The organism is Paraburkholderia sp. RL18-101-BIB-B (assembly GCF_046026985.1).
Classification (GTDB): Bacteria; Pseudomonadota; Gammaproteobacteria; order Burkholderiales; family Burkholderiaceae; genus Paraburkholderia.
The window spans coordinates 1-51,728 of record NZ_JARESV010000055.1; the positions used below are offsets into that span (position 1 = coordinate 1).

Below are 51,728 nucleotides of genomic sequence, written 5' to 3' on the forward strand. Positions count from 1 at the left end.
CGGGATGCCACCGGGCGCCGTCTTGAGCCATTGATCGCACGCGGCCTCGTGTGACGCGTTCCGCTTCGGGACGCGCCGCGAGGCACGCGCTGTCGATGGGCTTTGTCGCCGTGCCACGCCATTACGTACTGGCCATGTTATCCCGCGAACCATTCCGTCATTTGGTGATGACGTACGATCTGCCTCGCTACACCGTGAAGCAACATCGGCATGCGCGTTCCCATCGCGATCCCGGCAATGTCTGGTTGAGACAAACCATTGCCGATCCTATGCCCTCTGCCGTGATGAATCACCCGTATGATCGGCCGCCCGAAACAAATCTCATCTGCGACTTTGAGGCCTTCTTTAAACTCCTCAAGTCGCGCTCACTTTCCGGTGCAAACCGAGGAAGGGACCTTTAAAAAATCCCTTCACGTGTAGCTCCAGCCCGTCGCGAGAGCTGCCTCCCGTATTAATCCGCGGCAGGGAAGTCAAGCGTAGTGTCGTTGATACGGTTGAACAGGTTGGTGAAAGCAATGCTTGCTACCGCCATTGTGACGTCGACAATTTGCGTATCGGTGACACCTGCTTCTTTGACGGCCTCCACCACATCGGCAGGAACCGTGCCGCTGGTGGTGATCAGATGTAACGTAAACCTGGCCAACGCATCATTGCGCGCATCGCCCGACGGCTGCGCCTGACGCAACGCCAGAATGTCTTCGCGGCCCAGACCTATTCTCTTTCCCATCAGTGTGTGTGCGGCCACACAATAGTCGCAGCCGGTAGTCTGGCTGACGACCAGTTTGACGACTTCGATATCCATAGCGCTCAAGCTGCTTTTTTTGAGCGAGGCTTCCAGGTTCAATACGGCTTCCAGCGCAACCGGACTATTGCCGCCAATTCCAATATATGAATTGGGAACCTTTCCGACCGTGCTTTTGACAGCGCTGAATAATTCGGCTGCACGGCCTGTGGCTTCGGACAATGCGATTGTGTAGAGACGGCTCATGATGATTTCCTTTACGTAATACGTCGGTTGAGAAAAATCTGTGTCATGGTTTGTTGTATTGAGAGCGGCTATTTACGCACCCGTATCGGCGATCAACGCCTCCACTCTGGAGAAGCCCGCCAGTTGTTCGTTGGTAAGAACCACCGCACTTGTCATCGCCGGGGCGGGATGCCAGGCCACGAGGGTTTGGCCGTTGGTGTTTTCGCGCACGAGCCAACCAGCGGCAAACCAAGAATTAGATACGTCTTATTACAGGCCGTCGTAGACCATCTTCGTAAATTGACTGCCGTTGAACACAAAATTCCCCCATTTGGCGTCGAAGGCCGCCGTCGGCTTGGCGGCAATAATTTCGTCCAGTGATTTGCCTTGCGATTTCAAGGCTGCAACGTTGTTGCGTACCGTGACCAACATGTCGCGGAATTCGATCAGTTGGGCGCGTGTACCCACTGCGCCGTGGCCGGGAACGACGATGGTATGGTCTGTCGTAAATGCCACAGCCTTGTTGGCCCATTGGATCGCACCGTCGATGTTGCCGCCGTCTTCATTGTCGATATACGGATAGATTCCGTTCCAGAAGGTGTCTCCCAGCGCTAGTACGTCAGCGTTTTCGAAGTACACCCATAGATCGCCATCGGTATGGCCATGACCGAAGTTTTCCACTTCGATGTTCGTTCCTGCGAAGGTGAAGGTCTTTTCATCATTGACGATCAGCGTCGGGCGCGCGCCTGCCGGCACCGGATCGAAGGTCCAATTCCAGGCATCGACATGCGTCGTCTCGGTCAGATGCCTCACGGTATTCTTGTGTGCAACGATGGTGGCGCCAGCTGCATGCATCCATGCATTGCCATCGGTATGGTCCCAATGCCAATGCGTGTTCACCACGTATTTCAGCGGCGCGGGACTGATCTTGTCGAGCGCGGCTTGCAGTTTTTCTTGCGATTTGCTGATGCCCGCGTCAACCAGAAACTTGCCTTCCTTGCCCGACAGGACGGTAATGTTGCCGCCCGAACCCATTAGCACGGTGATATTTTCTCGCAGGGGTTCCACGACGATATCCCCATCGGCACGGCGTAAATACCGGGCGCCCGCACCGGTATGAAAATAGTCGTCTGGCGCGGCGTCCTTTCTTGATGAAGACTGACTGCCGGTTCCGGCGAAGGCTACCGTAGAGGTCAACGGTAAACCGGCAGCAATGACGATCGCTACACACAACAGTTTGGAAAGTGCGCCTGATCTTTCTGCTAACTTGAAAAACGTATTCATGGTTCTTCGCCTTCGTTGAGCAGACTCAATCGTCTGCATGTGTGTCGAGTATGGGGATAGCCGGTTTCGCGATAACTGTGAACTGCCCGACTTCATTGAAGGCAGAGCCTGCGGCATTGCTGCCGATGCGCCGCCAACCAGCTGCCGATCAATAGGGCCGAAAAAAAGGCACCGGCAACGCAAACTCCTGACCAGCCCGCCTTGTAATAAGCCACGCTAGCCGCACTTGAACCGATTGCGCCGCCAAAGAAATAACAGGTCAGATAAATGGTCGTGATTCGGCTCCGCGCGTCTGGAGCGAGTGCATAGATCACACCCTGGTTGGAGATGTGCAAGCCCTGTACGCCCACGTCCAAAAGCAGAACGCCAACGATCAATGACGTCAGCGAGTGCGCACCAAGGTAAATGAACACGAACGACGCCAGAATCGCGCTGCTGAAAAGTCCGGTCGCACGATGTCCATGCCCGCGATCTGCCATTCGCCCCGCCGAGCCGGCCGCGAGCGCACCAGCGGCGCCGGCCAGACCAAACACTCCGATCTTCGCCTCGGAGTAATGGTAGGGAGCGGCATTGAGAAGAAATGTCAGTGCGGTCCAGAAGATACTGAAGCAGGCATAGCCCAGAGCGCCATACAGTGAGCGCAGGCCGATCGTTGGGTGTCGATCCAGCAGTGTCAGCAGAGACCGCAGCAACTGACGATAGCGCCAGGCTTGATCACTTCTTCGGTCTTGCGGCAATGCTCGCAAAAGGCACAAGGTGAGAAGCAGGATCAAAAATGCGGCGACACCATAAACGATTCGCCAGCCCGCCAATTGCGCGATGGTTCCGGAGACTGTTCGTGCCAGCAGGATGCCGAGAAGCAAACCGCTCATCACGGTGCCTACTACGCGTCCACGCTCGTCGTCTGATGCGAGCGAAGCGGCGAACGGAACTTGCAACTGTGCAGCGCACGAGGTGGCACCGAGTAGCATGCTTGCCGCGGCAAACAGCTTGAAGTCAGGGCTCAGAGCTACTGCGAGCAACGCGAGCACCGTGAGCAGAAGCAAGGATACGATGAGTGTGCGCCGATTCAATACGTCGCCGAGTGGCACGATCAATAGCAGGCCACACGCGTAGCCAAGCTGGGTGAGCGTAACCAGGAAGCCAACCCGGGCCGGACTATAGCCGAAGGTACTCGCAATAGCGGCCAATAGCGGCTGTGCATAGTAGATGTTCGCGACAATGACGCCGGAAGCAAGCGCAAACAGTAGCGTCAGCCGTCTCGTCAGATCAGGTGTTCGGGCAGACATGAATGTCCTTGTCACGAGTGGGGGCCGCGTCAGGTGTGGTCGGAAAACCGTCGATCGGCTTTTGTACCGTCATCGCCTCAAGCCAGGGGTTGACGAGATAATGATGGGCGTTGGCTATAGCGTCCAAGATCGGTTTACTATTCGACCAATAAGCATCTCCTATAGTTGAGGCGTCTTGCTACTGCGGCACATTCGCGACTTCCAACACTGTCGCAACGGATCAAGCAGTTGGGATACGCAATGGGTGCGCAACTCCTGGAGCGGTCAGGACGCACAATCCGGCTCACTGATGCAGGCAGAGGTTATGCACGGTACGCCCGCCGTGCACTGCAGGATCCGGATGCCGGAAGGCGGGCCATTCATGAGGTGCAGGGACTGACTCGCGGTGATCTTCGATTGGCGATGACGCCGTCGCTCACCGCCTCTTTGATTGGCCCGTTGGTGGAGAACTTCAACGCGCGCTATTCGAGGATCAATCTCAGCGTTACGGAAATGAACCGGGATCGCGTCGAGACCCTTCTTGCGCAACCCGACGACGCCCGTTATCCATTCGTGAGTTCGAAAAGGAATCGCTCGTGCTGCTGAGCAGCGATTCTTCGACACGTGAACATATAGACCGCTATTGCCAGGCGCAACGCGTCAAACCCCAAATTGCGATCAAGGCGAATTCGCTCAGCGGGATCATCCAGCAACAGTCACCCGCCGCCGACGTCTCCTTTTTCGCGGCGGTTAGCGCTTCGTATCGTCTTGCCTGGAACCCAGGGCCGCAGCAATGCGGTTTTGTGCAGCGACGAGTTGGTCATCGGTAGTCGCCACCAGCCATAGACGTGCGTGCTCCGCAATCTGGCGGTTGTGGTCCTTCAACGGGCCCATCGCGGCGGCTGCCTTCCAGACCACCGAGCCAATTCGGCTTCGCCTGCCCGATGGCGCGCCTACAAGCAGGCAGTACGGTCCCAGTGGAAGCGATACAAACGGAAGCGCCGGACTGGCGCGCACGCGCCAGTCGATGAAGGGTGTCTCGCTGATAAGCAGCGGCGTGGGCAAGCCGTAAAGCACACTGAAATCGTACAGCGCCAGTTGTTCCGGCATGCCGGCGTAACTACGCCGGATGTCGTCGACAACCGCCGCGCGGATCTCGTCCTCGAACATGGGTTCCTGCGCGTAGCGGGCAATTGCCTCTCGCGCCGCCAATTGATATGCGCTGAACAGGCCGAGTTCAACGCAGTCCTGCACTGCGCGTTGAACCTCCGCTACAGAACCAGCCTCCTCTGGCTTGCCCAACTGCGCAGCCCGCAAAAACCGCGCAAGTCCCGCCTCCTGGATCGCAGGCCCATCCACAGATACATCGTCTTGAGCGTCCTTACCAAGGGGCACGTAGGTATATTTCTCGGCTGCGAAATGCAATTTCTTGCCTTCATCAAACTTGATCTCGCCATCGACGCAGTCCAAATAGCGAGTCCCGATTCGACCATGTTCCCAAACCCAATTTTTCAGGAGTGGACGTAGTGGATGCAGTCTGTCGTGATCGGTCATTGAAACCTCCAGGTGCCCCAGTATAGTTCCAAGTTGCGGATTGTTCCGTGGACGACATGGCGATCGTTCAAACCGTTGGATCGGCCCTCTCCAATCAAGCCAGGCAGAGCCCTGCTGGCTCAGCAGCGACCGGCCCGACAGATCAACATCGACCCACGACGGTCCATCAGGTATATGTAAAGCGGCCATTCAATGCTGCCGTTTCTATCTTGAACACCGCTTGGCGCTCAGATTGGGCGTTATCGCGCAAATGCCTGTTTCTTAGAATGGGATTGACTGCATGCGAAACCAACGGTATTTTTTCTGACGGGGCATCACGCCCCCTGCGCCGCCTCACAGTTCATTTCGGTTCCGTGCCGGCTGTGAAGGCTCGTCGGCACGGATACTCGGACCGAAGCCATGCGTATCTACTTCCAGAACGCGTCTATCCCGACGCGGGCCGCCAATCGACTCAAATATCGCCTTTCTCTAAAGGAATCCCAGGCGCGCCAGGTGACCTCCGAAGTCTTCGGCTATAGAGACTGGACCGACCTCCACAGCGAGCTGGGCAGCAAAGCAGCTTCCGCGCTCGACGAGGCGTGTGACAGCGCGACGCTAACCGAGAGACGCGTCTATCAGGTGTCGCAATTGCTCGCATCGTCAGTTGATCTTCACGGCGAATCCGCGGACGACTTCGTTCGCTGGTGGCAACCATCGGCCGCGCATGCGCACGAAGAGGGTCGCAACGCGCCAGAAACGCCGTTTGCCGGTTCGAAGGAAGATCTGAGTTTTCAAGAGGCGCTTAGCACGTTGGCTCACGCCGGGCAGCATTCCGTTGGCCACTTCGAGCAAGCGCTCGTGACTGGCATACACAGAACGGAAAACGAAAGCTCGCTGAGGTTTGTAGAAACGATTGCTGATGAGTTGCTAAGCGGCAACCGAAACCGGGAACCCGAAGTGGCTCGTCACCTCCTTGAGGCTTTGGCCTCGCGAGGACTGCCCCGGTCGATACTTAACCTGGCGACGAGTTTGACGCTTGGCGATGGTGGGCCCAAAGACGAAAAGAGAGCCGCGGACCTGCTTGAGCAGTTGGCCGGATCTGCTTCAACCCCCGATGATCTGAAGCGGATTGCCGAATCACGCCTAGGCACCGCCTAAGCATTTGGCGCTCCGCAGAAACCCAGTGCGTCAATAGCTCTGCATTTGTGGGAGTGAGCGTCGGAGATGGGCGACGTCCCCGCTGCATTCAACGCCAGACCGTATCGCGACGCGCGGTGAAAAAGAGGGATCAACCAGCGGATCCGGCGAAAGCTGCTCGTACCTATCGGCTCGTAGCGGTCAACCAGAAAACCATTTGTGCGATCGCGGGCCGTCGAACGATCGCAAGGGAGCGGGCATTGTCGATTGGGCGCTCCGGGACATGCCGGGACGGCACTCGAATGAAGCGGCAGGCCGCCGATATGGCTGCATTACTCATACGCCTGCATTGCCCGCGCCTGCGTCGTATCCTTGAAGACGTTCGCGACAGAATATGCGGAGACGAGGATGAAGACCGACAACGTATTGGAAGGAGGCTGCGCATGCGGCGCCATCCGCTATCAGGTCACCGTTGTTCCGACCGACGCCGGCTTTTGCCACTGCCGCTTGTGCCAGAAGACCACCGGCGCAGCGGTGACCGCATCCGCGTCGGTGCCGATCGGCGAGTTCAGGTACGTCAGGGGTGAGCCGCGGGTGTATGAGTCGAGCACCTGGGGCGAACGGCGCTTCTGCGGTCATTGCGGTACGCAACTCGAGTATCGCGAGTCGGCGGCGCCGCAAACGGTCGAAATCAACTACGCGACGCTCGACGATCCCACAAGAGTCCGCCCGTCATGGCACGTGTGGTGCGCGAGCATGTTTCCTGGCCTCTCGTTGAGCGACGACTTGCCGAAGTATCAGGACGGCGCGTAGCCCGCTTCGCGGACTCTCGAAAGTCCGTTCGGTCCAGACGGCTCGGGCGGTTCACGACGCCTGCGGCTCAGACATGCTGCATCAATGCGGCCGTCAGAAAGATCAGCGATGCGGCAAGGCTCGACACGCTGCGCACTGCATGAAGTCTGCCCCACTTCTCGAGCAACGCCCTCGTTTCAGCCGATGCGAGATCACGCCCTTGCGCTAATAGCTGCGCGTTGGTGGGCTTAATGATGATCAAGGTGAACGGTACGACACTGCCTATGAGCAGCGCACCGACTAGCCATAATGCGGTTCCCCCGAGCCACCATGCCACGATACCGGCAATGCAACTCAAAACGGCCAACGGTGCTTGCATGATCGTCGCCCGACGGTAGCTCGGCGCCCAGACCGTCGCAGCCGTCCTGGTGTCGCATTGCATCCGGGCTGGATGTTCGACGAGACTGATGTAGATCGCCGCCCCAGAAAAAACGGTACAACCCAGCGTGGCGATGAATTGCGCAACTCCCAGCATGCAAGCCTCCCTATAGGGCGATGGCCGATGAACATCCTGATTGATACATACCTCTATGCCTTTCCAAAGACCCGCAACTAGTGGCCGCCTACGTCCGGTCGCAGCATGCATGGCCTGATAGGTTCGCGGCTCCCCGATCTGGTCGGGTCGAAAAATGCATAATCTATTGATTATCGTTACCATGAAAAACATTAACTATCGTAAATTTCAAACTGATCCTACTCTCTAGTCACCCTTCACGTCGTGCCTCGCTTGCAGCGCTCGAGCCGCCGGCCGCGTGATCGGGGCGAGGTCGAAGGAGAGGGTCATGAACACCGCCGAGAAGTCCCTGCATTACGTGGTCGAAAAGTGGCTTGCACCCGTTCCGCCGGTGCGGATCCGCGTGGTTCAGTTCGGTCGTATGCGTGCTGACGGCAGCCGCTACGTGCATGTCGAGGCGTCGGCTCCGGCCGGCTCGCGTGCAATCTTTTTCTTTCGGCACGATGACGGCCGCTGGTGCGTATTTCCTCCGCGGATCGCGCAACCATCGATGACCGGTTATCGGCTTGCGGCTTGAACTGCATCGCACGCCCGGCAAAGCAACGGACAAAAACGAAACGGCATCGCCATGCAGTCCGCCCAGATGCAATGCAGCGAATCCGAGTTATTCGCGTTGTGAAAAATGTCGACGGTCAGCGACCCGGTCTTAGCGGGAGATCAATTGCGACTTCACCGCGCGTCGCGCCAGGTTTTCTCGGATAATGACGCCCAGTCAGGGATGAGCGTTGATGCGCCCAAGTCCCATAGCTATGGGAGGTCACTATGCATCTCGCCGGCACCATACTTCCGATCTTTGCCATCATTCTAACGGGATGGTTTGCCGGCGCCTCCGGCTACATGCCGCGCGCGCTGGCCGCACCGCTGATGCGCTTTGCCTACTACGTGGCGATGCCCTCCCTGGTCTTCCTGACGATCGCCGATCAGTCGCTTCACTCCCTCCTTGACTGGCGCTTTATTGCTGCGTTCGGCGGCGGTTCCATGATTTGCTTTGTGGCTGTGATGATGTTTGTACGAATCGCGTGGGGCGCAGGCGTCGGAAAGAGCGGAATATTGGCTGCTGCCGTGTCGATGACGAACACCGGATTCGTTGCGCTCCCTATATTGAAGTCGCTTTTTGGCCCACCGGGCGTGCTCGCGGCTGCGATCGCAACCGTCTTCGTCGGCGCCATCATGTTTCCGATACTGGTACTGCTGCTCGAGATCGGGCGATACGATACATCGCGCAATATACGCACGGCGGCGCTGTTGCGGCAGATCGCCACCAATCCCGTCATCCTTGCCACGATTTTCGGACTGCTTTGGTCGATGCTCGGTTCGGAACTGTCCGGACCGGTCACGTCATTTCTCACGGTGCTCGGAGAAGCGTTGACGCCATGCGCGCTGTTCGCAATTGGACTTGATCTAACAATCGCCGAACTGCGCGAGCGGCTAGGTCTCTATGCGTTGCTGACGGCGCTCAAGCTGGCCATCATGCCGCTCGTGGTCTACGCGCTTTGCCTTGCGGCAGACCTCGACCGGACTGCGACCGTCGCCGCCGTCGTGTGCTCTGCCGTGCCCACCGCCAAGAGCGCGTACGTGCTCGCGGTTGAATACGACGTCGAAAAGGCCGTAGTGGGCGCAGTGATCTCGATGACTACGCTGTTTTCAGTCGTCACGCTGCTCGCCTGGCTTTACGTTTTGTAGCGCGGAGTCGCCATGGTCGCAGAACCTTTCTTCGGACCGTGATAACCGAGATGTCGAACTTCTTCCGGGTCAATAACCGCGTGTGCGGTCGACGATGTTCGTCAGCGGCTCGCCGCGCAGGAATCGCGCGAAATTGCCCAGCCAGAGTTCAAGCACCCGCAGATTGTAATCGGGCGCATCGCACGAAATGTGCGGCGTGACGACGAGTCCCGGCACGTCCCACGCCGCATGTTCCGTCGGCAAGGGTTCAGGGTCGAACACGTCGAGCAGCGCGCCGCCGCACTCGCCCGAACGCAGCCGCTCGAACAGTGCCGCATAGTCGATCAGCGCTGCGCGCGAGAGGTTGACGATGCCCGCACCGGGCCGCATGCGGGCGACGCGCTCGGCGGAAAGAAGACCGCGCGTCGCGGGCGTAAGCGGCGCGGTGACAACGACGAAGTCGGCTTGAGGCAGCCAGTCGTCGAGTGTGGAGATCGTCGCGAGCACATCGACCGCTTCCGCCGTCGGCGCGGCGCCGCTCCGGTTCAATGCAATCGTTCGCAGGCCGAGCAAACGTGCCGCGCGGCTCGCCGCCATGCCCAGATCGCCGAAGCCGATTATCAGCGCCGTCTTGCCGCGAATCGATGTGGTCAGCCGCACGTCCCAGCGATGCGCCCGCTGCGCCTGAAACACGGCCGGCAGTTGCGCATTCAGCATCAATAATGCCATCTGCGTGTACTCGAAGGCTTTCTCACTATGAACGCCGCTACTGTTCGTCAGGATCAAGTCGGGACGCAAGCGATCGAGCGGCATCAGATGATCGACGCCAGCACCCGTCGTGTGAATCCAGCGTAGACCTGGCGCGTCGTTCACCACGTCATGCGGAAATCTCGACGCCAGCAGGAAGTCGACGTCGTCGAGCGGACGCGCGAACCGTTCGCCGTCCCAGCCGAACGTCACATCGATGCGTTGTGCGAGATCGGGATGCCGCGCGCAGGCGGCCTGCCACACGGTTTCATGAAGATGAAAAGGTGGCGGCTGACGCCGCTGACTTTCGAGGTGCAGCCGGTAACGGCGGGTGGGCTCGGTCATCCGGGCAGCATCCTTAGAGAGGAAGTGCAACGAGCGTGTCGTAGCGGCACGAATCCGTGACGACCGTGCGCTCATGCAGCAACGCGCGGCCGCCCGCGAGGACGACCTGGTCGACGTAACGCCCCGCGCTAAACACGACCATCCCCCCTTCATAGCCGGTTCGCACGACCATGTAGCTGGTTTCGCAACCGATCAGCCCGTCTTCGACGCTGACGACTTCGGTCGGCCCAAGCACGTGACGGTAGACATGCGGCTCGAACACATTGACCGACTGGATCGAACTGACGCGATCCAGCAGCATGCCGCGCGTGTTGCAGAACCAGATACCGAAATCGCGGCCCGCTTCGAAATCGGTGCGCGTGAGAATGCGGTAAGTGCAATCTTCAGTGAAGAACTCCGGCCAGCGGCCGAGATCGCCATTGTCGATCGAACTGCAATAGTGGGTCATCAGGCGTGCGATACACGCGCCCGTCTGGGTGCTGACCTCCAGGTCAGGATAGCGCGCAACACTAGACATCCATCAGCTCTCTATAGAATTTCCAGAAGCCGCGCACCGAGGTTTCGGTTGCGCGGGTCGCCATCGGACCGGTGCCCTTGCCGCCCATCTCGATCACCGCAGCGTCGTCAAGATCGCCGCGAATGCCCTTTTCGACGAACGCGCCGATCGTGCCGTCTTCCATCGACACATAACCCGCGGGGCCGACCAAATTGCTTTGCTTGCGCCGGATGAGCGTTTGCTCCGGCGTGTCTTCCTCGAAACCGAGCACCGTCCAGATCAGTTCGCATCGATCCACGCCAAGCGGCACCACCTGCCGCACGCCTATCGAATTCATGATCTGATGCAGCACGAAGCCGGGGAAAATGCTCTGGATCGCGTTCGTGATCTGGTCGGGATACTCCATCCACTGATCGATCAGCGAAGGATCCTTCAGACCAAAATCGTCGCGCATGGCACGAATCACACCGGAGTCGTATGCCTGATCGCCGATGTCGGTATAGCGCTTCGTAAAGGTGATGTGATGCCGGCTGTCTTCATCCTGCAACGTACCGCCTTCCGCCGACAGCCGGTTGATCTTGAAGGTCGAGAAAAACGCGTGCAGCAGGCTCGGGTGATAGTTGTCGCGGCTATTCTCGACGTAGAGCTTCCAGTTGTTGTGCATCACCTGGCTATAGCGGCCAAGTATCTTTACGCGTCCATATAGCGTGCGCTCCATGTGCCGCACCATCGTTGGCCCGAGATAGTCCTTCAGTGCAGGGGCCTCGTCGGAGAATGAGCCGAACACAAGGCCGCGGATGGTCTCCACGCGCAGCTTCGTCAAACGGAACTTCGACTTGTCGAAATCCTCGGGCATACCACCTTTACCCTGCACGCCCTTCTCGAATGCGACGCTCGTCAGTTCACCGTCGAAGTTATAGACCCAGTTGTGATAGGGGCAAACGAAGTTCGGACGCTTGCGGTGACCCTGCGCTTCATAGCAAAGCACTGAGCCCTTGTGCACGCACTTGTTCACAAGCGCACCAATGGTGCCGTCCTGCTGGTGCACAACAATTACCGAGGTATGACCGACCCTGGTCGTAATGTAGTCACCCGGTTTGGGAATCTCGATGTCGAGGCAGAGGAAACTCCATGTGGGCCCACGGAACACGGCATCCTGCTCGCGCTCGTAGGTCGCCGCATCGGAGAACACACGCAGCGGCACGCGCGTAATGCCCTCTTCCGGCCAGCGGATCCGACTAGCGGGAAATCCAATGGTCGCGACCGTACCGTCGCACTTTTCCGTCATATTGCTGCTCCGTTGATGAAGGCCCGTACTCCGGTGTGGCCACAGCGGCCACGGGCCCATTCCCAATATCCGCTCATTTGACTGCTTCCGAGTCGAGATAAGGCTTCTGATAGAAGAGATCCGCGGGAAGCTCGCCCTTCAGCGTGCCGGCGGCCTTGAAAACTTCGAATGTGCGTTTCAGTGTGTCGATGTCACCCGATTTGAACGAGACCGTATTCATGGTCGTCCAGTGGTCGCCGTAAAAACGCGCTCCCTGGTCGCTCATGTTGCCGGCCTTCTTCAGTATCGCCACGACCGCGTCGGGATTGGCCGCGCCGAAGGCCAGCGCCTGGCGCATTGCCGCGAGCACCTTCACCGCATCCGCCGAGTTGTCCTTAAGCCACTCGCTGCGCATCACGGCGACACCGATATAGGGCGGTGTGCTCGCCTTCGTCATCTGTTTCCATTGATCGGACAATGTCGTGATCACGCGGACTTTCTGCGCACTGTCCGGCACTTGCGCCACCGTGGTGGGACGCATGACGGCGGCATCCACGTTCTTCTGAACGAGGAACTGCGCAAGACGCGGCTCGTCGCCCGCCACCAGGCGATAGTCGGCAAGCTTGAGTCCGTAATTGCCGTCGAGCACGGCGGTGCCGACGCCAGTGGTCGCACTGCCGATTGGCGACATGCCGATTTTCTTGCCGCGCAGTTCACCCGCGGAATGGATGGGCGAATCGGCAAGCACGACGATTTCCGCATCGACGATCTGCGTGGCGGCCACCATCCGGACCGGCACACCCTGCTGGCTCAGGCTGAATGCCCCCGCGAGGCTGGTGCCGAATGCCAGATCGATCGCGTTCGAAGCCAACGCGGTGGTCGGTCCATTCACGTCCGGAAAGTGGACAAACTGCACCTGCAGGCCCTGCTTCTCAAAGAACTTCTGCGCTTCGAGCACGGCACCGAAACCGAGGCTGGTGCCACTGGTCCAGTAGCCCACTCGCAACGGCGCCGCATACACACTGGTGAGGCACACGCCGACTAATGCGAGTGCGCATACTGCCTTTAGAACGGAACGAAACGATTTCATTGTGCTCTGCCTGAAATAGCGACGCCGTCGGTCTCCCTGGCATCGTCTTTAAAGGATTACTAAATGTCCTTATCAAAACATGAAGCACGGTGCAACCATCCGTCGAGAGGTTCCGCCTGAAAGCAAAGGCGGAAACTCCGTATCACTTGCCGATCGCTACCAGCGGCGCGTGCTCGAAGTCCTGTTTCATGCTGCGGAGCACACGCTCCATCGTCATGTCGCGAAACTTCTCGATGTGCCGGCGCGCAATGCGCGCGCCTGCCTTGCCGTCGCCCGCCGCCAGCACCTCGACCAACTGGCGGTGATCGTCGGAAATTTCCGGGCTGTCGTCTTCGTCGCTGAAACCGAGTGCCACCAGTCGCGTCATTTCGTCGAACAGCACCGAGATGCTGCGCACCAGACGGTCGTTGCCCGACGCCATCGCAATCACCAGATGAAATTCACGGTTCGCATCGAGGAAAAAGCCGATCCGGTTGCCGTGATTCTTCGACGCCGTATTGCCGCGCGCTGTGCGGTCGATCCGCATCAACGCCTTCGCGTCCACCTTGCCGGCCGCAAGCCGCGCGGCTTCGGGTTCGAGAATGAGTCGCAGCGCAAACACCTCCTCGACATCCTTCAGCGTGACCGGCACGACGACGTAGCCGTGTCGCGGAACCGAACGTACCAACCCTTCGTGTGTGAGACGCGCAAGCGCCAGCCGGCATGTCGACTTGCCGACGCCGTATTGATCCATCAGCGCAGCCTCGGTCAGCATGCTGCCCGGTTTCAGCGAACAGGACAGTATCGCCTGCCTCATCGCCAGATAAGTCGACTCGCCCAACAACTTGCCCTCGGCCGCCGCCTTGCCCCCAGAAATCACTTTTCCTTCCATGTGGCCCCCCGTGCGCTCTATCCTGGAATGGCTGTGTATTATGCTTACGTCTTTCTGTAGGCACCTCACCAACCTCAACTCATTCTAGGAGATGCATATAGGGAAGTAAACTGGACACAAAAAAGCACATCGCGTATCAGCCGGCAGTGCCGCTCCATCGGCGTACGGTTCGTGATTCGATATCGAACAGGTCAAGCACGCGCCCGAGCGTATGATCGACCATCTGATCGAGCGTTTCCGGCAGCGCATAGAACGCCGGCACTGGCGGATAGACGATCGCACCGGCGTCCGTGACGGCGGCGAGGCTGCGGATATGACCGGCATGCAACGGCGTTTCGCGCACCATCAGCACGAGACGGCGACGTTCTTTCAGCATCACGTCTGCCGCTCGCGACAGCAGCGAACTGGTGCAGCCGGTAGCCACTTCCGACAGCGTCTTGATCGAGCACGGCGCAACGATCATGCCGTCGACGCGAAACGAGCCGCTCGAAATGGCCGCACCGATATCGGTGTTCGGATAGTTGACGTCGGCGAGCGCCTGCAGATCGGCGAGCCGCATTTGCGTTTCCTGTGCGAGTGTCACCTGCGCCGAACGGCTGACCACCAGATGCGACTCGACCTCCAACTCGCGTAACAGACGCAGCAGACGCACGCCGTAGATCGCGCCCGACGCGCCGCTGATACCGACCACGAGGCGTCGCCGTGCGGCGGATTGGGATTTCATGCGATACCTCCGTTATCCACCGGATGCGGCCATTGCCCGCGCAAACACGTCATCATGGCTTTTGACCCGCTATGATCTTCTTTGCCGTTTCGTACGGCCCGGTGACGAATACATCGGGCGGAAGCGTCCCTTTGATCGCGCCGCTCGCCGCGAAGATCTGCTGCTCGCGCTTGAGCGTATCGATATCGACTGGTTCGAAGGAAATGCTGTTCAGCTCGGCCCAATGCGCGGCATAGATCTGCGCGTCGCTTGCAGGCAGATTCGCTACTTTCTGCAGGATCGTCGCGACCTGGTCCGGATGCGCGTTGCCCCAGGCGATTGCATTGTGAATCGCAACGATCAGCTTCGCGACGGATTGCGGATCGCGCTGGATCAATTCCGTGCGTGCCGCAGCCACACCCAGATAAGGCATCGCATCGGACTTCGTCAGCTTGTGCCATTCTTCCACCAGCGTGCCCAGACGCCGCGTCTTCACTTCAGTCAATTGCGCGACCGTGACGGAGCGCAGCGCCGCGGCGTCGACCTGATGCTGTACGAGAAACTGCGCGAGACGTGCCTCGTTGCCCGGCACCAGTGAATAATCGCCGGCGTTGAAGCCATAGTTCGCTTTCAGCACCGCGGCCGTCATCAGCGCGACCGAACTTCCCGACGGTGACATACCGATCTTCTTGCCGCGCAACTGCGCAATCGATTGGATCTGCGAGTCGGCAGGTGTGACAAATGTGACATCGGCCGGCGCTGTTGCACCGAAGATCTTGACCGGCACGCCGGTCGCCGCGATGCTGAACGCGCTCGCGCCTGCCACGCTGAAGCTCACGTCGATCACGTTGGCGGCGAGTCCGCTCGCCGGCGCGTTGACCTCGGCGAAGTGCACGAAACGCGCGTCGCCGATGCCGGCTTTCTTCAGGAAGTCGCCTGTTTCCAGCACGGCGCCGAGGCCGAGGCTCACGCCACTCGTCCAGTAGCCGATGCGCAGCGGCGCGGCTTGCGCGGAAAGCGCAAGCACGGAAATCACGGCGGCGAACAGCACACGCCTTGCAAGCAGGTAAGGTTGCATCACGTCAGCTCATCAACGGGGTGAATGGAGCGCTGCCGGCCTGCGCAGCGCACTGAAGGACATCGCGGCAATCAACGCCGCGTCGGCGGCACGGCGTCGAAGCGCGAACCGCGCACGCACAACTTGCCTTCCGCGGTTTTCCACAACTGCTTGCGTTCATGCAGTTCGCCGAGCGCGCGGGCCAGCGTGCGGAAGTCGTATTTCGACAGCCGCTCGGCGAGTTCGGTGTAGTAAAGCGGCGTGTCGCCGATGAGCGCGATCGCTTCGGCTGCGGCAGCCTCCACCTGTTCCGGCTCCGACACATGCACCGTATCGGCCTTGCCGCCGACGTAGTCCGCGATCTTCGCCGTGTCTGCGTACGCGTACGAAATGCGCTCATAGCGCTCGTGCGGAATGCCTTCCGAGATCGTTGCGTCCACACCGACCTTGGCGCCCGTCGGCACCATGCCAGGCGGCATCACCGGCAGACTCGGGTCGAGCGGCTTCGCGCGTGCGCCGGGGATCACGATCAGATCGCGGTCACCCTGCACGCGCGTCGCGATCGCCCATTCGACCTGTTCGCCGTTGAACACGTCGATGTCGTCATCAACGACCACCACGTGCTTCAGATCCATCACCGACAGCGCCGCCAGCAGCGCGTTCTTGCCTTCGCCGGCCTGCTTCCTGATCGAAATAACCGCGTGCCAGAATGCGCGGCCACCCAACGTTACGTTGATGTCCTTTACCTGCACGCCTGCCGTGCGCAGCGCGCTGCGAATCGCCTGATAGCGCGTCGGTGCCGCGAGCCACGTGTTTTCCCACGGCATGTGCAGCGAGTAATACATCGCATCGCGCCGATGCATGATCGCCTTGATGCGCACATCCGGATTCCAGTGCAGCCCGCCCATCAATGCGGTGAATTCGCCGAAACGGCCTTCCGGTTGCGTCCAGCCCGTCGGCAGGATTTCCGCTTCGATCACGATTTCCGAGTCGGCGATATACGGCAGATCGACGGTCTCGCAAGGCGCCAGTTCGACCGGCACGCCACGAATGCCGCCCGCGATCGCCATCTCATCGACACCGATCGGCGCGCGATAGCCGGCGCCCATGATTTCCATCGGATGGTTACCGATCGAAATGGAAATCGGGCACGGACGTCCTTGTTCATACGCACGCTGCGCGAACATGCGCATATTGTTCGGCGTCACGATGTCGATGCCACTCAGCGCTTTTTCCTTCACCATGAAGCGATAGATGCCGCTGTTCAGGCCGTACTCCGGATCGCGCGAAATCACGATACCCGCGGTAATCATCGGGCCACCGTCGAAAATCGAAGACATCGGAATGGGCAGGCGGAACAGATCGACATCGTCGCCTTTGTAGATCACTTCTTTCGTGGCCGACGTCGCGACGTATTTAGGCGGAATCGGGTTCTGGATGCCATGCGCCAGCATCTTCTCGATTTCCGAGTAGCTGTCGCAGCCCATTGCCATCATCGCGCGCTCCTGCGTGCGGATGATGCCCGACAGCAGCGGCATGTCGTAGCCGATCACGTTATGAAACAGCAGCGCCTTGTCGCTCTGGTCGACGAGCGTGCCCACGTGGCGGATGTCGACGGGCTGCCGTATATCGATCAGTTGCTGTGCCGCGCGCAGCCGTTCCAGGAACTCGCGAAAGTTCTCGTTCATACTGAACTCCATAATGTTGAATGTCGTGTCGGTTTCACTTATGCGGTCTCGCTATCCTGCAACGACGCAAGCGCTATCGCTTTCAATGCGGCGCGATCGATCTTGTTCGTCGACGCAAGCGGCAATGCATCGACAAACCACACGCGTCGCGGGTGCTGGTATGCGGGCGCATGAGTCAGCGCGTGCTGTTTGGCTTGCTCTTCCGTTAGCGACGCGCCCGCGCGCCGCACGACGAACGCCACCGGCTTGGTTCCCTTGATGTCGTCGGCAACCGGTACCACGCAAGCCTGGACAATATCCGGGTGTGTCTCCAGCATCTGCTCGACTTCACCCGGAAAGATGTTTTCGCCACCCGACACGAACATGTCGTCCGCACGGCCGACGAATGCATAGAAGCCCTGTTCGTCGCGGTGAAATACGTCGCCCGTTACATAGAAGCCATCTGCTGTCACCGGTAGCGGCAGGTCCGGCCGGTTGTGGTAACCGAGCATGACGGCCGGGCTTTTTACAGCCAGCACGCCGGTCGCCACACCTGTCGGCGGTGCGTCGAGCAACTTCACGCTCACTTCGGGATGCGGATATCCGACCGACAGCAAAGGCGGTTCGATCCTTTGCGGATGGGGCCCGAACACGATCGGCCCGCCCTCGGTCGTGCCGTAGACGTTAGTGAGCTTCGCATTCGGAAGTACCTCGCCGATTTGCGCAAGCAGACTCTCGCTAACGGGCGCCGAACCCATCCGGATGAAGCGCACCGACGAAAGATCCGTGCGCGCAAGCAACTCCCTTTCGCGCAGCATCATCGCGATCATCGGCGGGACGGAGGTGAGCCACGTGACCCGATAGCGCTCGATTGCCGTGATGTACATGCGCGCGGTGAATTGCGGAAGCAGCACGACCGTACCGTTCCCGTACAGCGACATCAGCACGAGCGTCAGCGCGTTCATGTGATACATCGGCGCGGCCACCAGAAAGCGATGCGCCGCCGGTGGCTGCGCGCGCGCACGCGTACGCGCCACCCACAGATGGCTGCCGTGCGAGAGCATCACGCCCTTGGGCTTGCCAGTCGAGCCGGACGTATAGAGAAACATTGCCGGCATGTTGGGCGTCGGCACGAAAGTCTCGAACGGGCCCGGTTCGACGAATGAAGCGAAACTTTCCTCTCCGGTCGAATCGAATACGACTGTCGGCAGATCGTCCGGGCAATCGGCAAGTCGCGCGGCGTCGCAAAATACCAGACGTGCACCGCTATCGCGGATCACAAAAGTGGAGAGCGCGGGCGGAAACCTGTAGTTGACCGGCACCGCGACCATTCCCGCGCGCATGATACCGAGCAGCGCCGCGACATACTCGGCGCGATTCGCCGCAAGAATGGCGACGCGTTCGCCGACTTTCAGGCCGCGCTGCACCAGTGCACGCGCGACGCCGTCAGCCAGCGCGTCGAGTTCCCCGTAGGTCATGCGCGTATCGTGCCACGCGCAACCTGTTTCATCCGGTTCCCCAAGCGCGATCACTGCAAGCTTGCACGGATCGCCGTCGGCTTCGATCAGATCGCCGAGATTCTCAGGCGTGGGCATGTTCAACTGCTCCGATAAATTCAATGACAGTATTGAGTTCGCCTAACAGCAGGGCTACGGACGATGCGTCACTCTGCGCATGGGCCGACGGCATCAGTCGCACGACGCTCTCGTCGGCATGGGACGCGAGCGCGTCCAGACGTGCACGCATCGCGGCAAGGTCGCTTACCTCGACGACGACCGCGCCAAAATAGCTGTCGCGCCCAGCTGCGTTACATACGAGGTCGCCATAGCGCGCGCGGTAGGCCGCGCCATCGACAAAGTCCAGATCGAAATCACCCAACGCAATGCGCGAGTGCCGGGCGGACGGCGATTTGAGATCCGACTCCCCAGCGATCAGCGCATAACGGCGCGCTTCGTGCTGCGGGTCGTCACTCACGATCACACATTCCCTCAAGCGCTGCGCGCCGTTCGGATGCTTCGTCCATTCGGCACGGAAGACCCATTCCGGCGTCAGGTGCTCGCAGAAATAGACGCGCCCGGCGGACAGTTCTTCGGCCGCGAGCCGGGTCGTCCTGAAACGGGCGATCTGCTCGACGCCTTCAATATCGACGGGTCGCGTGAACGACTGCGGTTCAGTGGCGCGCACGCCGGCGTCGATCAAACGCGCATAGGTTTCCTGCGCGTCGTCCGTCTTGAACACGAGACCGTCTATACCTAGACGGCTTTCGAGAATCTCGCGTCGCAACGTGGTGGCGCCGGGCGGCAGGCCAACCAGTTCGAGATAATGTCCATCGAACATCATCAGGTGATTGACCGAGCCAAGCGAGTGATAGCCGCGCGGCGTCAGCGCGAAGCCGAGCGCTTCGAAACACGACGCCGCGGCGTCGGTTTCGAACATCGCGTTCACGACGACATGGTCGAGCGTCGATGTCGCCGTGTTCATCATGCCTTCGGCGCGGGTGCCGGCGCGGTCGAATAGACGCCCCGGCCGCTTGCGAGCAGCGCGCCGGACTGGTCATAGATGTGCGCCTCCGCAACCGAAATCGCGCTGCCGAACTTCACGACCTTGCCGCGCGCGATGAGGTCGCCCGGCATCGCCGCGCGGTGATAGTCGACGCGCAGATCGATCGTCGGTACGCCGCGGCCCGTTTTCGACACCAGCGCCCAGTCGGCCGTGAGGTCGACCAGCGCGGCAAGAATGCCGCCGTGCGTATAGCGGCGTTCGGGGTTCACGACCCACTCTTCGCGCCACGTCGCGGCGATTTCGATCGAGTCGTCGCCGACTTCGAGCACACGCAGACCGAGCCACTGATGATAAGGACCGCGCGTGAGCATTGCCTGAACCTGCTCCGCGGTAAGTTGCTGGTTATCAGCCATTCGAGTCTCCGTATTTTTATGGGGTAACGACAATCTTGCCGAGCACTTCCCGATCGCGAATCATGCGCAGGCCTTCGGCGGCCTGTTCGAGCGGCAACACCTTGTCGATCTGCACTGCAATCTTCCTGGTACGGATCAATTCCATCAGTGCAGAGAGGTTGTCGTCATAGAAACTGTTCGATCCGATCACGCGAATCTCGAAGCTCCAGATGTAGCGAAGGTCTTCCTTGGGATCGTGGCCCGCGGTCGCGCCGCAGACAAGCAGACTACCGCCGCGTTTGATGCATTTGAGCGACGGCACCCACGTATCGCCACCGGTGAAATTGATCACGACGTCCGCGCCGCCTTCATAGCTCCGGCGTTGCGGCTTGCCGTACTTCTCGATGACCCACTTCGAGAAATCGGTGTCGCGATAGTTGATGACGTGGTCGGCGCCCATGGCCTTGAGCCGTTCAGCCTTGTCCGCGCTGCCGGCGGCCGCGATCACTTCCGCGCCGAGCATTTTGGCAAGCGTCACGCAGCCGGTTCCGACACCGCCGCTCGCACCCAGAATGACCACACGATCCCCCGGCTTGATAGTGTTGTGCGTGACGAGCATCCGGTGCGCTGTACCGTAGGCGACCGGCAAAGACGCCGCTTCTTCGAAGGTCACGCCTTCTGGCATTGCGATCAACTGGTCCGCGCTGACGAGGCAGTACTGCGCCATGCCGCCGTCGAGCATTTCGCCCATCAGACCTTTCTTCTTGTTGAGCGGGTTGACAAGCACGCGCGCACCGACCGACCAGTTTTCGACGTTGTCGCCAACCTCCGTGATCTCTCCCGCCATATCCAGACCGATGACCACAGGCAGCGGCACCTTGATGCCCGGCATGCCCTTCACCGTAAAGACGTCGTGATAGTTGAAAGACGACGCGCGCACGCGGATGACCACGTGACCCGGCACCGCCTTCGGCATCGGTAGCTCACCGACATGGAGTTTGTCCACGTCACCGTGTTCAGAGAGAATCAAAGCCTTCATCGTACCGTTCATATGTACTCCTATTTATGGAATGCAGACGCTCTACTTCTTCGTAAATTTCGATTACTTCAGCCCGCGGCGCGGCAGCAGTGCGTCGCGAGCCATTCTTTATGCTCGTTTCTTCCAGCGGAACAGGTGGTTTTCAAGCGGCTTGAGAATGCCGTACTCGAGCACCACCATCAGCACGACCATGGTGAGCGTCCATGCGAACACCTGATCGGTCTGAACAAGGTCCGCCGCCTGACGCAGCCGGTAGCCGACGCCGTTCGACGAACCGATCGTCTCTGCCACCAGCGACACCCGCCAGCCGAAGCCGAACGCAAGGCGCGCACCGGAGAAGAAATACGGCAGCACGGTGGGCAGATAGATCTTGGTCATCACCTTGCTGCGCGACATCTGAAAGCTGCGGGCAAGCTCTACGTATTCGGCGTTGACGCTTTGCGCGCCCTGCCACACGTTCGTGAGAATCAGCGGCATCGCTTCCATGAACACGACGAAGATGGTCGTGCCGTTCGAGATACCGAACCAGATCAACGCGAAGATGGCCCAGATCGCAGCGGATACCGTGTTGACCACCGACAGCACCGGCTCGCAAAAACTGCCGAGTCGCCGGTTCGCGCCGAGCAGGATGCCGAGCGGCGTGCCGACCAGCGCGGCCAGAAGGAAGCCCGCAACGACGCGGTACAGCGTAATGCCGAGGTCCTCGGCAAATGTGCCGGTGGCGATCAGGTCAAGCAGCGCGTTCCACGTTTTTTCCGGGCCGGGCAGGATGAAGGCCGGCACGCGTTGCGCCGCCAGCCACCACAGGATCAGGAATATGGCGAGCAGCGAAAGACGTTGACCGGCGACTTTCGCAAAGCGGGTCAGGCGGCCAAACCGTGCGGGGAAAACAGAACTGGCGGTCGAAACAGAAGACATCGCAACGTCCTTAAATGAGGGCGCGCACGCGGCGCACCGTTTCCGCAACTTCGGCGGCGAGCGGATCGCGCGGCCGCGGCAGGTCGATCATCAGCGCATCGCGCACACGTCCCGGCCGCGGACGCAGGACAACCACCTTGTCCGCGAGGACGATGGCTTCTTCCACGTCGTGTGTGACGAATACGACGGTCATCTTCAACTGCTCACGGATTCGCAGCAGTTCCGCGTGCATCTGCGAGCGCATCTGCGGATCGAGCTTGGAAAACGGCTCGTCCATCAACAGGATGTATGGCTTCACGACGAGGCTGCGCGCGAGTGCCACCCGGCTACGCATGCCGCCCGAGAGTTCGTGCGGATAAGCGTGTTCGAATCCCTCAAGGCCGGTCATCTTCAGCGCGGCCAGCGCGCGTTCGCGCCGCCGTTCGGCGTTGAGCGAGCCCGCTTCGAGACCGAACTCCGTATTCGCCACGATAGTGCGCCAAGGCAGCAGGCGGTCTTCCTGGAACATGTAGCTGACCACGCGGGTATCGTGAGTCGGCTCGCCGGCAACTCCGTCGATCCGCACGCCGCCCTGGTCCGCCTGCACCAGTCCCGCGATGATGTTGAGCAACGTGCTCTTGCCGCATCCGGACGCGCCGACGATCGCTAGCACCGAACCCGAAGGCGCGGTCAGGCTGATGTCTTCGAGCACCGCCAGCCTGCCGTAGTGCTTCGAGACGTGCTCAACTTCCACCGCGTTGCGCGCGGTGGCAGGCTTCTCAAACATGGCCTGGGTAGTTACCGCGTTCATCGTGCGCCTCGCAACGGGACGATCGGTGCGCCTGCATGCGTGTCGCGCAGGCTCGCCATGACCTTTTCCATCGTCATGTCGCGAAACGTCGCCACATGACGGTGCGCGATCTGCTCGGCACGCTTGCCGTCGCCGCTCGCGAGCGCGCTGATCATCGCCGTGTGGTCATGCCGGATCTCCGGCTTCGTGTTCTGCACGCCGAAGCCGAGCGACACGAGCCGCGCCATATCGTTGAGCAGGCCACCCAGCATGCGAACCAGCCTGCTGTTGCCCGAACATTCGGCGATCGCCATATGGAAAGCGGCATTCGCGTCCATGAAGATGCCGATCCGGCTGCCGATGCCAAGCGACGTATCGTCGTTGCGACACGCGCGCTCCAGCCGGTTCAACAGGTCGATATCGGCCTTGCCCGCGGCGAGGCGCGCCGATAGCGGTTCGAGTTCCAGGCGAAGCGCAAACACTTCTTCGACGTCCTTCAACGTAATCGGCGTCACCACGTAACCCTGACGCGGCACGATGCGCACAAAGCCTTCCTGCGCGAGACGCTGCAGCGCCACCCTGCAGGTTGCCTTGCCGATGCCGTAGCGTGCGGTCAGCGCGCTTTCCGTCAGCGTGGCGGCCGGTTCGATTACGCAGGACAGAATGTCCTGACGGATCGCCGAACACGCCCGCTCACTGAGAAGTTTTGCTTCGTTCGAACAGTCGATCAATTCCACCGTCGGAGCTGCAGGATCTTTCACGACACCTCTCCTTCGTCTCGTAAGCTGCTCACGTGGATCTGCGTGGGCAGGTGATGAGTTAACTTAGAACAGCCATTAAAAAAATGCACGGAAAAAAAACGTGACTTCTGAGCTGTTCAGCCAATGCGTTGAGCCCTATCGCATGCCATATACGCATGACGCTCACGGCGCGCTCATGCCCTTAGAACGAATGCAGAATCCCGAGCTGTGCGCCTGTCACCCCGTCTCCACGCGCCGGCGTGTTCGGTGTGATGGGGCCGTTGGCGATCAGCGCATAGGTCGCGCCGTGACGGTTTACGAGCCGCTCAAGCGTTCCATAGATGAGCGTCCGCTTGCTCAAGCTGTAAAACGCGCCAACGCTTACTTCGCCCGCGTTGTTATGCTGGCCTGAGCTGTCCTGCGCGTAGCCGATGCCGGCCGCGAGTCGTAGCGCGGGCGTGAGGTTGTACGTCGTCGATAGCGAATAGACGCTGTGATATTTGCCTTCGACATTGGTTGCGGTATTCGAGCCGAGGTTGTTGCCGCGGTAGTAGCCGAAATAACCCGTCAGACTGCCGAACTGATAGCTGCCGCCGGCGAACGTCGTCTTCGTATTGATTTTTCCGTTCGCGCCATTCTGTTCCGCGTGGCTGACGCCGAGGTATAGCGGCCCGTGCTGATAATCGATCGAACCGACATAGGCGTTCAACGCGTCATGCGGCGACGTCTGACCGCCTAGACTCGCACCCGCGGAGAACGTGAATCCCGCGACGTTCGGCGACCAGTACGTGATCATGTTGTCGTAGCGGAATGCGAACGTCGAAGCGTTGTGAAGAAACGAGCCGTACGTACCGCCGGAAAATGCGTCGAACTTGCTGTGCATCAGCAGCAGCACCGAGTTCTGGCGTCCGAAACGGAATTCGCCATACGGCGTGCCGAGACCGACCCACGCACTGCGACTGAAGGCGAGCGTGGAATCCGTCGCGGCCCCGGAGTTCGTGAGAATGCCGTTCTCGAGGTCGAACGTCGCACGCAGGCCGCCGCCGAGATCTTCACTCCCTCTGATCCCTATGCGGCTTGCCGACAAACCGCCACTCTGCATCGCAGTCTGTGCACCTTTACCGCCTGCGTTCGTGTAACCCACGTACGTATCGAGAATACCGTACAGCGTGACATCGGCTCGGGCCGGCGTCATTGTCACGGTGCCGAGTGCAACGAGCGCTGCAGAACAAGCCAAAGCCATCTTGCGCATTTCAAATTCCCGTTTCGGTAAATGGTTAATGTCGGATTACTAAACATCTCGTCGTGAAATACTCTGTCGATTACGATTTCCATGTGACGTGTACGAGAAACGCACACCCGTGAGGTGCTTACAAATAGTCGGTAAGCGCTCGACGATTGACTTTAGAACGACAAAAAAGAGAAGCACAACAACTATTTCTGGACATCTCAAGCGTGAGATGCTTACGCGCGGATCGCGCCCTCTCGATCAGGCTTCACTATTTTTCAGTGCGGTGTCGGGTGAGTGGTTCGCCGCTGCAGGTTGAACTGCACGGCAAGACCGCCACGTAGAGCTGCTACTGGGCGAGCTATTAAGTGAACATCGCCTAAAAGCCGGGCAACAACTGGGAGGGGCAATCGTTGGGGCGCTGTCACGTTAAATTGCGCGCGACACAATAGCGGAGAGGACACACGCTTGCTCAGAAAATGGACGGAACTTGGGTGGCCTCGGTGAAACGATGCCTGGCGGTGAAGCGTGCGGCGAGCTGTTTGCGATAGAGTGAGGTGCGTAGCAGGTGTCGCTTGAGCGCGAAGTGCTGACGGATCGGACCGAAGCTGGCTAAGAAAACCTGCGTGCGTTCAGGATCGCGGAAGCCACGCATGCGTCGCTCGCGTTCGCGCGTCGGCTGATGACTTCTATGAGCAGAAAGTTGTAAAGGCCATTTGCGAACTGCCTCACAAAGGATAGGTCAAGTCTTGCTCCTCGCTGGCGCGGAAGCGCACAGCTGGGTCAAGGGAGGATCCGTCAATCCAAATATCTCAACAACCTCGTCGAGCAGGACCATCGGGCGATCAAGCGGCGACGGCGAGCTTCAGTTTCAACTTTGACATTCTGACGCTGCTTTCGTGACTAAAATATGCCGCTTTCAAACGGTTGCTTCGCCTCGCACGTTGCTGTCAATGGCGCTGTCCGACCTGTTTCAGACTGTCACCACTTTGCGACCGTACAGGTCGTCTCGGATAGCGGTTGATGTCACCGCGTGAGTAGCAAAGGTCATCCTTCCGAGCGTTGTCGCAGAACGCTTTGCAGGTGGTGGCACGGCACTTGGCAGAGGTGCGCCAAGCAAACGCAACAAAACGTAAATAAATTCTGCCGGCCATTAAAGCCTTAACTGGCGGAAGGCAGCCGGAGTCGAACCGACCTGAGAGCGTCTGACGCCCTCAACTGGGTTTGAAGCCCAGCCGCGCCACCGGACACGAATGCCTTCCTACGGTGATTGAACTACACGTTGCCAATGATCAGAGCAGATCGAGCCAGCGACTATCCGTGCGCAGCAGATGCAGGCCACGGTGGAAGCGAGTATACCCAACCCGGTCGAAGAATTCCAAAAGCTGAATCGCGCGTTTGCGGCCCAATCCGGTGACGTCGCGAAACGGTGCGGCCGCAACCGTGCCGGCATTCTTTTGCGCCTCGTCAGCCGCAATTGAAGCCAGTTCGCGAATCATCTCCGGGTGATAGAAGAGATCGCGCACAACCTGAAACAGCTCGCCCTGCCGCGCGAGCTTGCGCATCAATTGGCGTACACGCTCCTCGGATACGCCGTGCGCGCTGGCCAGATCGCGTACCCACGGCGGATCGAAACGCCCCGCTTTGACCGCGGGCAGTAACGTCGCCGCGAGCGCGCGATCAACGTCGTCGAGCGTCACCGTGTGGCCTGGCAGATGCAGCCACGGCCCGCGTTTGACGATCTCGGCACGCGTCGCGGCATCGTCGACAAGCGCGCGCCACAGCGCGTCGTCCACCAGCGGCGCGGCAATGCGTCGCAAGCGCGAGATGTCCGGGCCCAACTCGTCCGGCGAGCGTTCGTGGTACTGCGCGAGCGTCGTCGTCAATCGCGTATTGAGCGCTTGCCAAAGCGCGTCGGCGACTAGCAATGCGTCCTCGCCTGGCAGTTCCACGACACGCGTGTTGGGCGGCAACGCGAGCGCGGCCGCCGGCATGCCCGTCAAACTTTCCAGCAGCAAGCGCGACAAGCCATGCGGCGCTCTCGCGAAGATGGCGTCGAGCGTGCCGGTGTCGAGCACCGTCTGAAGCGCGTCGAGCCACGCCAGCCGCTCGGCCGAACGACGCTTGCGCGACGGCGCGAACGGGTCGAGTACATGGCCACCGCCGATCGTGCGATTAGCCTGCGCGTTGCGCACCACGAACCGATCGCCCGGCAGCGCGCAAACCGGCCGCTCGAACACGAGTTGAACGCGGGCACGCTGACCGGCGCCGAGTGTGTCGCCATCGAGCAACGCGACATGCGCGACCTGGTGCTGCGTGCCCAGATGCACATGCAACGGCGCCCAATGCTCCAACGTAAGCGGTGCATCGGCGAGCAGCGTCAGCATGACGTCGATTCGCTGCGACGCCTGCGAGAGCCGCGGATTGACGATCCAGTCGCCACGATCGATCGCGCTCTTCTCGATGCCCGCGAGGTTCAATGCGCAGCGCTCGCCGGCGCGGCCGCTTTGCGCCGGACGATTCTGCGCATGAATGCTGCGCACGCGCACCGGTTGATTCTTCGGCGCGAGCAGCATCGTGTCGCCGACCGCCACGCGGCCCGACACCACGGTGCCGGTCACGATCGTGCCCTGGCCCGAGAGCGTGAAGACACGATCGACCGCGAGACGGAACAGGCCGTCGTCGCGCTTCATCCGCCACGCCGCGGCGGCCGCGTGCAGGTGCGCCGTCAACGCGGCCACGCCGGGATCGTCGGCGCGCACCGCGCAAGTATCGAACACGGGTGCGTCTTCGAGCACGCTTCCGCTTAGAAACGCGCTAACTTCGTCGTGCGCTTCGCGCAGACGCCGAGCGTCAACACGGTCCACCTTGGTCAACGCGACGGCACCTTGCCGAATACCGAGCAGCTCGATGATCGCCAGATGCTCACGCGTTTGCGGCATCACACCGTCGTCGGCGGCAATCACGAGCAGTGCGAAATCGATGCCGCTCGCGCCCGCGGTCATGGTGTGCACGAGCTTCTCGTGGCCCGGCACGTCGATCAGGCCGAGCACGTCGCCATTCTCGAGCGGCACGTACGCGTAACCCAATTCGATGGAAATGCCGCGCGCCTTCTCTTCTTTGAGCCGATCCGTATCGACGCCCGAGAGCGCTTTCACCAGGCTCGTCTTACCGTGGTCGATATGTCCCGCCGTACCGACGATCATGCGCGCACGCCCTTCAGTTGCTCGATCAGTTGCGCTTCATCGGCGGCTTCGAGACAGCGCAGATCGAGGCGCAATGCATCGTCCGCGATACGGCCGATCACGGGCCTCGCCATCTCGCGCAGCCGCTTTTCAAGCGCGACCAATTGACGGCCACCGCGTTTGCCGTCCGCCATTCTGACGACGAGGCCGTAACTCGGCAGCACGTCGACCGGCAAAGCGCCGCTGCCGATCTGGCTGAACATCGGCTCCGCCGTCACCGCATAGCGTTCGCCGAATGCGCGCTGCAACGCGGGTTGCACGCGCTCCGCGGCGAGCCGGATGTGGTCGGCGGGACGGGTCAACAAGCGCAACGTGGTGAGCCGCTCCGTGAGCTTCTCCGGCGCACGGTACAACTGCAGCACGGGCTCCAGCGCCGCGAGCGTCAGTTTGCCGACGCGCAACGCGCGCTTGAGCGGATGCTTCTTGATCTTCGCGATCAGATCGCGCCGCCCGACGATCAAACCGGCTTGCGGACCGCCGAGCAACTTGTCGCCGCTGAACGTGACGAGGTCCGCACCGGCTTCGACGGTTTCACGCACCGTCGTTTCACGCGGCAAGCCCCATTGGCTCAGATCGACCAGCGTGCCGCTGCCGAGGTCCACTGCAACCGCAAGACCGCGCGCATGGGCAAGCGGCGCGATTTCATCCAGACCGACCTCTTTGGTGAAGCCGCTGATCGCATAGTTGCTCGCGTGGACTTTCATCAGCAGCGCGGTTTGCGGGCCGATGGCTTCCTCGTAGTCCTTCAGATGCGTGCGGTTCGTCGTGCCGACTTCGCGCAGTTTCGCACCCGCGCGGCTCATGATGTCGGGAATGCGAAACGCGCCGCCGATTTCAACCAGCTCGCCGCGCGACACGATGACTTCTTTCTTCGACGCCAGCGCGGACAGCGTGAGCAGCACGGCGGCCGCGTTGTTGTTGACCACGGTGGCCGCTTCGGCGCCGGTCAGTTCGCAGATGAGCGCGTCGATCAGATCGTCGCGATCGCCGCGCTTGCCGGTGCCCAGATCGAACTCGAGGTTGGCGGGTTGCGTCAGCGCTTTCATCACAGCCTGCACCGCTTCGTCGGGCAGCAATGCGCGGCCGAGATTGGTATGCAACACCGTGCCGGTCAGATTGAAAACGCTGCGCAAGCGCGACTCGTTGCGCTGGCGCAGCGCGGCTTCGACTGAACGCTTCAGTTGCGCGACGTCGAGCGCGCTCACAGACGCATCGCCCGACTGCGCGCCGGCGCGCCAGGTGTCGAGCGCTTCGCGCACCGCGCTCAACACCTGGGTGCGGCCGTATTCGCCGATCAATGCCGCGAACTCGACCGACGCCAGCACCTTTTCCACCGACGGCACGCGCGCCATCAGCGCCTGCAATTCAGAGCCGCTTACATCGCTCACGAGGCCATCCCTTTTCTAGTCGCATCCACTCGCTGCTAGTCGGACTCGCCGGAAGAGTCATCCGCACCGACACCCTGTTCGGGCCACAGCCACGGATGCGGCGACGCGCGCCGGTAACCTTCCGCCCCCATCAACAAATCCAGCGTGAGACTGGCGAGATCGTCCGCGAACGGTTCGAAATCGTAGTCCTTCGACTGAATGCCGATCTTTCGATAAGTATGGCATTCGTCGCACGATTCCGCTTTCAGCGCGGCGTTCTTCGATTCCGCTTCGCGCGTAGCCTCGTCCGCATCGGGCGAGCCGACCGTGTGATAAGCGATGCCCTTGGTCGAATCGCAGTTCGAGCACTTCGTGCGAACCATGTGCCACTCGGTCGAGCACAGGCCGCATTGCAGGTAGCGGTAATTGTCATACGCGCCGCCCACACGCACGATGCTCGCCACCGGATGCGATCCGCACACGGGACACAGGCCGAGTGTCTCGATGTACGGCACCTCGCGCTTGTCGATGTCGGCAGCGAGGTCGGTCCACACCACTTGCAGCGCGGCCACGATGAACGGCGCGCTCGCCGGATCGACCTCTTCGAAGCGCTGCGCAAAGATTGCGTCGGCCTGGAATTCGAGCGTAGCGGTGTCGAGCGTGCGCAGCCTGGCAATCAGCGTTTCGAGCGGCGGCGTGAGCGGGCCCGCGGTTGCCACCTTGTCGAGCAACTGGCGCAGCACGTCCCGCCACGCCGGGTCGCGCACGCCGGAAAGCGCCGGAATCAGCGGCATGGAATGCTGCTGCGCACTCGCGATCAACTCGAGGCTGGGCGGCTGCGCCTTGAAGCTCGTCATCACGGCTTGCTGCGCATCGGCGAGCACGGCCATCAGGCGCAAATAGCCGGCGATCGGATTGTTGAGCGCCGCAAGCTGGCGCAGCCGCGCGGCGCGGGCGGAAAACACCGCGAGCCGTTCCGGCGTGCGAATGCGCGGAATCGCCGAATGATCGAGCGATTCGATATCGCCGGCTTCGAGAATACGTTGAACCACAGTATCGACCTCTGAAAACTAAGGAGCCGCCGCCGTTCATCGAACAAGGACGGCGGCTCGGGTGCAGCGCGCCGGAATCCGCGCTGCCTGGGTTGCCTATGCGTGGCCCGCTATTTACCGATGATTTCCTTGAACCAGTTCGGATGATGTTTCCGCGCCCAGCCGTAGGTCACCGTGCCGCGCGTCATGGCGCCGATCGACCCCTTGATCCACAGCGCCGCATAAATATGCACGACGATCCCGACGATCAGCACGAACGCCGCCGCGGCATGCACGAGCGCCGCGAGCCGGATGATCTCGATCGGAAAATAGAACGAGAAATAGCGGCGCCAGATCACGATGCCACTCGCCAGCAACAGCAGCAGGCAGATCACCATGGTGAAAAATAACAGCTTTTGACCGGCATTGTACTTACCGATCGCGGGGAGCTTTTCCTCACGATTGTTGAGCACGTCGTCGATCTGCCTCATCCACTGAAGGTCAGCCTTGTCGAGATAGTTGTGATGCCAGAAGCGCAACGCAAGAATCAGAAACGACAGGAACATCACGCAGCCGACGAACGGATGCAGAATCCGCGTCCATTGCCCGCCGCCGAAGATCGCGTAGAGCCACGACATGGCCGGATGAAACATGGCGAGGCCGGACAGCGCCAGCAGAACGAACGTGATCGCGGTGATCCAGTGATTCGTACGCTCGTTCGGCGTGTAGCGCACGATCAGACTGTTGCCCTTCACGTCCTTCAGATCGGTATGCTCAGGGTGCTTCATTGGATGCCTCCCGCGAACGGCGTGCCTCGTCGGCTTCGTGCTGGGCTTCGGCTTCATCAGCCTCCGACACCTCATTCGGACCGACGCGCGTGTAGTGGAAGAACCCGGCTATGGCCGCGAACGCAATGCCCGCCAGCGCCAGCGGCTTGGCCAGCCCCTTCCACACGGCAACCATCGCGCTGATCTTCGGATTCTGCGGCAAACCGTGATACAGGTTGGCCTTGTCGGCGTGATGCAGCACGTACATGACGTGCGTGCCGCCCACGCCGGCAGGATCGTACAAACCGGCGTTCTGGAAACCGCGTTCCTTCAGATCTTCAACCCGCTCCGCGGCCTGCTGCTTCATGTCCTCCTTGGTGCCGAACATGATCGCGCCGGTCGGGCACGTCTTCACGCAAGCCGGTTCCTGGCCGACCGCCACGCGGTCCGAACACAGCGTGCACTTGTACGCCCGGTTGTCCTTCTTCGAAATGCGCGGCACGTTGAACGGGCAGCCGGTGATGCAATAGCCGCAGCCGATGCAGTTTTCCTCGTGAAAATCCACGATGCCGTTGGTGTACTGCACGATCGCGCCCGGCGACGGACAAGCCTTCAGACAACCGGGATCCTCGCAGTGCATGCAGCCGTCCTTGCGGATCAGCCACTCGAGATCGCCTTCGGTGTTCTCGTATTCCGAGAACCGCATGACGGTCCATGAATGCTCGCTCAGGTCGCGCGGATTGTCGTAGATGCCGGTTGTCGTGCCGATTTCATCGCGCAGATCGTTCCATTCCATGCAGGCGGTCTGACACGCCTTGCAGCCAATGCACTTCGACACGTCGATGAGCTTGGCGACCGTGCCCGTGACCGGCTCACGCACTTGCGGTTCAGGCAAGGTCGTGGCCGAGAGGCGTTTGATGTCCAGTGATTGCAGTGCCATCTCTTCTCCCTATGCCTTTTCGACCTTGACGAGGAACGATTTGAATTCCGGTGTTTGCGAATTCCCATCGCCCACGGAGGGCGTCAGCGTATTGACGAGATAGCCTGGCTTCGCGAGTCCCTTGAAGCCCCAATGCAGCGGCAATCCGACTGTCTGGACTTTCTTTCCTTCGATCATCAGCGGTTTGATCCGTTTGGTGACGAGCGCCACGGCAATGATGTGCCCGCGATTGGACGACACCTTGACGCGATCTCCGGCCACCACGCCCACCTCCTTCGCCAGATCCTCGCCGATCTCCACGAACTGCTGCGGCTGCACGATCGCATTCAGGCGCGCGTGCTTGGTCCAGTAGTGGAAATGCTCCGTCAGACGATAGGTGGTCGCCGTATGCGGGAATTTCTCGTGCGTGCCGAACGCGGCCCGGTCATCGGGGAACACACGTGCCGCCGGACTGCTGACGACCGCCTTGTTGTTCGGATGCAGCGGGTTGTAGCCGAGCGGCGTTTCAAACGGTTCGTAGTGCTCCGGGAATGGCCCTTCCACCAGACCATCGCGCGAGAAGAAGCGCGCCACGCCTTCCGCGTTCATGATGAACGGATTCATGCCGTTTTCGGGCGGTTCGTCCGCCTTGAAGTCGGGAATGTCCGCGCCCGTCCACGCCTTGCCGTTCCAGGCGATCAGCTTGCGCGTCGGATCGAACGGCTTGCCGCTGACGTCGCACGAAGCACGGTTGTACAGAATCCGCCGGTTCGCCGGCCAGGCCCACGCCCAGTTCAGGGTATTGCCGATGCCGGTCGGGTCGGAATTGTCGCGGCGGCCCATCTGGTTGCCCGCCTGGGTCCATGCGCCGCAGAAGATCCAGCAACCGCTCGCGGTACTGCCGTCGTCGCGCAACTGTGCGAAGCTCGCCAGTTGCTCGCCCTTTTTGGCAAGCACCTTGGTTTTGTCGGTCGGGTCGGTGACGTCGGCAAGCGCCTTGCCGCTGAACTCCATGGCGATCTCTTCAGGCGTCGGGCTTTCCGGGTCGGCATACGGCCAACTCATCTTGAGAATCGGATCGGGATACTTGCCGCCGTTCTTCCTGTAGGCCTCGCGGATGCGCAGCCACAAGCCCGACATGATCTCGAGATCGCTCTTCGCTTCTCCGGGGCCGTCCGCGCCCTGCCAGTGCCACTGCAGCACGCGGCTGGAGCTGACCAGCGAACCGCGCTCTTCCGCGAAACAGGTGGTCGGCAAACGGAACACTTCGGTCGCGATCGAAGTGGGATCGACGTCGTTGAACTCGCCGAAATTCTTCCAGAACTCGGAGGTTTCGGTGGCGAGCGGATCCATGATGACGAGCCACTTCAGCTTGGCCAGACTCGCGCCGATCTTCGCCTTGTTCGGCGCCGCGGCGAGCGGGTTGAAGCCCTGCGCGATGTAGCCCGTCATCTTGCCTTGATTCATCAGCTCGAAGACCTGCAGCATGTCGTATGACTTATCGAGCTTCGGCAGGTAGTCGAAACCGAAGTTGTTCTCGGCGGTCGCGTTATCGCCCCACCATGACTTCATGAAACTGACATGGAAAGCGCGATAGTTGCGCCAGTAGCTCAACTGATTCGGCCGCAACGGCTGGCTCGCGCGCTTCGCGATGTAGGCGTCGAAGTCCTGTTCGGCTTCCAGCGGCAGCGTCATGTAACCCGGCAACAGATTCGACATCAGGCCGAGGTCGGTCAAACCCTGAATGTTCGAGTGACCGCGCAGCGCATTCATGCCGCCGCCCGCAATGCCGATATTGCCTAGCAGCAATTGCACCATCGCGCCGGTGCGGATGATCTGCGCGCCGATCGAATGATGCGTCCAGCCGAGCGCGTACAGGATCGTGCCGGCGCGCCCCGGGACAGCCGTCGATGCGAGCATCTCGCACACCTTGAGGAATTTTTCCTTAGGCGTGCCGCACGTGCTCTCGACCTGCTCGGGCGTGTAGCGCGAGTAGTGCTGCTTCATCAGTTGATAGACGCAGCGCGGGTGCTGCAACGTCGGATCGACTTTGGCAAAGCCGTCGTCGCCGCGTTCGTAGTCCCACGAACTCTGGTCGTACTTGCGCTTGTCGGCGTCGTAGCCGGAATAGAGACCGTCGGTAAATGAGAAATCCTCACGAACGATGAACGGCATGTCCGTGTAGTTCTTTACATACTCGTGCTGGATCTTGTCGTTGGTGAGCAGATAGTTGATCACCCCGCCCAGGAACACGATGTCCGAGCCGGTCCGAATCTGCGCGTAATAGTCCGCAACCGATGCCGTGCGCGTAAAGCGCGGATCGACCACGATCAACCTCGCCTTGCGATGCGCCTTGGCCTCAGTGACCCATTTGAAACCGCACGGGTGCGCCTCGGCCGCATTGCCGCCCATCACCAGAATCACATCCGCGTTCTTGATGTCGACCCAATGGTTCGTCATCGCTCCACGGCCAAACGTCGGGGCAAGACCTGCCACCGTCGGGCCGTGTCAGACACGTGCTTGATTGTCGAATGCGAGCATGCCAAGACTGCGGACAGTCTTGTGCGTCAAATAACCGACTTCATTGCTACCGGCCGATGCTGCGAGCACGCCGGTGGTCAGCCAGCGGTTGACCTTCTTGCCGTCTGCCGTTGTCTCGACGAAGTTGGCGTCGCGATCTTCCTTCATCAATTTCGCAATGCGATCGAGTGCGTCTTCCCACGACATGCGCTTCCATTCATTCGAGCCGGCCGCACGGTACTCCGGATATTTCAGACGGCTCGGGCTGTGAATGAAGTCGATCAGGCTCGCGCCCTTCGGGCACAGCGTGCCGCGATTGACCGGGTGATCGGGATCGCCTTCGATGTGGATGATGCTGGACTTTGCGTTCTTGGCGTTGTCGCCGAGTCCGTACATCAGGATGCCGCAGCCTACCGAACAGTACGGGCAGGTATTGCGGGTTTCGGTTGTGCGCGACAACTTGTACTGACGGACTTCCGCTAACGCGGGCGTCGGTGAGAAGCCCATGAGGGCGAGACTCGATCCGGCTAGCGTGGTGGCGGAGACCTTCAGAAATTGTCGCCGGGACATATGGGTCATTGAATGGCCTCGGCTCTTTATGGGGACACTGATAACGATTATAGAGACCGGTATGAAATCCTGCAGCGAGAACTTATGCCTTCTACAGTGCAACTAAATATGAAATGCCACAGCCGATTTCAACAAAGTCGAGGCATTGTTATTGCTGAATCAGTGAGCCACGCACCGACACTTACTCCAGATCTTTGGGCACTTATGACCTATCCCCTTCTCAAATCTTCTCTCGCAGGCAATCTTTACGGCGCAGTGAAATCGTGTGCGTCGGTCGGCGTTGTCTCGCTTGCGCTGGGTGCCGCGATGCTCGCGCTGAGTACGCGCGGTATTGCTCAGATCACACAGGGCAGCGGTTCGTCGCAGCAGGAGAACCGCACTTCTTCGATGGGATCGGCGCCCGATTCGTCCGCGTCCGCAGTCCATGAATCGCACAAGCCTCAGACAAAAGATGGCGGTTCGGCGAACTCGCGCGGCAAGACTGACGGGAAGAGCCACAAATCCCAAGGCGCGGGCGGCTTCGATAACGGCCTCTATGGCACCGGGGCCGGCAGCAACAAATAGCGAGTGAGTTTGCCGCGCTTTTGTCGCACTTTTGCGTTAAGCGCATTGCGACCGCGCGGCGCGTTGCGGGCAGGCGCGGAGGAATGCACGGCGTGTTTCGCGTTCTGTCCGGATCGCTTCGGCGACCGCCGGTCCCTGCGCATTGCACGAACAACCATCATAATGGCGGTCATTCGTAGCCTGAAATGCCTGCCACAATGACCAATACCCCCAGCCACGCAAGCGCTTCGCCCCGTCTGACCAGTCTGTCGCACGGCGGCGGTTGCGGCTGCAAGATCGCGCCCGGCCTGCTTGCCGATCTGCTCAAGCGCAGCGCGCCGCTGCCGTTCTTTCCCGATCTGCTGGTCGGTAACGACACGGCCGACGACGCCGCCGTCTATAAACTCAACGACGAGCAGGCGATCGTCGCCACCACCGACTTCTTCATGCCGATCGTCGACGACCCGTTCGACTTCGGCCGCATCGCCGCGACCAATGCGCTGTCCGACGTCTACGCGATGGGCGGCAAGCCGCTGATGGCGCTGGCCATCGTCGGCATGCCGATCAACGTGCTGCCGCACGAAGTGATCGCAGCCGTGCTGAAGGGCGGCGAATCCGTGTGCGCCGAGGCCCGCATCCCGCTCGCCGGCGGCCATTCGATCGATTCGGTCGAGCCGATCTACGGCCTCGTCGCCATTGGCGTGGTCGATCCGAAGCGCGTCAAACGCAACGCGGGCGGGCAAGCGGGCGATGTGCTGATCCTCGGCAAGCCGCTGGGCGTGGGCATTCTCTCGGCAGCCCTGAAGAAAGACCGGCTCGACGCCGCCGGCTACGCCGCCATGATCGGCGCGACGACCAAGCTCAACCGGCCGGGCGCGGACCTGTCCCGGCTCGGCGGCGTGCACGCGCTCACGGATATCACCGGCTTCGGCCTGCTCGGCCATACGCTGGAACTGGCGCGCGGCTCGAACCTGACCGCGCGCGTGCGCTATGCAGATCTGCCGTGGCTGCCAGACGTGGTGAGCCTCGCGGAAGCCGGCATTTTCACCGGCGCGTCGGGACGCAACTGGGACGCATACGGCAAAAACATCGTTCTGCCCTCCTCATTTCCTGCGACGGCGCGCACGCTGCTCACCGATCCGCAAACCTCGGGCGGCTTGCTGGTCTCGTGCGCGCCGCAAGCCGTCGACGAGGTTCTCGCCCTGTTCCGCGCCGACGGGTTCGGCGAGGCGTGTGTGATCGGCGAAATGGTCAGTGGAGAAGGACGCGTCGAGGTCATCTGAGCCGCGAGCGGACGAAGGAGCGATGCGGGGCGCGCGGCCGGGAAACAGCGCTGAGTGCCCCGCCGGCCGCTATTCACGGCGCGTGCGATAATTTCACCCTTCCCGCCGGCCCGTTTTGTCCCTAACTCCTTGAAAAACCTACTCGTCAGCCTCGAAAAAGCAGGTGATTTCGATGAAATCATCGATGTGCGCACGCCTCTCGAATTTGCGGAAGACCATATTCCGGGCGCGCTTAACGCGCCCGTGTTGAGCAATGAAGAGCGCGTGCTGGTCGGCACGACGTACAAGCAGGTATCGCCGTTCGAAGCCACCCGGATCGGTGCGGCGCTGGTCGCGCGCAATATCGCGCACCATCTGGAAACGACTTTCGCCGACCGGCCGCGCAACTGGCGGCCGCTGATCTATTGCTGGCGCGGCGGCAAACGCTCGGGTTCGGTGACCACGCTGTTCAATATGATCGGCTGGCAGGCGCGCCAACTCGATGGCGGCTACAAAACCTATCGACGGGCCACGCTCGACACGCTCGCCACCTTGCCGAAGACGTTCTCGTACATCGCGCTGGTGGGCCCGACCGGCAGCGGCAAGACGCGCCTGCTCGCGGCCCTGCACGCCGCGGGCGCGCAGACGCTGGATCTCGAAGCGTTGGCCGCGCATCGCGGCTCGCTGCTCGGCGCCTGGGCCGGCGTGGCGCAGCCGTCGCAGAAGCGCTTCGATACGCTGCTCGTGAGCGCGTTGCGCACGTTCGATCCGGCACGGCCGGTGTTCGTTGAAGCGGAGAGCCGGCGCATCGGCTCCGTCGCGCTGCCGCTCGCGCTGCTCGAGACGTTTCATCAGGGCCGCTGCGTCGAGGTGATCTCGAGCCGCGAAGATCGCGCGGCATTCCTGCTGCACGACTACGCCCATCTGTTCGACGATCCCGATGCGCTGAAGGGGCAACTGCAACGGATGATCGGTTTGCATAGCCGGGAACGTGTCACGGGCTGGCAAAAGCTCGTCGACGACAACCGCCGTGCCGAGCTCGCGCACGAGTTGATCGGGCGTCACTACGATCCGGCGTATGCGCGCAGCAGCCACCAGCATTTCGTCCAGTTGCCGCGCGCATTGCAATGGAATTTCCGCCCCAACGACGCCGATGTCGTCGACCAGGCAAAAGCACTGCTCGTACAGCTCGACAGCAGCGCGCTCGCTGTCATCTGATTAAAACCAACGTTCAAGACCGCCATGCAATCAACCCTTCGACAACCACGAGTCGCTCTTGGCTGGATCGTCTTTCTGCTGATCGCTGTGGTCGGCCTCTTCTATGTGAAGTGGTTCCCGTACTACAACCGCGCGTTCGTGGCCGCGAGCCAGCACTCCATCGGCAAATCCATCCTGATGGGCACGTCGGCGAGCGCGCCGGCGGCGTCGTGGCAGGCTGCCATCGACTACGCCCTCGCCTACGGCAAAGCGATCTGGCAAGCGATGGTGCTCGGGCTGCTGCTCGGTTCGGCGGTGCAAGCGCTGATTCCGCCGCAATGGGTCGCGCGGGCGCTCGGCCGCACCGATTTCAGCAGCGTCGTGAAGGGTGGCCTGCTGTCGTTGCCGGGCATGATGTGCACGTGCTGCGCGGCGCCGGTCGTGGCGGGCTTGCGGGCGCGTCAGGCGGCGCCCGGCGCGGCGATCGCGTTCTGGCTCGGCAATACCGCGTTGAATCCCGCCACGCTGATCTTCATGGGCTTCGTGCTCGGCTGGCAGTGGATGGGCCTGCGCCTCGCCTTGGGCATCGTGATGGTGTTCGGCCTCGGCTATCTGGTGAACCGGATGGTTACGCCGAAGGAAGCCGAAGCGTCGCGCGAAGCGATGGCGCAACTGGTCACCAGCGATGTGCCCGGCACTGCCTTTGCACGCTGGGTGAAAATCCTCGGCACGATGACGCTGCGGCTCATTCCCGAATACATCGTGCTCGTGCTGATTCTCGGCGCGGCGCGCACGTGGCTGTTTCCGCATGTCGGACCGGATATCGACAACAGCCTGCTGTGGATCGTCGCGCTGTCCGTCGCCGGCACGCTGTTCGTGATTCCGACAGCGGGCGAAGTGCCGATCATCCAGGCCATGCTCTCGTTCGGCATGGCGGCCGGCCCGGCTGGCGCGTTGCTGATGACGCTGCCGCTGATCAGCGTCCCGTCGATGGCCATGCTCGGACGCTCGTTTCCGCGGCGTGTGCTGACGGTCGTGGCGTTGGCCGTCGTGGTGTGTGGTGTGATCAGCGGGTTGCTGACTGTCGCGTTGGGGTTTTAAAGCATGAAACGTATTGCCGCATTTGCTTTGACGTGCTGGTCGGCTGCCGGCCTGCTTTACTTTGGACAGCATTCGGTGGCGCTGATCGTAGTGAGCGGGGTTGTTGCGCTGGCTGGGTTTGATCTGCTTCGTCCATGATCGCGCGCTGATGCGAAAGCGTGAGCGTGGATCGCTTACGCGAAGCGTATTTCGACGGCGCGTCTTATTTGTAGAGACATGAGCGTCGGCGCTCGGATCGCACGGCTAACAGCATGAGAGCTCTGCTCTGCTGTTAGCCGTTTTTTGTTTCGCGCAATCGAGCGTTTGCGCGAGTTCGCTTACGTCTTCAACGCCTCGCAAATCGCAGCGAGCCACAACGCCACCGCATGCGCACCCGGATCCACGTGACCTAGCGCGCGATCGCCGACATAACTCGAGCGCCCGCGCCGTGGATGCATCGACGCCGTTTGCGAGGCACCTTCGGTTGCCGCGTCGACGGCCGCTTTCAGCGCGGCATCCAATGCCTCCTGGCGCGCGAGAGCGGATTGCAACGCGTCGGCGGCCGGCTTCAATGCATCGACCATCGTGCGATCGCCCGGACGCGCACCGCCCAGTTCCATCAAACCGTCGACACCCGCGCTGAACGCCGCCGCCCATTCCTTCGGCGTCGATCCGCCTGACCGTTCGAGCGCGACCGCCGTGCGCACCAGCATCACCGCGTAAAGCGGGCCCGACGTGCCGCCGACCACGCGCCGCAGCGTCGCCGACATGCCGCGCAATACGGCGCCTGGTATTGTCTCAGCCGGATAGCCATCGAGCTCGTGAAGTACCGCGCGCGCGCCACGCGAAAGACTGATGCCGAGATCGCCGTCGCCGACGCGCTGATCCATGTCCGTCAACGTCGGCTCCGCTTTCAGCAGGCACGCGCAAACGGCTTCGATCACGCGGCGCAACGTCGCTTCACGCGACAGCGTCGCACCGCTTGCGCGCTCCGGTTCGGCAGGCGCGGGCCGCACGGAAACCTGCGCGATGCGGCCGCTCAGCGCGGGCCACGCACTCGTATGCGCGGCGGCGTCGAGCCAGCGGAGCCGTTGGTCGTCCACGCGCAGCAGCGTCAGCGAGATGCCCGCCATTTCCAGCGCGCTCAGGAACGTGCCGGCCCAGCCGCGTTCCACCTTGATGCCGCGGCCCGCCAGATAACGCAGCGCGGAACCGGCCACAATGCTCAATTCGCTCGACGGCGTGCCGCCTAAATTGTTCACCAGCAACGCCACCCGCTCACCGGCCTGCAACGACAGATCGCCGACGATCTTCGCCAGCAGCTTGTCGACGATCGCGGCGGCAGGCTCCATCGCACCGCGCTCCACACCCGGTTCGCCGTGAATGCCGAGACCCCATTCGATCTCGCCGTCCGCCAGCTCGAAGCCCGGCTTGCCCGCAGCCGGCACCGTGCACGCGGTGAGCGCGACGCCCATCGTGCCGAGCGAAGCCGCCACGTCGCGCGCGATCTGCGCGACTTCCGCCAGTGGGCGGCCCGCCGTGGCAGCCGCGCCTGCAATCTTGTGAACCAGTACGGTCCCCGCGAGCCCGCGACGGCCCGCGTGATCACCGCTTGCCGTCAGCGCGACGTCGTCGGCGACGATCACCATTTCCGTGGCGATGCCTTCGGCGCGCGCGATCTCGGCCGCGAGGCCGAAGTTGAAGCGGTCGCCCGTGTAGTTCTTCACGATCAGCAAGGCGCCTGCCTTACCGGCCACCGCGCGGATCGCGTCGAGTACGGCGTCGGTGGACGGCGACGTGAAGACTTCACCCGCGACCGCTGCGCTCAGCATGCCGGAGCCCACATAACCGCCGTGGGCGGGCTCGTGGCCCGAACCGCCGCCCGAGATCAGCGCGACTTCGCCGCGCGCCGCTGCGGCCTCGGCATCCGCGCGCACGACGATCGTGCTGCCTTGCAACAGGCAGAGATTGGGGTTGAGCGCCGCGAGTCCGTCGAGCATGTCCGGGACGACCGCGGAGACCTCGTTGATGAGCTTCTTCATTGCGTCAGCTTCCTTTTAAGCTGCCGGCGCTTTCGTCCCGCGCTGACGGCAGTTTATTCAGTGGCGAAACAGGAAGGCTTAACTGTACCGCGCATTGGCGAAAGACGACGTGATACGGCAACGTTGAACGCACAAGGCATTCGCGGCGCACGAGTGACGCTGCGTCGAGTTCAAGGCTATGGAGAGGGGAGAAACTGACAGGACAGCGGCACAACGAACTGTGCGCCGAGGTGATGCGAGAACCTGACAGTAGACGAAAGCGAAGCCGCTTTCGTCTACGTCACGGATGCGTTGGTAGGCTCGATTGGATTCGAACCAACGACCCCCACCATGTCAAGGTGGTGCTCTAACCAACTGAGCTACGAGCCTTTAGAGGCGCGAATTATAGAGAACCCGCACGCTCAGCACAAGCCCCTAACGGCACTTCTGTCGACTAGCGCGTTGCACTCAGTTCGTGGATGCCCACTCGGTCTGCGTATCGAGCGGAAAAACCGGCCGCTTCACGCGCTTGAAAGCGAACAGGCCATAGTCCGAACTCGTCACGCCGCGGCTGTCGCACTCCACCAGCGCTGCGGCGATCGGCACGAACACCGGCCGGCAGTACATGCGCGATTTGAGCAACAGGAAACGCGCGCGACGCGGATCGATGCCGACGCTCTCGAACACACCGAGGTCCCACGGTTCGTGCGTGCGCTCGGTCATCACGAGCTTGACGGTGCCTGTGTCGAGGACCGCGGCGCGTCCCATGAAGGCGCGCTGTCCGGTGTACGTCGGGCCGCTGATCACGTACTCGCCGTCGGTCAGCGCGCGCACCACGCCGGTCACGGCAAGCGGCGGACGTGGCTTGAGCGCATCGCTCGCGACCTTGTTGCCGATGGTCACCGTCACCGTACTGTCGACGCCGGCCGACATCAACGCCGCGACCGCTTGCGGATCGCACAACGGCCCGCTCACGATGCCGTCGAGCTTCTGCTTCAAGGCTTCTTCGAGCAGATCCATCGTGTCGCATGTGCCGCCCGACATGCAGTTGTCGCCGTGATCGAGCAGCAGCACGGGCTTGTCGGCGTCCACCGCGAGCACGGCGGCTTGTGCGACGGATTCAGCGAGCGGCGCGCTGCGATACACGAAATCTTCGCGCTCGTTCCAGATCTGCCGCGCGATGCGCTCCGCTACCGCTTCGGCGTGAGTACGATCGCCATTGCCAACCACCACGACGCTGATGCACGGTGCCTCGATATCAGCGAGCGAGAAGCCCGACAGCACCGACACCGCGAGCATGCCGTCGGCCTCGGCGGCGCGCGCGGCATCCACAGCGCGCTTCATCGCGCCTTCGGCAGTCGCGCTGCGCAGCGTATGCGTGAGCAGCGGCGGCTGGCGCCATGCGATCACGGGCTTCGCCTTGCCGTGGATCAGATCGAACATCAGACGCGCCGCGTGCGCGCCGGTTTCATACATATCGACGTGCGGATAGGTCTTGAAACTGACGATCACGTCCGCGTTGTCGATCATCTTTTGCGTGACGTTGCCATGCAGATCGAGTGCGACGGCGATCGGCGCATCCGGCAGCAACGCGCGCACGCGTTCGAGCAAGTCGCCTTCACCATCGTTGGAATTCTCGGCGACCATCGCGCCGTGCAGATCGAGCATGACGGCGTCACAACCTGTCGCGGCCGACACGATCGCTTCGCAGATTGCATCGTAAGCGGCGGCCTCGACCGGCCCGCTCGGATTCGCCGACGCCGACACAGGCGTTACGATGTCGGCATGCTCACGCTCGGCTGCGTCGATGAACGCGGCCATCGCCGTCTGCATGCCTTTGTTGTCGTTGAACGCGTCTTTGCCATAGGTCGGACCGTTACGGCCGAATGCCGCCAACGGCGTGGCCACCGGCGAAAACGTATTGGTCTCGTGATTCATTCGCGCGATGAGGATCTTCATGCGTCTGCGCTCCCCGCTTTCTGCGCGGCGCTCAGCATGGCCTGCAACAGCACGTTGCAACCGGCTTCGAGATGATCCGCGCGTGCGTCTTCGATTTCGTTGTGGCTGATGCCGTCTTTGCACGGCACGAAGATCATCGCCGCGGGCGCGACTCTAGCAAGATAGACAGCGTCGTGGCCGGCGCCGCTGATCACATCCATCGATGAAAAGCCGAGCGTGTCCGCGCCCTGCTTCACGGCACCGACCAGGTCCGCGGCGAACGGTTGCGGCGGGAAATACACCACCTGTTCGACGTCCACCGTGATGCCGCTTTTCCCGCCTGCCACCGAGCATGCGGCGCGCAACGCGCTGTCCATTGCTGTGAGCGAGGCATCGTCGGCGGCGCGCAGATCGACGGTGAGCGTCACGCGGCCTGGAATCACATTGCGTGAATTCGGATGCACGTCGAGCCAGCCAACCGTGCCGCGGCCGTGAGGCGCGTGATCGAGCGCGATGCGATTGACGGCGTGAATCAGATCGGCGGCGACCAGCAGCGCGTCGCGGCGCAGTTCCATCGGCGTCGGGCCGGCGTGCGCTTCCATGCCGTGTACCGTCACGTCGTACCAGCGTTGGCCGAGCGCGCCTTGCACCACGCCGATTGTTTTATCGTGTGCTTCCAGGACGGGGCCTTGTTCGATGTGCGCTTCGAAATAGGCGCCTACCGCATGTGGTTTTGTGACTTCGCCGGCATATCCGATCCGGGACAGTGCGTCACGCACCGTGATGCCTTCTCGATCGTGTTGTTCGAGCGCATGCTCCAGGGTGAATGCGCCGGCGAACACGCCGGAGCCCATCATCACCGGCACGAAACGCGAGCCCTCCTCGTTGGTCCACACGGCGACTTCCAGAGGCGCGAGCGTCTGCACGTTGGCGTCGGTGAGCGTGCGCAGCACTTCGAGTCCCGCGAGCACGCCGTAATTGCCGTCGAACTTGCCGCCTGTAGGCTGCGTGTCGATGTGGCTACCGGTCATCACGGGCGGCAAATCGTCACGCAAACCCGCGCGGCGCGCGAAGATATTGCCGATGGCGTCGATCCGCACGCTGCAGCCGATCTCCTTCGCCCACGCGATAAAGAGGTCGCGCGCCTGACGGTCCAACTCCGTGAGTGCGAGCCGGCACACACCGCCTTTCGCGGTGGCGCCGATCCGCGCGAGTTGCATGAGACTGTCCCAGAGCCGCGCGCCGTCGACTCGCAGATCGGCGAACGTCGCGACGGTTGTTGATTCATGAACTTGCATCGATGCTTCCTCGTGTTGAAGACTGAGTGCGCGTCAGACCACGCCGACGCCGAGATAACGGTCCTTGATCGAGTCGTCCGCGGCAAACGACGCGTTGTCGCCTGCATAGACGATCACGCCTTGTTCGATGATGTAGTGCCGATCCGCGAGTTGCGTGCAGACTTCGAGGTTCTGCTCGACCAGCAGAATCGCCACGCCCGCCTCGCGAATCAGCTTGAGTTGCACGACGATTTCTTCGACAATCACCGGCGCGAGGCCTTCGACGGGTTCGTCGAGCATCAGCAAACGCGGGTGATTCATCAGCGCGCGGCCAATGGCGAGCATCTGCTGTTCGCCGCCGGAGAGCTGCGCGCCCCCATTCGTACGCCGTTCCTTTAAGCGCGGAAAAATTCGGTAGATGTCGTCGAGTTGCCACGGCGAATCTTTGCGAGCGCCGAGCCGCAAGTTTTCTTCGACCGTGAGCAGACGAAAGATACCGCGATGCTCGGGCACAAAGCAGACGCCTCGCGACGCGATCTTGTGCGGCGGCAGGCCGCTGATCTTGGCATCGTTGAACGTGACCGTGCCGCGCTGCGGCGCGACGACACCGGCGATCGCTTTCAGCGTGGTCGATTTGCCTGCGCCGTTGCGGCCCAGTAGCGTGACCGTTTCACCATCGTTGATCTGCAAGGACACGCCCTGCAGGATGTGGCTCTTGCCGTAGAAGCCGTGAATCTGCTGCACGTCGAGAATCATGCGCGGCCTCCGGTGATCATGTTGCCGAGATAGGCGCTGCGTACGCGCTCGTCGCCGCGAATGTCGTCGGGACGGCCTTCCACCAGCACTCGCCCTTGCTGCATGACGGTGATCATGTCGGAGATGTCCATCACGATGCCCATGTTGTGTTCGATCAGTACGACCGTGTAGTCGTCGCGCAGGCCGCGAATCAACTGCTTCATGTCGTCGAGGTCGTCGATGCCCATGCCCGAGGTCGGCTCGTCGAGAAAGATCGCCTTGGGGCGCGCGGCGAGCGCCATGCCGACTTCAAGCCGTCGCTGCTGACCGTGCGACAGCGCGCCCGCCGACACCTCGCTGAACCTCTGCAACGCGAGCCGCTCAAGCACGCTGTCGACGATGTCCGCATGCGTAAGCGCGCCGTGCGGCGGCGTCCACGCATTCAACGCACGCACCGCGTCGACACCTTGCGCGGCGAGCCGTAGATTTTCTCGCACACTCAAATTGGCGAACAGGCTCGTCACCTGAAACGAACGCGCGACGCCGCGCCGTACGCGTTTATGGTCCGGCTCGTGCGTGACGTCGTGGCCGTCGAAAACGATCTTGCCTTCGGTGATCGGCAGCGTGCCGGTCAACACGTGAAAGAGCGTGGTTTTGCCCGCGCCGTTCGGACCGATCACAGAATGCACCGTGCGCGGCATGATGTTCAAAGTGACATCGGAGAGCGCCGTGAATTTGCCGTAGCGCTTCACAACGCCACTCGCTCGCAGAATAGCTTCGCTCATACGCGCTCCTTGCCTGCGTCGTTGCCTTCGTCGGCGGATGATTTGCGGCGTAGCGATTGCCAGATGCGTTCGCCCAATCCCCACAGACCGCGCTGCATGAACAGGCTGACGGCAATCAGCACGATGCCGAGCAGCAACAGCCAGCGCGGCCACAATGTGGAAAGCCAGTCGGCGAACAGCACGTAGAAGGCGGCACCCAATACGGAGGCAAACAGATTGCCTGTGCCGCCGATCACGGTCATCACGAGAATCATCTCGCTCGTGTGATAGTCGATGTTGGAGAGCGGCGCGATGCCGGTCATCAGCGCGTGCAGCGCGCCCGCCAGACCCGTGACCGCGCCGGAGATCACGAACGCCATCAGCTTGAAGCGTTTGACGTCGTAGCCAACCGCAGCGGCGCGCGCTTCATTGTCGCGAATCGCGAGCAACGTGCGGCCGAATACAGAGTGCGATACGCGCATCAACAGCCAGAACACCACGAGGAACAACACGGCGACGAAACCGTAGTACTGCCACGGCGAGGTCAACGGCACGATCGTTTTGCCGAATAGTCCGAGCGCCGGGCGCGGGATGTCGAGCAAGCCGTTGTCGCCGCCGGTCAGATCGGGCGTGGTGTAGGCGAGGAAGTAGAACAGTTGGCCGAACGCAAGCGTCAGCATGACGAAGTAGGTGCCGCGCTGGCGAATCGAAAACCAGCCGACCAACGCCGCGGCCGCCGCGCCGGTCACTACCGATGCAAGCAACGCCACCGACACCGGCAATCCCGTTTTGGTGAGGACCAGTCCCGCGCAATAGCTGCCGAGCCCGAAGAAAATGCCCTGTCCAAACGAAAGCAAGCCTGTGTGCCCAAGCAGCAAATTGCAGCCGAGAGCGGCGAGTGCGAACACGAGCACTTCAGTAGCCAGCGATCCGGAGCGCAGCGTCAGCGGCAACACGCACACGACCAGCAATGCCAGCAGCAGGAAGCGATAGCGATGCAATGAATGCTTCAGGCCCGATTGAGCCCTTGCGGAAGAAGCGCTCTGCACGATAGGTTTCGACGTATCGATCATGCCGCCCTCCCGAGCAAACCGTTCGGTCGCAGCAACAGGACAGCGGCCATCGCGACATAGATCATCAATCGCGCGCCTTCCGGCCACAACGTGCTCATCACGCTTTGCACGATCCCCACCAGCAATCCGCCGACCAGCGCGCCAAGAAAATTACCCATGCCGCCGACCACCACCACGACGAACGCGACGCTGAGCGCTTCGATACCCATGAACGGATCGACGCCGCGAATCGGCGCGGCGAGCACGCCCGCCAACGCGGCCGTCGCGGCGCCGAGCGCGAATACGAGGCTGAAAACGCGCAGCACGTTGATGCCGAGCAGCGAGACCATCTCAGTCGATTCGCTGCCCGCGCGCACCGCGCTGCCGAGCCGCGTGCCTTCCAGCACCCACCACAAAAGCGCGGCCAATACCGCCGTGAAGCCGATCACGAAGAGACGGTACTTCGGATAGACGAAGCTGCCCCAGATCACCACGCCGTTCAGCACGTCGGGCACGGCCACGTTATCGCCGAGCGGTCCCCAGATCAGGATCGCGCATTCCTGCACGACGAGCGCGAGACCCACGGTCACGAGAATATGAAACTCATGCTGCTGCGCATAGACGTGCCGCAGAATCAGTTTCTCGACGACCCACGCAAGCGCGCCCACCACGATCGGCACGACCACGAGCGCGGTCCAGAAGCTCATCGACCACTGCATCGCCTGATAGCAGAAGTACGCGCCGAGCAGATAGAACGCACCGTGCGCGAAATTCACGAAGCGCAACAGGCCGAACACGATCGACAAACCGACCGCGAGCAGGAAATACAGCATCCCCACTCCGATACCGTTGACGATCTGCAGGAGATAAACGTTCATGGCGTCCGTCTAAAGGGTGGTGCGAAGGGAAAACCGCGGTACGATGCTGCGATATGCGCGCCGCGCTCGCATGCGGCACGGAGGCGTCAGGCCATCTTGCAGCCGGTTTTGTCGAGCGGCAGGAACGATTGACCTGAGCTCACGATATCCGCGTAGTCGTCGGCGTTTTTCATCTTGTTCTTCGCCTTGCCCTTCAACAGATAATAGTTCTTCAGCACCTGATGGTCGCCTTTGCGGACTTCTTCCGGGCCTGTCAAACCGTCGTATTTCATGCCTTCGAGGGCGGCGACCACTTTCTTCGGATCGACGTTGCCTGCTTTTACGATGCCGTCGAGCAGGATCTTCGTGCAAATATACGAGCCTGCGAGGCTGTAGTTGGGGTTTGCCTTGAATGCGGCGTTCGAACGTTTGACGAGATCGCGGTTGAGCGGCGAATCGATATCGTGCCAATACTGTGCGCCGAAATAGACACCTTCGCACAGGTCCGCGCCGAGCGATTCGAATTGCTCGAGTCCGGACGCCCAGGCCATCAAAATCGTGCAATTGTTCTTCATGCCGAAGCTCACAGCCTGGCGCAACGTATCGGACGATTGCGAGCCGAAGTTCAGAATCAGCAGCACGTCAGGCTTCGCAGCGACTGCGTTCGTCAGGTAGCCGCTGAACTCCTTCTCATTGAGCGAGTGGTAGCTGTTGCCCACATGCTCGATGCCCTTCTCTTTGAAGATCGCCTTGGCTGCCGAGAGCAAACCGTCGCCGAACACGTATTGCGGCGTGATGGTGTACCAGCGTTTCGCTTTGGGCATCATCTGGATCAGTGGACGCACGGTCTGCTCGATCGCGCCGTAGGTCGGCACGGACCAGCGGAACGTGGCGTCGTTGCAGTCCTTGCCGGTGATTTCGTCCGCGCCTGCCGTCGTGATGAAAATGCCGCCAGCTTTCTGGACTTCCTTGCCCATTGCCAATGCTTCGGAGGACAGAATACCGCCGGCAAAGAAGCGCGCATTCTTCTGTTGCGCGATTTCCTGCACACGGCGTACAGCGGTTGCGGGCTTGCCTTCCGTGTCGAGCACCGTATATGCGAGCGGTTGACCCAGCACCTTGCCGTATTGCTCGATAGCGAGCTTCATGCCGAGATCGGCGTATTTGCCGTTCGCCGCGAATGGACCCGACATCGGCACCGGACAGGCGAACTGCAAGGTGCCGGCCTGCGCAAACGCGCTTCGCGCGACCAGCGAACCCAACGTCCCCGGAACGGCCGACAACGCGGCCAGCTTCAACATATTTCGGCGATTCAAAATGACGCTCCTTAGGAAAGAGACACGCACTGACCGACTACGAAACTGCACGCATTGCGCGAACGACTACTTGAGCTTGCTGGCCGCAGTGAAGTTTTCCACCGCATCGGCTTTGTTCTATTTATCATGATAAATAGGTTGGACTTGATCGTAGGTACAATAAATTCGGGTGTCAATAAGGCAAAATTCCTGGCGGCATCGAGGCAGCCTGCCGGGCTGCGACTGCGCCGGCGAATCGGTCGACGATCGTGCAGGACAAACTGGGAGCATCGAATATGGCCATGGACCGCGCCAAGGCTGGCGCCGCGATTGAGATCAAACAGCAAAAACGCGGCGATCTGGTCGCGGAAGAAATCAAGCGGCTCATCACCGAGAAAGACCTGAAGCCAGGCGACCGGCTGCCGCGCGAGGTGGAATTGCAGCAGCTCTTTTCGGTGAGCAAAAGCACGATCCGCGAGGCGTTGAAATCGCTCGAGGTGCAAGGTCTCATCAAAGTGACCACCGGCCCGAGCGGCGGCGGCATGGTGGTGGAAGTGCCGCTCGATCGCACGTTGCAACTTCTGCAAAACTATCTGTTCTTCAAGGACGTATCGATCGACGACATCTATACCGTGCGCAAACTGCTGGAGCCCGAGCTCGCGGCAGGGGCCGTGCCGCATCTGACGGAGCAGGACTTCGAGGCGCTCGACGCGAGCATTGCGTGTTGCGACCGACCGGCTTCGTCACACGGCGGGCAGGACATCGTGCGGCAACGTCAGGAGGACGTGAATTTCCACGACATCCTCGCGGCGGCGAATCCGAATCCGTTCCTGCGTTTTAGTTGCGAGTTGATCAATGAAATGATCCGTCAACTCATCGAGTTTCGTAACGACACGCCGCAAGCTGAGCATGAGCGGTTCGGTCAGGCCAACGTCAAGATTCACAAAGCGATTACGAAGGCAGCGCGTGAGCGTGATGTGGAGAAGGTGCGTGAGTTGATGGTGATTCATATGACCGAGGCGCCACGCTATGTGAAGCGGATGAAGGGGAAGCTGCGTGGACGTCTCATCCTGGATTCGGAGATTCGGCGGCGCGTGCGGGCGCGAAGTGTGGCGCCGTCTGCGGATGAGGGTGATGAGGAGTGAAGCGGGGGTTTCGATGCGGGTTGCGGGTGGGTTGCGAGTTGCGGGTGGGTTGCGAGTTGCGGGTTTCAAGCCGAGGGCAATTCCGCTATGGACGCCGGTTGGGCGTCTTGCTTGGAGAGCGGAGACCGTCTGCTCTGACGAAGAGATGCAAATGGTTTGATGCGGCCGGCATAGGGCAGAAGGCTTGGCGCGCTCGCGATATCGGCGCCACGTAGCGCGGGATCCGGGTGGGTGAAATGCCTTTCGCATAAAGGAAGATCGAAAGGCATCGCGCTCAGGTTAGGAGGATGCAGGCGCCGGGCCCCGCGAGAGGGAATCGTGGCGAAAGCAGCAGCTAGTCGGCGTTCCAGTCGGTCCGCCTGTGGCATGCACGACGGAGGGCTCAATCTTTTGCGAGCCGCGCCGTTATTGCATCTGCACAGGCATACACATTGGACCTTCATGGCACAACCTATTCCGTTTTCCCGCCACACTGGCGCTGCGCGTGCCCGGCATGCCAAGGCCATGCTGTTGCCGATCGCCCGGCAGACCGCCGACGACCTCGCACTGCGGGTCCATCTGGCACTCGACGCCTTGCGCCGCGGCGCGGGCAGCATGACCGACGCGCAAACGCTCACGCAGATCATGCTGTTGACGGGCTTTCTGGCGGAATCGGGTTTCGGCTCGGCGACCGGTGAGCAACTGGGTGCGGCGGAACGCGCAGTATCGGCGGTGTTCGATATCGGCCGTGAAACCGGCAATTGGAAACTGGATGACGCCGGATTCGCGCTTTTTGCGACAATCGCGACGAATTACGACCGGCAGTTGCACAGCGCGCCCCTTTGGGCGATTACCGATGCGAGCGAACGACTCGATCGGTTTACCGCGGGCATGTCGTATCAGACGCCGGCGCGTAAGCGGGCTTGATTGATCACGTGATGTGAAACGACGAGGGAAGCCTCGTCGACGAGGTTTATGCGACTGGTGAGGCGCACAGTGTACTGGCTGGGCGCGACGCGGTGAGCCGCGAAGGCGTAGATGTATTGACGGGCTACGCGAAACGCGCTGCGGATGGGGGATTGAGGGCGGTTTCCGTTCGTTCTTCGCCTGTTTTTG

At 61.3% G+C, this 51,728-nt stretch carries 47 protein-coding genes, 2 tRNA genes and 3 pseudogenes; 14 read left to right on the forward strand and 38 right to left on the reverse strand.

Annotation, left to right across the window (positions count from 1 at the left end; genetic code table 11):
• Nucleotides 1–95: 95 nt before the first annotated feature.
• Nucleotides 96–401 carry a type 2 periplasmic-binding domain-containing protein gene (locus P0D73_RS39520; RefSeq protein ID WP_408183538.1) on the forward strand — a complete coding sequence of 102 codons (306 nt, stop codon included), beginning with the start codon at nucleotides 96–98 and terminating at the stop codon, nucleotides 399–401.
• 50 nt (nucleotides 402–451) lie between these two features.
• On the opposite strand, the gene P0D73_RS39525 is transcribed toward P0D73_RS39520, so the two are convergent.
• From P0D73_RS39525 to P0D73_RS39535, 3 genes are all read right to left on the reverse strand, one after another.
• Nucleotides 452–988 carry a carboxymuconolactone decarboxylase family protein gene (locus P0D73_RS39525; protein WP_408183539.1) on the reverse strand — a complete coding sequence of 179 codons (537 nt, stop codon included), beginning with the start codon at nucleotides 986–988 and terminating at the stop codon, nucleotides 452–454.
• Between the two features lie 249 nt (nucleotides 989–1,237).
• Nucleotides 1,238–2,251, reverse strand: a complete 1,014-nt coding sequence (locus P0D73_RS39530; RefSeq protein WP_408183540.1) for an MBL fold metallo-hydrolase — start codon at nucleotides 2,249–2,251, stop codon at nucleotides 1,238–1,240.
• 92 nt (nucleotides 2,252–2,343) lie between these two features.
• A complete protein-coding gene (locus tag P0D73_RS39535; protein ID WP_408183542.1) occupies nucleotides 2,344–3,540 on the reverse strand; it encodes an MFS transporter in 1,197 nt (398 codons plus the stop codon).
• 165 nt (nucleotides 3,541–3,705) lie between these two features.
• Between P0D73_RS39535 and P0D73_RS39540 the strand changes: the two are divergent.
• Nucleotides 3,706–4,349, forward strand: a pseudogene (locus P0D73_RS39540) (LysR substrate-binding domain-containing protein).
• Here P0D73_RS39540 and P0D73_RS39545 read toward each other — a convergent pair.
• Complete coding sequence (locus P0D73_RS39545) at nucleotides 4,270–5,073, reverse strand: hypothetical protein (protein ID WP_408183543.1); 804 nt, start codon at nucleotides 5,071–5,073, stop codon at nucleotides 4,270–4,272. The pseudogene P0D73_RS39540 and the gene P0D73_RS39545 sit on opposite strands and share 80 nt — an antisense overlap.
• 399 nt (nucleotides 5,074–5,472) lie before the next feature.
• Between P0D73_RS39545 and P0D73_RS39550 the strand changes: the two genes are divergently transcribed.
• Both P0D73_RS39550 and P0D73_RS39555 read left to right on the forward strand, forming a co-directional pair.
• The gene (locus P0D73_RS39550) at nucleotides 5,473–6,210 is read left to right on the forward strand and encodes an SEL1-like repeat protein (protein WP_408291966.1); all 738 of its coding nucleotides are present in this window, start codon (nucleotides 5,473–5,475) and stop codon (nucleotides 6,208–6,210) included.
• A gap of 387 nt (nucleotides 6,211–6,597) precedes the next feature.
• Nucleotides 6,598–7,002 (forward strand): GFA family protein, encoded by a 405-nt coding sequence (locus tag P0D73_RS39555; RefSeq protein WP_408182268.1) that lies wholly within the window; start codon nucleotides 6,598–6,600, stop codon nucleotides 7,000–7,002.
• A 67-nt stretch (nucleotides 7,003–7,069) separates the two neighbouring features.
• On the opposite strand, the gene P0D73_RS39560 is transcribed toward P0D73_RS39555, so the two are convergent.
• Nucleotides 7,070–7,516 (reverse strand): anthrone oxygenase family protein, encoded by a 447-nt coding sequence (locus P0D73_RS39560; protein WP_408182267.1) that lies wholly within the window; start codon nucleotides 7,514–7,516, stop codon nucleotides 7,070–7,072.
• A gap of 307 nt (nucleotides 7,517–7,823) precedes the next feature.
• Here P0D73_RS39560 and P0D73_RS39565 point away from each other — a divergent pair, with 307 nt between their 5' ends.
• Both P0D73_RS39565 and P0D73_RS39570 read left to right on the forward strand, forming a co-directional pair.
• Nucleotides 7,824–8,072 carry a hypothetical protein gene (locus tag P0D73_RS39565; RefSeq protein ID WP_408182265.1) on the forward strand — a complete coding sequence of 83 codons (249 nt, stop codon included), beginning with the start codon at nucleotides 7,824–7,826 and terminating at the stop codon, nucleotides 8,070–8,072.
• A 245-nt stretch (nucleotides 8,073–8,317) separates the two neighbouring features.
• Nucleotides 8,318–9,238, forward strand: a complete 921-nt coding sequence (locus tag P0D73_RS39570; RefSeq protein ID WP_408182263.1) for an AEC family transporter — start codon at nucleotides 8,318–8,320, stop codon at nucleotides 9,236–9,238.
• A 69-nt stretch (nucleotides 9,239–9,307) separates the two neighbouring features.
• Here P0D73_RS39570 and P0D73_RS39575 read toward each other — a convergent pair whose 3' ends face one another.
• From P0D73_RS39575 to P0D73_RS39655, 17 genes and pseudogenes are all read right to left on the reverse strand, one after another.
• The gene (locus P0D73_RS39575) at nucleotides 9,308–10,309 is read right to left on the reverse strand and encodes a D-2-hydroxyacid dehydrogenase (protein ID WP_408182262.1); all 1,002 of its coding nucleotides are present in this window, start codon (nucleotides 10,307–10,309) and stop codon (nucleotides 9,308–9,310) included.
• 13 nt (nucleotides 10,310–10,322) lie between these two features.
• Nucleotides 10,323–10,826 carry an aromatic-ring-hydroxylating dioxygenase subunit beta gene (locus P0D73_RS39580; protein WP_132381481.1) on the reverse strand — a complete coding sequence of 168 codons (504 nt, stop codon included), beginning with the start codon at nucleotides 10,824–10,826 and terminating at the stop codon, nucleotides 10,323–10,325.
• Entirely contained in the window at nucleotides 10,819–12,093 is a 1,275-nt protein-coding gene (locus P0D73_RS39585) for an aromatic ring-hydroxylating dioxygenase subunit alpha (protein WP_408182260.1), read from the reverse strand. Before P0D73_RS39585 ends, P0D73_RS39580 begins: the two co-directional genes overlap by 8 nt.
• A 73-nt stretch (nucleotides 12,094–12,166) precedes the next feature.
• The gene (locus P0D73_RS39590; protein WP_408182258.1) at nucleotides 12,167–13,162 is read right to left on the reverse strand and encodes an ABC transporter substrate-binding protein; all 996 of its coding nucleotides are present in this window, start codon (nucleotides 13,160–13,162) and stop codon (nucleotides 12,167–12,169) included.
• Between the two features lie 142 nt (nucleotides 13,163–13,304).
• A complete protein-coding gene (locus P0D73_RS39595; protein WP_408182256.1) occupies nucleotides 13,305–14,033 on the reverse strand; it encodes a GntR family transcriptional regulator in 729 nt (242 codons plus the stop codon).
• A 136-nt stretch (nucleotides 14,034–14,169) separates the two neighbouring features.
• Nucleotides 14,170–14,757: a UbiX family flavin prenyltransferase gene (locus tag P0D73_RS39600; protein WP_132381473.1), complete on the reverse strand. Its 588-nt coding sequence runs from the start codon at nucleotides 14,755–14,757 to the stop codon at nucleotides 14,170–14,172.
• A 52-nt stretch (nucleotides 14,758–14,809) separates the two neighbouring features.
• Entirely contained in the window at nucleotides 14,810–15,814 is a 1,005-nt protein-coding gene (locus tag P0D73_RS39605) for an ABC transporter substrate-binding protein (protein ID WP_408182269.1), read from the reverse strand.
• Between the two features lie 71 nt (nucleotides 15,815–15,885).
• Nucleotides 15,886–17,481, reverse strand: a complete 1,596-nt coding sequence (locus P0D73_RS39610) for a UbiD family decarboxylase (protein ID WP_132381471.1) — start codon at nucleotides 17,479–17,481, stop codon at nucleotides 15,886–15,888.
• Nucleotides 17,482–17,519: 38 nt separating this feature from the next.
• On the reverse strand, nucleotides 17,520–19,055 hold the full coding sequence (locus P0D73_RS39615) for a class I adenylate-forming enzyme family protein (RefSeq protein ID WP_408182255.1): 1,536 nt from the start codon (nucleotides 19,053–19,055) through the stop codon (nucleotides 17,520–17,522).
• Nucleotides 19,042–19,944 carry a VOC family protein gene (locus P0D73_RS39620; protein ID WP_408319303.1) on the reverse strand — a complete coding sequence of 301 codons (903 nt, stop codon included), beginning with the start codon at nucleotides 19,942–19,944 and terminating at the stop codon, nucleotides 19,042–19,044. The genes P0D73_RS39615 and P0D73_RS39620 overlap by 14 nt, the downstream gene beginning before the upstream one ends.
• Nucleotides 19,941–20,375 carry a PaaI family thioesterase gene (locus P0D73_RS39625; RefSeq protein WP_132381465.1) on the reverse strand — a complete coding sequence of 145 codons (435 nt, stop codon included), beginning with the start codon at nucleotides 20,373–20,375 and terminating at the stop codon, nucleotides 19,941–19,943. Before P0D73_RS39625 ends, P0D73_RS39620 begins: the two co-directional genes overlap by 4 nt.
• Nucleotides 20,376–20,391: 16 nt before the next feature.
• A complete protein-coding gene (locus P0D73_RS39630; protein WP_408182252.1) occupies nucleotides 20,392–21,405 on the reverse strand; it encodes a zinc-binding dehydrogenase in 1,014 nt (337 codons plus the stop codon).
• 96 nt (nucleotides 21,406–21,501) lie between these two features.
• Nucleotides 21,502–22,311, reverse strand: a complete 810-nt coding sequence (locus P0D73_RS39635; RefSeq protein ID WP_408182251.1) for an ABC transporter permease — start codon at nucleotides 22,309–22,311, stop codon at nucleotides 21,502–21,504.
• 10 nt (nucleotides 22,312–22,321) lie between these two features.
• Nucleotides 22,322–23,101 carry an ABC transporter ATP-binding protein gene (locus tag P0D73_RS39640; RefSeq protein ID WP_408182250.1) on the reverse strand — a complete coding sequence of 260 codons (780 nt, stop codon included), beginning with the start codon at nucleotides 23,099–23,101 and terminating at the stop codon, nucleotides 22,322–22,324.
• Complete coding sequence (locus P0D73_RS39645; protein ID WP_132381458.1) at nucleotides 23,098–23,841, reverse strand: GntR family transcriptional regulator; 744 nt, start codon at nucleotides 23,839–23,841, stop codon at nucleotides 23,098–23,100. The genes P0D73_RS39640 and P0D73_RS39645 overlap by 4 nt, the downstream gene beginning before the upstream one ends.
• A 181-nt stretch (nucleotides 23,842–24,022) precedes the next feature.
• Nucleotides 24,023–25,072, reverse strand: a complete 1,050-nt coding sequence (locus P0D73_RS39650) for a porin (RefSeq protein WP_408182249.1) — start codon at nucleotides 25,070–25,072, stop codon at nucleotides 24,023–24,025.
• Between the two features lie 448 nt (nucleotides 25,073–25,520).
• Nucleotides 25,521–25,745: pseudogene (locus tag P0D73_RS39655) on the reverse strand (IS6 family transposase); the annotation flags it as partial.
• 96 nt (nucleotides 25,746–25,841) lie between these two features.
• Here P0D73_RS39655 and P0D73_RS39660 point away from each other — a divergent pair.
• Nucleotides 25,842–25,934 (forward strand): annotated as a pseudogene (locus tag P0D73_RS39660) (IS6 family transposase); the annotation flags it as partial.
• A 280-nt stretch (nucleotides 25,935–26,214) separates the two neighbouring features.
• Here the strand turns inward: P0D73_RS39660 and P0D73_RS39665 are convergent.
• From P0D73_RS39665 to fdnG, 7 genes are all read right to left on the reverse strand, one after another.
• Nucleotides 26,215–26,310, reverse strand: a tRNA-Sec gene (locus P0D73_RS39665).
• Between the two features lie 30 nt (nucleotides 26,311–26,340).
• Nucleotides 26,341–28,254: a selenocysteine-specific translation elongation factor gene (gene selB, locus P0D73_RS39670; protein WP_408182248.1), complete on the reverse strand. Its 1,914-nt coding sequence runs from the start codon at nucleotides 28,252–28,254 to the stop codon at nucleotides 26,341–26,343.
• The gene (gene selA, locus P0D73_RS39675; protein WP_408182246.1) at nucleotides 28,251–29,681 is read right to left on the reverse strand and encodes an L-seryl-tRNA(Sec) selenium transferase; all 1,431 of its coding nucleotides are present in this window, start codon (nucleotides 29,679–29,681) and stop codon (nucleotides 28,251–28,253) included. The genes selB and selA overlap by 4 nt, the downstream gene beginning before the upstream one ends.
• 35 nt (nucleotides 29,682–29,716) lie before the next feature.
• On the reverse strand, nucleotides 29,717–30,712 hold the full coding sequence (fdhE, locus tag P0D73_RS39680; protein WP_408182244.1) for a formate dehydrogenase accessory protein FdhE: 996 nt from the start codon (nucleotides 30,710–30,712) through the stop codon (nucleotides 29,717–29,719).
• A 110-nt stretch (nucleotides 30,713–30,822) separates the two neighbouring features.
• Nucleotides 30,823–31,479, reverse strand: a complete 657-nt coding sequence (locus tag P0D73_RS39685; protein ID WP_132381418.1) for a formate dehydrogenase subunit gamma — start codon at nucleotides 31,477–31,479, stop codon at nucleotides 30,823–30,825.
• Entirely contained in the window at nucleotides 31,466–32,398 is a 933-nt protein-coding gene (gene fdxH, locus P0D73_RS39690) for a formate dehydrogenase subunit beta (protein WP_408182243.1), read from the reverse strand. Before fdxH ends, P0D73_RS39685 begins: the two co-directional genes overlap by 14 nt.
• Nucleotides 32,399–32,407: 9 nt before the next feature.
• Nucleotides 32,408–35,476, reverse strand: coding sequence for a formate dehydrogenase-N subunit alpha (gene fdnG / locus P0D73_RS39695; RefSeq protein ID WP_165924004.1), 3,069 nt, complete (start codon nucleotides 35,474–35,476; stop codon nucleotides 32,408–32,410).
• 3 nt (nucleotides 35,477–35,479) lie between these two features.
• Here fdnG and P0D73_RS39700 point away from each other — a divergent pair, with 3 nt between their 5' ends.
• The 5 genes from P0D73_RS39700 to P0D73_RS39720 all read left to right on the forward strand — a co-directional run bounded on the left by P0D73_RS39700 (nucleotide 35,480) and on the right by P0D73_RS39720 (nucleotide 39,708).
• Complete coding sequence (locus P0D73_RS39700; protein WP_408435467.1) at nucleotides 35,480–36,031, forward strand: hypothetical protein; 552 nt, start codon at nucleotides 35,480–35,482, stop codon at nucleotides 36,029–36,031.
• 197 nt (nucleotides 36,032–36,228) lie between these two features.
• Entirely contained in the window at nucleotides 36,229–37,293 is a 1,065-nt protein-coding gene (gene selD / locus P0D73_RS39705) for a selenide, water dikinase SelD (protein WP_408182240.1), read from the forward strand.
• Nucleotides 37,294–37,422: 129 nt separating this feature from the next.
• Complete coding sequence (gene mnmH / locus P0D73_RS39710) at nucleotides 37,423–38,490, forward strand: tRNA 2-selenouridine(34) synthase MnmH (protein WP_408182238.1); 1,068 nt, start codon at nucleotides 37,423–37,425, stop codon at nucleotides 38,488–38,490.
• 24 nt (nucleotides 38,491–38,514) lie between these two features.
• On the forward strand, nucleotides 38,515–39,570 hold the full coding sequence (locus P0D73_RS39715) for a permease (protein WP_408182236.1): 1,056 nt from the start codon (nucleotides 38,515–38,517) through the stop codon (nucleotides 39,568–39,570).
• Between the two features lie 3 nt (nucleotides 39,571–39,573).
• Complete coding sequence (locus P0D73_RS39720) at nucleotides 39,574–39,708, forward strand: hypothetical protein (RefSeq protein ID WP_258194915.1); 135 nt, start codon at nucleotides 39,574–39,576, stop codon at nucleotides 39,706–39,708.
• Nucleotides 39,709–39,887: 179 nt separating this feature from the next.
• On the opposite strand, the gene dhaK is transcribed toward P0D73_RS39720, so the two are convergent.
• From dhaK to P0D73_RS39765, 9 genes are all read right to left on the reverse strand, one after another.
• Nucleotides 39,888–41,591 carry a dihydroxyacetone kinase subunit DhaK gene (gene dhaK, locus P0D73_RS39725; RefSeq protein WP_408182234.1) on the reverse strand — a complete coding sequence of 568 codons (1,704 nt, stop codon included), beginning with the start codon at nucleotides 41,589–41,591 and terminating at the stop codon, nucleotides 39,888–39,890.
• Nucleotides 41,592–41,883: 292 nt separating this feature from the next.
• A tRNA-Val gene (locus P0D73_RS39730) sits at nucleotides 41,884–41,960 on the reverse strand.
• Nucleotides 41,961–42,038: 78 nt separating this feature from the next.
• Entirely contained in the window at nucleotides 42,039–43,529 is a 1,491-nt protein-coding gene (locus tag P0D73_RS39735) for a M81 family metallopeptidase (protein WP_408182233.1), read from the reverse strand.
• Nucleotides 43,526–44,806: a Zn-dependent hydrolase gene (locus P0D73_RS39740; RefSeq protein WP_408182232.1), complete on the reverse strand. Its 1,281-nt coding sequence runs from the start codon at nucleotides 44,804–44,806 to the stop codon at nucleotides 43,526–43,528. The genes P0D73_RS39735 and P0D73_RS39740 overlap by 4 nt, the downstream gene beginning before the upstream one ends.
• Nucleotides 44,807–44,839: 33 nt before the next feature.
• Complete coding sequence (locus P0D73_RS39745; RefSeq protein ID WP_408182231.1) at nucleotides 44,840–45,541, reverse strand: ABC transporter ATP-binding protein; 702 nt, start codon at nucleotides 45,539–45,541, stop codon at nucleotides 44,840–44,842.
• On the reverse strand, nucleotides 45,538–46,305 hold the full coding sequence (locus tag P0D73_RS39750; RefSeq protein ID WP_408182229.1) for an ABC transporter ATP-binding protein: 768 nt from the start codon (nucleotides 46,303–46,305) through the stop codon (nucleotides 45,538–45,540). The genes P0D73_RS39745 and P0D73_RS39750 overlap by 4 nt, the downstream gene beginning before the upstream one ends.
• Nucleotides 46,302–47,357: a branched-chain amino acid ABC transporter permease gene (locus tag P0D73_RS39755; protein WP_408182227.1), complete on the reverse strand. Its 1,056-nt coding sequence runs from the start codon at nucleotides 47,355–47,357 to the stop codon at nucleotides 46,302–46,304. Before P0D73_RS39755 ends, P0D73_RS39750 begins: the two co-directional genes overlap by 4 nt.
• Nucleotides 47,354–48,214 carry a branched-chain amino acid ABC transporter permease gene (locus P0D73_RS39760; protein ID WP_106314729.1) on the reverse strand — a complete coding sequence of 287 codons (861 nt, stop codon included), beginning with the start codon at nucleotides 48,212–48,214 and terminating at the stop codon, nucleotides 47,354–47,356. Before P0D73_RS39760 ends, P0D73_RS39755 begins: the two co-directional genes overlap by 4 nt.
• 86 nt (nucleotides 48,215–48,300) lie before the next feature.
• On the reverse strand, nucleotides 48,301–49,509 hold the full coding sequence (locus P0D73_RS39765; protein ID WP_342960070.1) for an ABC transporter substrate-binding protein: 1,209 nt from the start codon (nucleotides 49,507–49,509) through the stop codon (nucleotides 48,301–48,303).
• A 275-nt stretch (nucleotides 49,510–49,784) separates the two neighbouring features.
• Between P0D73_RS39765 and P0D73_RS39770 the strand changes: the two genes are divergently transcribed.
• Entirely contained in the window at nucleotides 49,785–50,633 is an 849-nt protein-coding gene (locus P0D73_RS39770) for a FadR/GntR family transcriptional regulator (protein ID WP_132381392.1), read from the forward strand.
• Nucleotides 50,634–51,074: 441 nt separating this feature from the next.
• Nucleotides 51,075–51,539: a hypothetical protein gene (locus P0D73_RS39775; RefSeq protein WP_408182225.1), complete on the forward strand. Its 465-nt coding sequence runs from the start codon at nucleotides 51,075–51,077 to the stop codon at nucleotides 51,537–51,539.
• Nucleotides 51,540–51,728: the final 189 nt, after the last annotated feature.

What these genes read in the sequence shown, in the direction of transcription:
- P0D73_RS39520 (WP_408183538.1), top strand. Translation starts at nt 96, where the DNA reads ATGGGCTTTGTCGCCGTGCCACGCCATTACGTACTGGCCATGTTATCC.
- P0D73_RS39525 (WP_408183539.1), bottom strand. Translation starts at nt 988, where the DNA reads ATGAGCCGTCTCTACACAATCGCATTGTCCGAAGCCACAGGCCGTGCA.
- P0D73_RS39530 (WP_408183540.1), bottom strand. Translation starts at nt 2,251, where the DNA reads ATGAATACGTTTTTCAAGTTAGCAGAAAGATCAGGCGCACTTTCCAAA.
- P0D73_RS39535 (WP_408183542.1), bottom strand. Translation starts at nt 3,540, where the DNA reads ATGTCTGCCCGAACACCTGATCTGACGAGACGGCTGACGCTACTGTTT.
- P0D73_RS39545 (WP_408183543.1), bottom strand. Translation starts at nt 5,073, where the DNA reads ATGACCGATCACGACAGACTGCATCCACTACGTCCACTCCTGAAAAAT.
- P0D73_RS39550 (WP_408291966.1), top strand. Translation starts at nt 5,473, where the DNA reads ATGCGTATCTACTTCCAGAACGCGTCTATCCCGACGCGGGCCGCCAAT.
- P0D73_RS39555 (WP_408182268.1), top strand. Translation starts at nt 6,598, where the DNA reads ATGAAGACCGACAACGTATTGGAAGGAGGCTGCGCATGCGGCGCCATC.
- P0D73_RS39560 (WP_408182267.1), bottom strand. Translation starts at nt 7,516, where the DNA reads ATGCTGGGAGTTGCGCAATTCATCGCCACGCTGGGTTGTACCGTTTTT.
- P0D73_RS39565 (WP_408182265.1), top strand. Translation starts at nt 7,824, where the DNA reads ATGAACACCGCCGAGAAGTCCCTGCATTACGTGGTCGAAAAGTGGCTT.
- P0D73_RS39570 (WP_408182263.1), top strand. Translation starts at nt 8,318, where the DNA reads ATGCATCTCGCCGGCACCATACTTCCGATCTTTGCCATCATTCTAACG.
- P0D73_RS39575 (WP_408182262.1), bottom strand. Translation starts at nt 10,309, where the DNA reads ATGACCGAGCCCACCCGCCGTTACCGGCTGCACCTCGAAAGTCAGCGG.
- P0D73_RS39580 (WP_132381481.1), bottom strand. Translation starts at nt 10,826, where the DNA reads ATGTCTAGTGTTGCGCGCTATCCTGACCTGGAGGTCAGCACCCAGACG.
- P0D73_RS39585 (WP_408182260.1), bottom strand. Translation starts at nt 12,093, where the DNA reads ATGACGGAAAAGTGCGACGGTACGGTCGCGACCATTGGATTTCCCGCT.
- P0D73_RS39590 (WP_408182258.1), bottom strand. Translation starts at nt 13,162, where the DNA reads ATGAAATCGTTTCGTTCCGTTCTAAAGGCAGTATGCGCACTCGCATTA.
- P0D73_RS39595 (WP_408182256.1), bottom strand. Translation starts at nt 14,033, where the DNA reads ATGGAAGGAAAAGTGATTTCTGGGGGCAAGGCGGCGGCCGAGGGCAAG.
- P0D73_RS39600 (WP_132381473.1), bottom strand. Translation starts at nt 14,757, where the DNA reads ATGAAATCCCAATCCGCCGCACGGCGACGCCTCGTGGTCGGTATCAGC.
- P0D73_RS39605 (WP_408182269.1), bottom strand. Translation starts at nt 15,814, where the DNA reads ATGCAACCTTACCTGCTTGCAAGGCGTGTGCTGTTCGCCGCCGTGATT.
- P0D73_RS39610 (WP_132381471.1), bottom strand. Translation starts at nt 17,481, where the DNA reads ATGAACGAGAACTTTCGCGAGTTCCTGGAACGGCTGCGCGCGGCACAG.
- P0D73_RS39615 (WP_408182255.1), bottom strand. Translation starts at nt 19,055, where the DNA reads ATGCCCACGCCTGAGAATCTCGGCGATCTGATCGAAGCCGACGGCGAT.
- P0D73_RS39620 (WP_408319303.1), bottom strand. Translation starts at nt 19,944, where the DNA reads ATGATGAACACGGCGACATCGACGCTCGACCATGTCGTCGTGAACGCG.
- P0D73_RS39625 (WP_132381465.1), bottom strand. Translation starts at nt 20,375, where the DNA reads ATGGCTGATAACCAGCAACTTACCGCGGAGCAGGTTCAGGCAATGCTC.
- P0D73_RS39630 (WP_408182252.1), bottom strand. Translation starts at nt 21,405, where the DNA reads ATGAACGGTACGATGAAGGCTTTGATTCTCTCTGAACACGGTGACGTG.
- P0D73_RS39635 (WP_408182251.1), bottom strand. Translation starts at nt 22,311, where the DNA reads ATGTCTTCTGTTTCGACCGCCAGTTCTGTTTTCCCCGCACGGTTTGGC.
- P0D73_RS39640 (WP_408182250.1), bottom strand. Translation starts at nt 23,101, where the DNA reads ATGAACGCGGTAACTACCCAGGCCATGTTTGAGAAGCCTGCCACCGCG.
- P0D73_RS39650 (WP_408182249.1), bottom strand. Translation starts at nt 25,072, where the DNA reads ATGCGCAAGATGGCTTTGGCTTGTTCTGCAGCGCTCGTTGCACTCGGC.
- selB (WP_408182248.1), bottom strand. Translation starts at nt 28,254, where the DNA reads ATGATCGTCGGTACGGCGGGACATATCGACCACGGTAAGACGAGCCTG.
- P0D73_RS39685 (WP_132381418.1), bottom strand. Translation starts at nt 31,479, where the DNA reads ATGAAGCACCCTGAGCATACCGATCTGAAGGACGTGAAGGGCAACAGT.
- fdxH (WP_408182243.1), bottom strand. Translation starts at nt 32,398, where the DNA reads ATGGCACTGCAATCACTGGACATCAAACGCCTCTCGGCCACGACCTTG.
- P0D73_RS39700 (WP_408435467.1), top strand. Translation starts at nt 35,480, where the DNA reads ATGGCCTCGGCTCTTTATGGGGACACTGATAACGATTATAGAGACCGG.
- selD (WP_408182240.1), top strand. Translation starts at nt 36,229, where the DNA reads ATGACCAATACCCCCAGCCACGCAAGCGCTTCGCCCCGTCTGACCAGT.
- P0D73_RS39715 (WP_408182236.1), top strand. Translation starts at nt 38,515, where the DNA reads ATGCAATCAACCCTTCGACAACCACGAGTCGCTCTTGGCTGGATCGTC.
- P0D73_RS39720 (WP_258194915.1), top strand. Translation starts at nt 39,574, where the DNA reads ATGAAACGTATTGCCGCATTTGCTTTGACGTGCTGGTCGGCTGCCGGC.
- dhaK (WP_408182234.1), bottom strand. Translation starts at nt 41,591, where the DNA reads ATGAAGAAGCTCATCAACGAGGTCTCCGCGGTCGTCCCGGACATGCTC.
- P0D73_RS39735 (WP_408182233.1), bottom strand. Translation starts at nt 43,529, where the DNA reads ATGAAGATCCTCATCGCGCGAATGAATCACGAGACCAATACGTTTTCG.
- P0D73_RS39740 (WP_408182232.1), bottom strand. Translation starts at nt 44,806, where the DNA reads ATGCAAGTTCATGAATCAACAACCGTCGCGACGTTCGCCGATCTGCGA.
- P0D73_RS39745 (WP_408182231.1), bottom strand. Translation starts at nt 45,541, where the DNA reads ATGATTCTCGACGTGCAGCAGATTCACGGCTTCTACGGCAAGAGCCAC.
- P0D73_RS39750 (WP_408182229.1), bottom strand. Translation starts at nt 46,305, where the DNA reads ATGAGCGAAGCTATTCTGCGAGCGAGTGGCGTTGTGAAGCGCTACGGC.
- P0D73_RS39755 (WP_408182227.1), bottom strand. Translation starts at nt 47,357, where the DNA reads ATGATCGATACGTCGAAACCTATCGTGCAGAGCGCTTCTTCCGCAAGG.
- P0D73_RS39760 (WP_106314729.1), bottom strand. Translation starts at nt 48,214, where the DNA reads ATGAACGTTTATCTCCTGCAGATCGTCAACGGTATCGGAGTGGGGATG.
- P0D73_RS39770 (WP_132381392.1), top strand. Translation starts at nt 49,785, where the DNA reads ATGGCCATGGACCGCGCCAAGGCTGGCGCCGCGATTGAGATCAAACAG.
- P0D73_RS39775 (WP_408182225.1), top strand. Translation starts at nt 51,075, where the DNA reads ATGGCACAACCTATTCCGTTTTCCCGCCACACTGGCGCTGCGCGTGCC.